We start from the raw sequence: 57,671 nt of genomic DNA on the forward strand, positions 1-57,671 counted from the left end.
AGGCTCATCAAACTCAAAAGCAAATGATTTTTTGAAATAATTTATTCGTAATCACGAAATTTTTCAGCGGCAAACATATTGTGATTTTGATTTAGGTATGCTTATAAACAAGAACCGTCACATTATGTTTCTATATAAAACGCATTGAGAAATACACATTTCAACGCCGTAGGTGTTACGTTTTTTCTGCGTAATCCGCCATGAATCCCCTCGTTATAGGCGTAATAGACATTTCGAACAAATTTTCATTTAGGATAATAATAACTACTTATCTTAAATGAGGAGTTGTTTAAGATTGGATAAAAGTGAGGAGGTGGGATTGGATAAAGGGAAAGCCCCTCGCAATGCGAGAGGCTGATGTGCGCCCGTAGGCGACGGGCGGCTTTTGCCTTGAATGGTCAACAGATAACCACGCCTAAATTCTTTCTGCAGCTCGGCGGATGCGGTCACTCAGATCGAAAAGTGAGCCACGGAGATGCTCTATCTCTTCCTCATTGAAACCGCCTGTGCCACCATTGCCGTCGATACCGTTTAATTTGTGGTAGAACCACGATGATGACTTGTGGAAGTATCTATTGGCAAAGTCCATCCACGACACGGACAGGTTGATGTCTGCCAAACGCTGCTTCATATCGCTGACTACTACCGGCTTTCTAATAACTGTTTCCATTGTTGTATTCCTTTCTTTTATTGAAGCCCCTCCCCATTTAGGGAGAGGCGGTATTTTGTTGTTAATAGGGTTGGCGAAGCATTGAGTAGAACTTCTCGATGATGATTTTCAGTAATCTGGGATAACCGTTGGGATAGGAACGGTTGTCGTTTCTCATCTGCTCAATCAGGTCTCTTTCCTCGGGTGTAACCTTCATTGTTTCTGTTTCTTGTTTCATATTCTGTTGTTTTATTAAGACAAGACAAAGATACTATAAAAAATCGTATTATCCAAACGGTTACTATAAAAAATTGTAGTAAGGTCTATTTTTTAACAATATTTTATTCGTACTGCTCGCTTTTTGTGCCTTTATTGGAAAAAATCATTGAAACTGTCCCCATATAATCTTCGAAACTGACCCTATGTAGTTATTTTATAACTTTTGTTGTTAGCGTTCATCTTTTCTGGCTTCTCAATCGTATCTTCTTTTGCCAGTTATTACTATTATTTATTTTGCAAAAATAGATATAATATCTTTACATTGTAAGTGATTTCTCACTTTCTTTTGTTTTTCTTTTCTTTCATATATTTTTTCTTTTCCTCATAGATTCTCCTTTCAATTGAATTTTAATTGCCCCATGTATGATTCTGTCCATGATGGCATCAGCTACGGTTTGGTCTGCTATGGCTTCGTACCATGCTCCTATGGGTATTTGTGATGCGATGATGGTTGATTTCTTCCCATGTCTGTCTTCTATAATATCCATGAGCAGATTTCTTGCCGTAGTATCTAAAGGTTGTAGTCCGAAATCATCGAGAATGAGCAGTTCTGTACGTTCTATTTTCTTGAGTTCCTGCAGGATGCTCCCCTTGGCTTTTGCTACTTTTAATTGTGCCATTAGCCTTGCTGTATTTGTATACAGCACCCTGTACCCTTTTTGGCATGCCCTATATCCAAGTGCTGTAGCAATGTAGCTTTTCCCTGTTCCTGTACTGCCCACTATGAAAAGATTTCTACCTTCGCTCATAAAACCAAGGTCAGCCAGTCGTTGTATCAAGTTGCGATCCAACTCTCTGTCTACATCGTAATCTATATGCTCCAAGGAAGCTTCATATCTAAAGCCTGCAGCCTTGACAAGTCTTTCGATAGTTCGGTTGCATCTATCATCCCACTCATTGGTAATAAGCCATGAGATAAACTCATCGTTGGTCATTTTATCAAGTGTAAAATTCTCTTGTGAAGCCTTGAAGGCCGCATGCATTCCCAGCAGGCGCATATGCTGCATCCGACTGAGTGTTTCTTCATTCATTGACATTATCTTATCTGTTTAATTCTTGTTCGTAATACTCTTTCCCTCTTATGTATAGTATTGGCATATCTCAACATGCTGGGAGGTGTAAAACACGGTTACTTTCTTTCCCACATAAGTGTGGGGTACACTATAATAATGTCCCAGCAGACGTACATGCCCATTACGCTGAACCGTTAATTTCCATATCTTTGCAACAACTAATTCCAAACTATTCGGGAAACGACTTTCGCCATGCGCGGAAACTCCAAACCATTCGGGAAACGACTTTCGCCATGCGCGGAAACTCCAAACCATTCGGGAAATGACTTTCGCCATGTGCGGAAACTCCAAACCTTTTGGGAAACGACTTTCGCCATGCGCGGAAGCTCCAAACCTTTTGCGGAATGATTTGCGGGAAGCCCGCAAGCACTAAATCCTTTAAAAAGTGATTTGCGGGAGGCCATATAGGCGCTCAAGAAACGATTGAAACTGCAATAGGAATACCCTTGTGGATAACATTTAATATACTCCGAGTAGAGTGTTTTTCTTGTTACACCACGCTTTCGGAGACGTTTGGCATAGTCGGGAAGTAGAGCCGAAAGCGCATCTAATCGGGGACTATGATAAGTTGCTGGAGCAAGTCCAAAGAAATCAAAAAGCGTGGCATCATCCTTACAAAGAAGTTCTTTTAAGGACAAACTACTTTCATTAAAAATACGAAGATACTTCCTGATGGTTGTACGGGAAATACCAAGTGTGGTAGATATGGAACGTGAGCCATATCCTGAGCCGTAAAGGCCAAATGCTTGACGAAGTTTAATCATCTTAATGGAATGGTTAGGCATAGTTATCTGCGAGTTATTTAGTTAAAAACAATTTACAGATAAAGATACTACTTTTACACCAAAAAGATAAACTACAAAAAAAATAAAACAGGGCCAGCTTAAATGAGCCAAGAGGGACCACTTTAGGTGAGTATTTCCACCTGGTTGCTACAGCTCTTTTTCTTAGTTATCTTGACAAGGCAACAGAGATTTCGCAGAGTGCCAGCGGCGGTTCCACCCCTAAGGGAGGCTGGGGTAAGAAGCCTGACGAGGACGATATGGCATTCCGACAACGTTGTTCCCTAATGGGTATGCACATGCTGAAATCGGGTAAGAAAAGGAATGTCAAGCGGTAACGATATGTCAATATTTTTGCGTGGATAATTCCGCAAACATAGATGGGAACGTTTAATGCTTTGAATACTATATACACCAATACCTCAACACCTCAACACATCTGTTGGTCAACACATACATCTGCTATACGTATATACGCACATACGGCTATACATATATACAGCTATGCTCTTTACTATATTTTGCTTCTATCTATCTTTCCATTTCCGCTTCTGATTTTGACCTCACTTTTCATCCGCTTGTAGTCTTTTTTGACTTTTATTCTGCAAAGGTATCGCAGACAGGGAACACGGCAAACAACGGAATGATAAAAAGTTCGGGTCGAAGAAACTGAAAAACCTAAAAAGGTTGAGAATCGGGATGCCCAGAATAAAATATTAAATCATAAACAATTAAAGCTGACCTACCGGCATGACGGGGAAAGAAGATGAAAAGATACAAGTTCGTTATTAAATTGTCAGACGGGAATGAAATTCAGGCTGCATCTGTCGGCAATAGCCGTGATGAAGCCGTAGAGCGTCTGTTAGCCTTGCCACAGACAACGGAGTTTATCGGTTCAGCGCAAGTCATTGATGCCGTTCTTGTTGGTGAGGAAGCAGTACGACCTGTCCCGGCTGACCGTTTCGTATTACAGAGAGTAACTAATCCCGGTTGGTGGGTAGTCGGAGATCCGGAGGGTATGTTTGTCATAAAGTTTAAAGAACATGACTTCAATGGTACACGGAAAATCACCTATCTCAAAGATACGTCTTCCGCCGCGTCGGCTGAAGCCCGTGTCCTTCGGGAGATACCAGAGTGGTTGCAGCTATATCATTCCGAAGTGCTTTAAATGGGTGTACAGGCTTTTTCTCCTAAAAAAAATTGTTTAATCAACCGTAAATTAGTATATTTGCTGTCTAAAGATAAGGCAATTATGAACAAACAAGAATTTTTAGATATATTGGAAGAGCACAAGGAATTGTGCTTCCAAGAACAGATAGACTATGAAAAATTCTATCTCTACTCAATCGTGACCCATTCAACGGCTATCGAAGGCTCGACGATGACCGAGGTAGAGAACCAGCTGCTCTTTGACGAGGGTCTTTCTGCCAAGGGTAAAAGCATCATTGAGCAGAACATGAACCTCGACCTGAAAGCTGCCTACGAAAGAAGCATGGAAATGGCAAGAGAACACACACCTTTCTCCATCGATATGCTGAAGGAACTGTCTTCAATCGTAATGAGAAGAACCGGGGAGGATATTCAATGCACCTGGCGGTGTATTTGACTCGTCAAAGGGAGATTTACGTCGGGTAAACGTTACGGCAGGAACTATGGGAAAGTCTTATATGAGTTACCTGAAAGTCCCACAGAAGTTAGAAGATTTCTGCAAGGAAATGAACGAAAGACGGGAACAACTATTAAAGACCCCCGATGTATATGAGCAATACCGTTTGAGCTTTGACGCACATCTGAAACTCGTCACGATCCATCCATGGGTAGACGGCAACGGCAGGATGTCAAGGTTGATCATGAATCATCTTCAGAATGAGTTTGGCCTGGTACCCAATAAGGTATTGAAGAAGGACAAGGCCGAATATATCAACGCCTTGGTGAAGTTAAGAAAGGAAGAAAATCAAATACCCCGTTCCAAAACTTCATGTTCCGGGAACACGCCAACAACCTCCAACAGGAAATCGAGAACTATAAGTTATCCATGGAAGATGAAGAAGAGGAGGAAGAAGAACAGAAACCTCGCCGACATTTCCGGAGATAAGAAATTAAATAAAGGGTCATCTGAACTTTACGGTTCAAGTGACCCTTTCTTATGCAATAAAAACGAAGGAAAAAATTATTTGGAAGACTTCCTGTCACTCTTCCTATGGGCTGTTTGGGTGCCTTCTTCCTTTTTGAACTCTGTCTGGACAATCTTTATCATATTCTTTACCTCTTGGTCTATCCGCTCAAAGTTGGCATACAGAATACGCTCCTTGGAGTCTTCAGAATCGAAGTGGTAGAATTTCGGGATAGGATAATTGCTGTAGTCTGTCTCCTCTGCCTTGATCTGTTCCATGTCAAAAGAGGTCTTGCAAAAGAACTTGGTGGTTCTGAACTCTTCTGCGGTTTGAATATCCATCGAGTCCCGTCTGCCTGTCTTCGTAACCACGAAATCCCGGGCAGTCTGGCCACACAGCCATCCGGAAGCCATATCACTGATTTTGGAAGCAGGAACAAGGCTATCCATATTCTCATTGAGATTGATGGATGTTCTGTCCCTGTCAATGGTAATGCCTTTTTTGAGTTGCACGACTTTTCCGAAGATGTCGCCCGACAGCCAATCAAGCGTTTCTTTTGAACGGGCAGAGCCGGAAACGATATTACCTACGGTGGTAATGATCTTATCTTTTCCCACCTTTCCATAGTCTGCTTCCAACTGCGGCAGTTCCTGAAAGCCTAATGTCACAGCAACCTTGTTGCTTCGTGCTGTACCTATCAAACGGTCTATCTTATGAAAGTAGAGTGTCGGCAGCTCATCGACAATGATGCTTACTGGGATATTCTTTCCCATACCGCTGTTAACACGGGTGACAAGACGATTCAGAATCAGGGCGTTCAACGCTCCGATGATGCTTTCCATCTCCGGGTCATTGGCAATAAGCAGATAGCTTGGATGTCGGGGATCCGACACCTTCAGGTCGAAATCGTCCCCACTGAACACCCAATATGACTCCTTGGTGGCCAGACGTGAAGTCTGCACACGCAACGTGCCTATCATACCTTCCAACTGCTCCATGGCTCCATTGTCAAAAGCAGTCATGAAAGGCCCCAAAAGCGGGTAGACTTCCGGATCGGTCTTCAAAACTTCAAAGATCTCATCATAGGAATGATTCAGGAACGAGAGGCATGTCCGAATACTGACCTTTCCAGTAGGCCGGTTGTACCTGGTATTTCTTGTTACCGACCTGTTGCGGATCCTTAAATACGCTCCCGGTCAGCCGTTTGTGATGGGTTCCCTTATCCTCGCCGTATTCGGGGAAGAGTTCATTGCCGTTCTCGTCAAAAGGCTTCTTGTTGTAGTTTACGAAAAAGAAGATACAGGCTGCAAGAAAGTTGGTTGCGGATATCTGGAAGAACTGGTCGGAACCGCCACCGGAACTCTTCTGTCCCTTTTGAAGGGACTCAATAAGTGTCTCCGCTGTTTCCTGTGCTGCAGCCAAATTAGCAATGTACTTCTGCTGGATAGGATTGACGCGTGCGCTGTACTCAATATTGACAAAGTTAATGATATTGAAGTTACAGTCTTTTGGCAGGTTACCTTGCACCTGATTTTTCCTATAATGATAATACAGCTTGGTTGCAAGCGTCGGGAACTTGTAGTCATAGACAACCATTGCAAAACCCTTGGCCGAATGCTGACGGATATAAGGCTCTATGACAGAGAATGTCTTTCCGGAACCGGACGTGCCCACAACCCATGTGCCTCGGAAGGGATTGACAATATTGATCCAACCCCTCCTGAACTTGCCCTTATAGTAGTAACGCATAGGGATATTGGAAATACTTACCTAAAGTGGTCCCTCTTGGCTCATTTAAGCAGGCCCTGTTGTAATCGTGCAAAGTGGCCCTATAGAATCATTTAAAGTGGTCCTGTTTTGTTTTGTTTTTGAGTTTATCTTTTTGGTGTAAAAGTAGTATCTTTATCTGTAAATTGTTTTAACTAAATAACGTGAATTCGTCGAACTCACGTTATGTTAATGTATTGTTAAACATCAAATAAAATGAGTGCAAAAAATGCAAAACGAAATGTTAAATTTGCACGTTTCGTTTTGCAAAAGTGTTACATTTCGTTTTGTCGGATTTAAAAGCGGGAGATCACGTAGCTATCCCCAATAAAAAATCTTCTGTTTCGCTTTCGTTCTCACTACCATGTCACTGATTTTTGGAAAAAACACGCAAGCAATCATCGAATTATGCAAGGAGAATGAATGAATTATAAATTAAAAACCTTACCTTTGTACACGTGAAAATATGTCTGAATGAAGACGAAAATACGCGACAAAAAGAATATAAATAAAACAAGGTAGCAATGGAATATAATTTCAGTGAAATTGAGAAAAGATGGCAAAAGGCCTGGGCAGAGAACAAGACCTATAAGGTTACGGAGGACAAGTCGAAACAAAAGTTCTATGTACTCAACATGTTTCCCTATCCTTCTGGGGCTGGATTGCACGTTGGTCACCCTTTAGGCTACATCGCAAGTGACATCTATGCGCGTTTCAAACGCCTGCAAGGATTCAATGTTCTCAATCCAATGGGCTATGATGCCTATGGACTTCCCGCTGAACAATATGCCATTCAGACTGGTCAACACCCAGCAATCACGACCGAAACCAATATCGATCACTACCGCGAACAACTGGATAAGATTGGTTTTTCGTTTGATTGGGATCGCGAAGTACGCACTTGTGACCCGAAATACTACCATTGGACACAATGGGCTTTCATAAAGATGTTTAATAGTTTCTTTTGCAACGACACGCAGAAGGCCTATCCAATCGCTGACCTTATCAAGCATTTTGAGACCGAAGGAACGGAGAATCTCAACGTTGCTCAAAGCGAATCGCTTCATTTCTCGGCTGAAACGTGGAAGTCGATGAGTGAGGTTGAGCAGCAGAAAACACTGATGAACTATCGCATTGCCTATCTGGGTGAGACGGTAGTAAACTGGTGTCCCGGCTTAGGTACAGTGCTTGCAAACGATGAAGTGGTTAATGGTGTGAGCGAACGCGGTGGATATCCTGTTGTACAAAAGAAGATGCAACAGTGGTGTTTGCGTACTTCGGCGTATGCACAACGGCTACTTGACGGCTTAGAACATATCAATTGGACCGATTCTATCAAAGAAACTCAGCGCAATTGGATAGGTCGTTCGGAAGGAACGGAAATGGAATTTAAGTATTGTCTCGGCTCGGAGGCGTCTTCAAATAACGCAGAAGGTTCCAAGGAAACAGCCGAAGAGGGTAGCTTTACGATATTCACGACACGCGCAGATACTATCTTTGGCGTTACGTTTATGGTCTTGGCACCTGAAAGTGAGTTAGTAGATAAGCTGACAACCAACGCACAACGTGCCGCCGTTGATGACTATTTGTCTTACGTGAAGAAGCGAACCGAACTCGAACGCATGAGTGATCGCAAGGTGACGGGCGTCTTTAGTGGAAGTTATGCCATTAATCCTTTCACGGGAGATAAGATACCTGTGTGGATATCTGAATACGTTTTGTCTGGTTATGGCACTGGAGCAATCATGGCAGTACCGGCACATGACAGCCGAGACTATGCCTTTGCAAAGCATTTTAACTTACCCATTATCCCACTGATTGAGGGAGCTGACGTCACAGAAGAAAGCTTTGATGCCAAAGAAGGCATTGTAATGAACTCGCCACGTGAGGGAGTTCAGACCCTCGATGGCTTCAATCTCAATGGTAAAACCGTTAAAGAGGCCATCGCTGCAACTAAGGATTTCGTGACGAAACACCAGCTTGGACGCGTTAAAGTGAATTATCGTTTGCGCGATGCCATATTCTCTCGTCAGCGCTATTGGGGCGAACCATTCCCTGTTTACTATAAAAACGGAATGCCTTATATGCTGCCTGAGGAGTGCTTACCACTCGAATTGCCCGATATCGACCAATATAAGCCGACGGAAAATGGCGAACCTCCTTTGGGAAGAGCAAAGAAATGGGCTTGGGATGAGCGTCAGAAGCAAGTCGTAGATAAGTCACTTGTTGACGACAAATCAGTCTTTCCACTCGAACTTAACACTATGCCTGGCTTCGCAGGAAGCTCTGCTTACTACCTACGTTATATGGATCCACACAACGATCACGCTCTTGTGGGCAAGGAAGCTGACGAATATTGGCAGAGTGTTGACCTTTATGTAGGGGGTACTGAGCATGCAACGGGTCACTTAATCTATAGCCGTTTCTGGAACAAGTTCCTCTATGATTGCGGTGTTAGCTGTCAAGAGGAGCCGTATAAGAAGTTGATTAACCAAGGAATGATACAGGGACGGTCTAACTTTGTCTATCGAGTTGTCAGCGAAGACCATTCAAAGGCGCCGTTATTTGTATCAAAAGGGCTTAAAGATCAATACAAAACAACTCCTATTCACGTATGGGTGAACCTCGTAAAGAATGATATTCTTGACGTTGAAGCATTCAAACAATGGCGTCCTGAATATAATAATGCTGAGTTCATCCTTGAAGATGACAAGTATATTTGTGGCTGGGCAGTAGAGAAAATGTCTAAAAGCATGTACAATGTTGTTAATCCTGACGACATCATTAAAGACTATGGAGCCGACACTTTGCGTCTATATGAGATGTTCTTAGGTCCGGTTGAGGCCAGCAAACCATGGGATACGAATGGTATTGACGGCTGTCATAGGTTCTTAAAGAAGTTCTGGAGTCTCTTCTGGGGACGCACAACAGAAGATAAACTCGTTGTAGATGATGCGCAACCCACAAAGGAAAGTCTCAAGACTGTACACAAACTCATCAAGAAAGTGACTGAAGACATTGAGAAATTCAGCTATAACACTGCCGTATCGGCATTCATGATAGCCGTCAATGAGATGGGACAACAGCAGTGCCATAACGTTGAATTACTTCAGAAAATGATTGTAGTGTTGGCACCGTTTGCTCCTCATGTTGCCGAAGAACTATGGCATGTATTAGGTAATGAGGGCTCAGTTTGCGACGCATCTTGGCCTAACTACGACGAGAAATACCTCGTAGAGAGCGAGATTCAGCTTACAATCAGCTTCAATGGAAAGGCTCGTTATCAAAAGACTTTTGCCGCAGATGCCGACAACGCCACAATAGAGAGTGAGGTAAGAGCCGATGAACGCAGCCTGAAATACATTGATGGGAAACAGATTGTGAAAGTAATTATCGTGCCAAAGAAAATCGTTAATATCGTCATTAAATAAATGTTAGAGAATATAAAGGTATGGGATGAGGTGAAAGATTACCTTTTCATCACCCTCGGTATTATGCTTTACACGGTGTCTTTCACTGTGTTCCTGATGCCTTATCAGATAGTTGCTGGCGGAGTTACAGGTCTTGCAGCCATCATCTACTATGCAACGGGCTTCCATGTGCAAAACACTTACATCATCGTTAACCTTGCCTTGCTCGTCGTTGCCTTGAAGATCTTGGGGTTTAAGTTCTTGTTTAAGACCATCTATGCTATCTTCTTACTCTACTTTATGTTGATTTTGGCGCAGGATATCATACCAAAACAGCCCAATGGTCTACCCATAAAGCTCCTTGGAGAGGGGCAAGACTTCATGTCAATGATTATTGGTTGCGTCATCACGGGTGTGGCTTTATCAACCGTCTTCCTGCACAATGGCTCAACGGGAGGTACAGATATCATCGCAGCCTCTATCAATAAGTATCACAATGTGTCGCTCGGCACGGTGTTAATTGCCGTAGATTTCTGCATCATTGGTAGCTGTATGTTCTTCCCTCAATTCGGTTCATACTTCGAAAGAGCCCATAAGGTGATGTTTGGATTATGTGTTATGACGCTCGAAAACTTCTCTTTAGATTATATTATGAATGCACGCAGGGAGAGTGCACAGTTTATGATCTTCTCAAAGAAATACCAAGAGATTGCCAACGCCATAGGAATGGAGACAGGACATGGCGTGACTATCCTCGACGGTCATGGCTGGTATACGGGTAAAGAGATTAAAGTGCTCTGTATACTCGCCAAGAAACGCGAGAGCACGGACATCTTCCGACTCATCAAACTCATTGACCCCAACGCCTTTGTAAGCCAGAGTAGTGTCGTAGGTGTATACGGAGAAGGCTTTGATGAGATGAAAGTTAGCATCAAAAAGAAGTTAGAAGCCAACAAGAAAAAGCAGTTAAAAGGATGAAAATTGTATTTGCAACCAACAACAAACATAAGCTTTCAGAGGTTAAAGAGATTCTTGGCAGCGCCTATGATGTTGTTTCTTTGGCCGAGATAGGATGCCATGTAGACATCCCCGAGACTGGAAACACACTCGAAGAGAATGCACATTTGAAGGCGAAATACGTCTTTGAACATTACGGACTCGATTGCTTTGCCGACGATACCGGCTTAGAAGTTGAGGCCTTGCATGGCGAGCCAGGCGTATATAGCGCGCGATATGCCGAAGGAACTGACCATAACAGCGAAGCAAACACAGCCAAATTACTGCGTAAAATGACTGGAATTACCGACCGAAATGCCTGCTTTCGCACGGTAATCTCACTCATTCGGCGAGACGACTCCAACCCCAATGGCTACAACGAGACTTTCTTTGAAGGCAAAGTCAATGGGAAAATCGCCACCGAACGAAGCGGTTCGGCTGGTTTTGGCTATGATCCTGTCTTCATTCCCGAGGGCTATGACGAGAGCTTTGCAGTGCTTGGAGAAGACATTAAGAATGGCATCAGTCACCGCGCAAGGGCTGTTGAGGCTTTGAAGAAAGGGCTCTCTGCCGACACTTCCTCTAAAACAGGGGAGTGATATGCCACAAACGTATGGCTACTTAATGATGATCATGATGATAAAAACTATCAGATACTACGCTAATAAAGTATTCCTCAAGCTTCAAACCTATGCTTTTCTCCCCCTGCTTTGGCGAGGAACAAGGAGCGGAATCATAGGCTTGTGCTGCTTTTTCCTTCTTTCTTCTTTCACATGGCGCACCTATTTATCTTATGATTCGCCACAAGAGATAGTGCAAGCCAATGCCACTTTGTTCTATGTTCGTGCCAGTAACTGCCTTTATTCCTATGACACGAAAGACCAAAGTGTGCGCACCTTTGATAAGGTTAATGGCCTTAGCGACTGCAATATCACACACATTGCCTACAACAAGGCGGCACATCGCTTGGTGGTGGCCTATGAAAATCAAAACATCGACTTGGTAAATGACGCCGGACAAGTGACAAATGTCAGCGCCTACTATAACACTTCGACGACTGACAACAAGACTATTAACAGTCTTTATGCCTACAACCGCTATGTGTTTATGGCCACAGCGTTTGGTATTGTGAAACTAAATGCAGCTGAAGCTGAGGTCAGTGACACCTATAAATTGGGCTTTTCGGTCGATTATTGCTATGTGCGTGACAGCCAAATCTATGCAGCAAGTAAGGCAGCGGGCATCTATTCGGCGCCACTAACGGCCAATATTGCCGACCGAAACCAATGGCATCGCGTGGGAAACTATGTGGAAAAGTCTCCCGAAGACACTTCCGCTTTGTGGGCAAAAGTGGCAGATGCTCATCCCGGCGGACCGAAATCGAATCACTTTGGCTATCTAACCTTCTATAAAAATAAGCTCTATTCGTGCACAGGGGGATACAATGTGACGACCGATCTTGAGCGACCGGCCGGCATCCAAGTGTGGGATGGCACAGCGTGGAGCATCTATGCGTCTGACGGAATCGCTGCAAAGACAGGCGTAGCATACGTAGATCTTAGCGTACTTGCAGTTGATCCGAAAGATGAAACCCATCTTTTTGCAGGCGGAAGAACAGGACTTTATGAGTATAAAGACCAGCATTTCATTAAACATTATAGCCCAAACAACAGCATACTTGAATCGGCTTTGGCTGATGGAAACCCTAACTATGTGCTCATACAAGGCTTGGGTTATGACACCGAATCACGTTTGTGGATCTTGAATAGTCAGGCATCTTCCCAGTCAATTATAGCCTATCAAGACCATGAATTCAAGGCTTTCAAACAGCCACAACTCATGAAACTCAACACAAGAAGCTTGGGAAACATGCGCAATTTGTTCTTTGATAGCCGCAAAACAATGTGGTTTGTCAATGACAACTGGCAGCAACCATCGCTCATTCAATATCAAACGGCCAACAACCAGCTTAAAACCATCACGTCGTTTGTAAATGAAGACGGCGAAACGATTAAGGATTTATGGAATGTTCGGTGTGCTGTTGAGGACAAAGAAGGCAATATTTGGATTGGAACAAACGTCGGTCCGTTGATGCTTCAGCCTGCAAAGATGAACCAAGAAAGCCCAGCTTTCCAGCAAATTAAAGTGCCACGTGACGACGGAAGCGGTTATGCTGACTACTTGTTGAATGGAGTTGACATCACGGGTATCGTCATTGATGGGGCTAATCGCAAATGGTTTGCAACGAATGATAATGGAGTTTATCTTGTCAGTAGCAACAACATTGAAGAACTTCAGCACTTCACGGCAGAGAATAGTCCGCTACTTTCCAACACCATTGAAAGCATTGCAATCAACGAAACCACTGGAGAGGTGTTCTTTGGAACGGCAAATGGGCTTTGTTCTTATAAGAGTAATGCGACCAAACCCCAAGAGGAGATGACGCAAAACGAGGTTTATGCTTATCCCAACCCTGTTAAACCAGATTACAACGGACCTATAAACATCACGGGACTTGCCTTTAATGCCGATGTAAAGATAACGACTTCAAACGGAACTCTCGTGCAAGAAGGACGCAGCAACGGTGGACTTTTCACCTGGGATGGCTGTGATCGTCACGGCAAACGTGTGGCTTCAGGAGTTTATATGATTGAAGTGGCGACCCAAGATGGGCGAAAAGGGGTTGTTTGTAAAGTGGCTATTGTAAGATAAATACATGCCAAGAGCCAGTAACAACAGCTATATTCACATCCTAAAAGCCATGGGTCTCTTTGGCAGTGTACAGGGATTGAACATCTTAATGAGTCTTGTTCGTAACAAGATTGTGGCAGTTTTGCTCGGCACTACAGGCATGGGACTCATCACACTCTATAATTCTACGGTCAAGTTGTTGTCAGATGCCACCTCAATGGGACTTCCAATGAGTGCTGTTCGCGAGCTTTCGGCGGCCTATGAACAGGGAGATCATAAGCTGTTATGCCACAAAATACGCATCATTCGCATGTGGACTTTGCTCACAGCGCTTGTCGGAATGTTGCTTTGTATGGTGCTAAGTCCATTGCTTAATCGGTTTACTTTCGCCGTGGGTAACCACACTTTGCAGTTCGTTTTCCTTGCACCCACCATTGCTTTTATAGCACTTGCGGCTGGCGAATCAGCCATTTTGAAAGCCACTCGCCAACTGCGCGCCTTGGCTTTACAATCTGTTTATGGTGTGTTGGGCGCTTTGTTGACGTCTGTTCCGATGTTCTATGTGTGGCGAGATGCCGCGATTGTGCCTGCCATTGTTGTGGCGGCACTCCTCCAATGGACTATCCTCATGATGTTTTCTCTGCGCCGTTATCCCATCAACCTACGACTTTCATGGCATGAAATGCAAGAAGGCACGGGCATGATACGCTTAGGTTTGGCCTTCGTTGCATCGGGAATATTGGCCAGTGCGGCCGACTTCATCGTCAGAAGTTACCTTTCTCATGCCGGAAATCTACACATTGTAGGCCTTTATAACGCTGGATTCATGGTTACAATGACCTATGGTGGCATGGTGTTTCATGCCATGGAAACCGACTATTTTCCACGTCTTTCGGGCTTAATAGATTCAAAAAGCACGCTCAATTGTGTCGTAAACCGACAAATAGAGATGTGTTTGATGGCAATATCTCCGTTGCTTATCGCCATGACCACCTTGTTGCCATGGCTGCTTCCCTTGCTTTTCAGCGACGAATTTCTGCCTGTTGTCAACATGATGCGAGGCAGTATACTTGCCATGTACATGCGAGCCATGACGCTTCCTCTTGAATATATCGCCCTCGCTCGTGGCAATTCACGCTATTATTTGATTCAAGAGGCAGTCGCCGCCTTGCTGTTTGTCGTGTCGGTCATTGTGGGTTATTGGCTCGGCGGACTCACTGCAACGGGTTATGCGCTTGCCGTTGCCTCGCTGTTGGAATTGATTTTCGTCACCATCTTCACCTATTTTATTTATGATTACCGCCCATCTCGTCGCGTGATTCATGGATTTGGCTTTCATTTCGGCCTCGCTTTATTGACTCTTACGGCTGTTCTCACGGTCGAAGGTTGGGTCTATTGGACCGCAACACTGCTGTTGTTATGTCTCAGTTTGCCCCGAACTTTTATCCTTCGGCTAATGAAACATCGAAAGAAACGGCTGTAATTATTTTGTTTTATCAGCCAAATAAACGACGATAATTGATGATATTGTATAGATTATCGTATGATAAAGTGAAACGATTGTTAATTAACTTTTAATTCGGTAGTGCGAAAGTGTAACCTCATTTGTTATTCTATACCTTTGCAATAAAGGCATCATAGCACGCGTGTGCAAGCATGTCTTCGTGACATTGCAATCTCGATGATTGCAAACTAAGGCACATGTGCAATGCCCTTCAACTTTTAAGACAACTCAACAAGGCTGAAACCTCCGTGGAAGGAGGTGTGTTTGAAACGATAAAATGTAACCTCTCAACTTACAACCACCTCAAAATAAGGCGGCAAAGTGCCTGTAAAAAGAGGAGGCTATCATAGAGAGTGCAATACAAAACGACAGACAAAGCAACAATAAATAAATTTACTCAACATGAAAAGTTATTCAAAACCATTCACAAAAACACTTCAGTTATAATTTGATTCCATGCTATTAGCAGGGAGTGGAGGCTCTGGTAGCGCAGGATAATTTACCCCGGGAGGCAGTTCTTCGGGTTCAGGTAGAGTCACATCACAACCAGCTAAGTTCAATCCTTTTATGGAAGAAGACAATGATTCGGATGGACTTTAACCCTCGTTTCCCTCTTCTCACGCCCCGTCTTCTTCGTCATTAGCTCGCAAATGAACTCGCTTCTCAGTGCGAAATACGTTATCTTATGGCTCAAAACAAGTGGCTGTGAGTCCGCTTCTCTGTGGGGTTAGTGGATGAGGGGAGGGAGATAAAGCTGAGACTCCAACGATTTGCAGCCTCACCCCCAGCCCCTTTGTGGAATAGAGAAAGGGAAACAAAGCCTCACCCCCAGCCCCTCTCCGAAGAGAGAGGGGAGTAATTAGTTTTGCAAATGGAGGGAGTAGTTTGAGGAGTAATTAGGAATGTTGGCGTTGTTGATAATTAAAGGTAAAATGATTTGATACAAATCATCGCATAATATGCCGCGTTTTACACGATGAAATGACGCAGATTATCGCATGAAATGACGCTGTTTATAATACCATTTAAGTTCAACGCTGAAGGCGTTGTACCTTTGATAGCCCAGGGTTGGCGTCAGCCTACCCTGGGTTATGCGTGTAGTGTGGAGGTCAACGCCGTAGGTGTTGTACTTTTTCTGCGTGGAACAACGCCATCGGTGTTGCGCTTTTTCGGATTAAATTGCCATTAATTCAGGTGTATATTGCCATTAATCATGTTATAAAATAAATGTTTCAACGCCGTAGGTGTTGCGCTTTTGATAGCCCAGGGTTGCCAAACGATAGTGCAGGCTACCCTGGGTTAATGTATGGTTTGCGTGGAACAACGCCATCGGTGTTGTGCTTTTTTTGATTAATCCGCCATAAAAGGGTTCATTATAAGCGTGTCTTCTTGGAAAAAGCTCAACACCTATGGCGTTGAATCTCTTTGCGAACGTTTACCCGGGGTAGGCTCGTTCCTCGCCAACCCCGGGCTATCAAAAGAACAACTCGTACCGAGTTGCCCCATGAGGACAGTCACAATGTTAAACACATTCATTGAGTAATCATCATAATACATACGATGTTGCGTGTTGAAAACATTCATAATGACAAATACGCTCATTAGAAGATTGGCATAACATCCATGGCGTTGCATGGTGAGCGCATTCATTATGGAGGATATATCCATTGAAATATTGGCATATTTTGCCATTTATCTATTCACATGTTGGCGTCAATTGTATTACGGATTGAACGTACCAACGCCGTAGGTGTTGCGCTTTTGATAGCCCAGGGTTGCCAAACGACAGTGCAGGCTACCCTGGGTTGAGGTATGGTGTGCGTGGAACAACGCCATCGGTGTTGCGCTTTTTTTGATTAATCCGCCATGAAACGTTTTATTGTAAGCGTGCCTTCACAGAAAAAGCTCAACACCTATGGCGTTGAATCTCCTTGCGAACGTTTACCCGGGGTAGGCTCGTTCCTCGCCAACCCCGGGCTATCAAAGGAACAACTCGTACCGAGTTGCGAGATGAAACAATTGTAGTGACGATAATGTTGATAATAAAACGTCAAATGATTTGGGGCATTTCATCGTGTAAAATACGGCAAAACACAGGGGCATTTGACGCAAATTAGTGCGTAACATGGCGCAGATTAGAATGCCACTTCAGTTCAACGCTGAAGGCGTTGTACGTCTTATAGCCCAGGGTTGGCGTCAGCCTACCCTGGGTTATGCATGTAGTGAGGAGGTCAACGCCGTGGGTGATGTACGTTTTCTGCGTGGAATGCTGCGATAAAAAGCTAATATATAAAAGGTACAACGCCTACAGCGTTGTTACCACTCACGGCAAACGACCCAGGGTAGACTTCGCTTTCGTTCGCCAACCCTGGGCTATCAAAGGTACAACGCTTACAGCGTTGCCATCTCGATAAATACAGGGTGTGTATCTATTGCATGAGGATGGTGATTTGATTTGACTTTAGCTGCAACGTAAGAGGTTAATAGGAGGTGGAAAAAGTGACTGGAAGTATAGTTGGTTTTGATTTTATCTTTGAAATCTCTGTTTGCATATTAAAGAATGAGTCAATTAAAATCATGGCCTATTTTGATTTTAGAAGTATATTTTTTGCTAAGCTCTTGCTTTTCAATATAAATTATATAAATTTGCAATGTTAGTGTTTTCTTTTGATGTTCAACCTTATAAAACAAGCGTGATGGTAATGAAAAAACTGATGATAGCAATGCTCTTGCTGGTTTGTTCTGTCTATTTGGGCTTTGCTAAAGTGCCAAACAATAAGTTAAACGAGCAACTTTTGCGATATGACTATAGTCAGGTGCTGATGCGAAATGACCTTTTGGGGTATATCGGTAATGGGCAACGGCTCTATATGCACTTTGATACAATCTATAAAGATAAGGTCAATCCGCATTGGTATCATGTGGAAGGGAAAAGTAAGGTGAAGCAAAACCTATGTAGTTTTACAGGGAGAATAGACCTTCATTCGTTTGCTCCGAATGAACAATTAGACCCTAATGTCAAGCGATATAAACTGAAAGCGTAATATCGTTTTAATGAAGATAAGACACAAAATGGTTCGGGATTCTTCGCCGGTAGTTTTTCTTCATATTTTATTATCTATCAAGATACGGCCTATTTTGATAGTACAGAAGATGGTGCAGACGGCTATAATAACAACCAATTTGAGGGACATTGGACCTCTTATCGCACGAAAGTATCGAAGAAAGCGAATTTCGGCGTGGGACGAATCCCTGATTCTAACGACCTCGATGTAGGCACAGCAGAGTTTTATGTGATGCCAAACAAACAGCATCTTGGCTGGGAAAGCTATATGAAAGCCTTTGAAACGTTGACTCCCGAAGGGCAGAAAGCGCAGGTAGAAGAGGACCGTGAGTGGTGGAAAGGCGACAAAGAGATTTATATTTCGTGGCAATCGAAAACAGAACATGGGGCATTTAAGCTTGACATTTATAGCAATAAACATTATCTTCAGACGCTTGATTTGGGCAAGATTGGTTCGGAGTATTGGGTAGATCAACGTGATTATAACTTCGATGGGCATCGAGATTTCGCCGTTTGGCTTTACAATTTGACAAAAAGACAAGTCTTTTTATGGTCTGAAAAGCAAGGAAAATATGTGCATGAGCCTTTCTTTGACAAGTTAGAATCCCCCACTATCTTCGATGAAGCCCGTTGCATTGTCGATACACATGACGTTAGTAACGATGTTGTTGAAGAGCGAATGTATCGTTGTTCGACGCGAGGTTATCGGCTCATTTCAACCCTATTGCGACATCCTTCAAATTCAAAGATACTGCAAATGAAGGTATATGACGATGCGGGGAGATGTGTGCGTGAGGTGCAAACTCCTACATATAAGCAGCTCACTCCCCTTTGGCAGAAATATGTTATCCTGTATTTCCTCGGATATTAAGATAGATTTCAGAGCTGCTTCTCATACATTATATGTTATGGCACCGATGAAATTATCATCGATGTAGTAATTAATTTCAGTATAAAGGCGTTGTCTCTTAACTTTTTACTACCTTTGCCCACTGATAGAGAAAAGTCAAAATGAGTAAGAAACAAATTCTTTTGATCAACGACATTGCAGGTTATGGCAAGGTGGCTACAGCCGCTATGCTCCCTATTTTGTCGTATTTCGGCCACCCAACTTATAATCTTCCGACGGCATTGGTATCCAATACACTCGACTATGGCAAGTTTAACATCATGGATACTACAAGCTATATACGTGGTGTTTTCCCTGTATGGAAGGAGTTAGGCTTTACATTTGACGCCATTGCTACAGGCTTTATCGTCAGCGAAGAGCAAGCCGCCATCGTGTCACGCTATTGTCTTGAGCAAGTCGCCACAGGCACAACAATCTTTGTTGACCCTATTATGGGTGACGAAGGAAAGCTATATAATGGTGTAACTCCAGCCGCAATAAAGAGTATGAGAGAGATGTTGAGCGTGGCACATCTATGTTATCCCAACTACACGGAAGCCTGTTATCTGACTGATAGTACGTATAACCAGCAGGGAGTTAGTAGGGAAGAAGCTTATCATTTGCTTGATCTCTTGCGTCAGATAGGAGCAAAATCGGTGCTCATCACAAGCATTCCTGTTGATGGGAAACCTTCGGTGGTGGGCTATAACCATATTACCAATGAGTATTTTCAACGTTGCTATGAGGAGATTCCCGTACATTTCCCTGGCACAGGTGACATCTTTTCGGCTATCCTTATTGGCCATTTGCTCAATGAAGAATCTCTGATTGATGCAACTCAAAAGGCAATGGATGGCGTTTATGAGCTCATTTTCCGCAATAAGGACAATGAAGACAAGAACCGAGGTATACCTCTTGAACAATATTTAAGTATTCTCTAACACACTATGGACTGGGTAAACAACTTATTTTCTGTTCATTCTTCCATTCAGACTGTAGTCATTTTATCGATTATAATCGCGTTTGGTTTGGCCATAGGAAAAGTCAAAATAATGGGCATTTCCCTTGGAATAGCGTTTGTTTTCTTTGTGGGTATCCTCGCCGGTCACCTTGGATTGAGTATAGATCCCACGGTACTTGACTATGCCGAAACATTCGGTTTAGCTATGTTTGTCTATTGTCTTGGCTTGCATGTAGGCCCAAACTTCTTTGGTTCTTTGCGTCATGAAGGGATGTCACAAAACATGTGGAGCCTCGCCATTATAGTCGTTGGAACGCTCTTTTCGTTGCTATTGATTCCCCTAACGGGTATCAACTTACCCGATATGTTGGGTCTACTTTGCGGAGCAACTACGAATACTCCCGCCCTTGGTGCAGCCACTCAAGCCCTCAGTCACCTTGGAATGAGTAGCGGAACTGTGGCACTTGCGACTGCTGTTACCTATCCTTTGGGTGTGCTTGGCGTTATAATTGCGATGATGCTTCTACGCAAATTGTTTGTTAAACCCGCTGACCTTGAGGTGAAAACTGCCGAGAGTAACGACCACACTTATATCGCAGAGTTCAAAGTTGTGAATCCCGCGACGTCGGGAAAAAGCATTGCTTCGGTGTCAAATATGACGCATTTGAAGTTCATTATCTCGCGTATTTGGCGAGGAAATGAAGTCATTGTACCGAATGCCGAGACTACTTTGATGGTCGATGATGACCTACTTGTCATCACAACCAAAGAGGATGAAGGAGCTATGGAGATTCTTTTTGGTAAGAAAATCAATAAGGATTGGAACGAAGAAGCTATTGACTGGAATGCCATTGACACTCAAGTGGAGAGTCGAGTACTCGTGCTTACACGTACTGAACTCAATGGAAAGAGACTTGGAGAACTGCATCTTCGCAAATCGTATGGCGTCAATGTGAGTCGAGTTTTACGTGGAGATATGAAACTGTTAGCTACAAGTGACCTTCGTTTACAATATGGAGATAGGGTCACAGTTGTAGGACAACACGAGGCCGTTAACCATGTAGAGAGTTACTTTGGCAATTCAGTGAAGACACTAAATGAACCAAATATTGGCAGCATTCTTTTTGGAATATTCTTAGGTTTGGCTATAGGCACAATCCCAATCAGCATTCCAGGCATGGAGAGCTCTGTGAGATTAGGTATCGCGGGTGGTCCAATTATCATGGGAATCATAGTGGGTGCGCTTGGTCCTAAGATGCATTTTATCTCTTATACAACGCAATCGGCATCATTGATGCTACGCAAACTTGGACTAAGTCTTTATCTTGCATGTCTCGGTTTGGATGCAGGAAAGGACTTCTTTGATACAGTTATGCGGCCACAAGGCTTGCTTTGGATTGGTATAGGAGCATTGATTACAATCATTCCTGTATTGATTGTTGGGCTGATAGCATTGAAAACGAAGAAGTTTGACTTTGGAACCATTTGCGGAATCCTTTGTGGAAGTATGGCTAACCCAATGGCTTTGGGCTATGCAAACGATACTATTAAGGGCGATACTGCCAGTATCAGTTACGCATCGGTTTATCCATTAGGGATGTTTTTGCGTGTAATCATTGCACAAATTATCGTGATGTTCTTTGCCACCTAAGACTTATTACTCATAAAAACAGGTAGAAATAAAGTTGAAAACCAAGCTTTTTATGAGCCAAAATCCTACTGTCTATAAAGGAAGAAAGCTTTAATGGTGCAAATAGCACTATTGAAATATAAAAAAGATGCACCATCATTTGTTGATGGTGCATCTTTCTTTGTGAGATGATTTATTTCAAAGGGAAAGTAAAATGCTTCTTTTCTTTCGCCGTAAGACCAACATAATCCACTTCCATCTTACCGTTTTTGATGTGGCAAAGCAAGTAGGTGTTGTTGCTGTTAACAAGATTTGGGAAGTTGATTACCTCGTTAGGCTCCTGATATCCGAATCTATGTAGATGGCCAGAAAGCATAACTGATACATTCATCTTATTGAGTTCAGGCGTTAAAGTCTCTTGCATGTGGTAGGGACCATGCCAGTTTTCCAACGTAGGAGGCATGTGAGAGAAGACTATTAAGGGGTATTTTCCAACCTTATGTTCCTCTCTTAACGACTTCAACCAACGTGCCTGCTCCTCGCGATATTGGTCATAACTAACGATGCCGCTATACTCAATGTCTTCATCTGGCTTATCTTCTCCCGAGTCAATAAATAGGAAATCCACTCCCGCTACATGCTGAAGGCGATAATATTTGTCGTTGTTTGTGGGGAAGTAACGATAGAGATAGTCTGCAAATTGACCTCGAAGTTCGTGATTACCACGGTTGAAAAACAATGGTGTATGCGTAGCAAACATGCTCACACAGGTATCTAAATAGGCGTCCATCATGTGCTTTTGATCTCTCAAACGATGTGACATATCACCATTGAGCAGCACAAAATCAAGTTTATTGAAGTCCACATTCTTGCACAATTCCTTCATAAACTGCGGACGTTCATGGATATCATTCAGCACCAAGAAAGTGATTTCGCGAGGCTTTACGGGGTAAGTCGTGAACTCATATGGCTTTCCTTTCCACACATCTGTATAGGCAGTCTTCCCTAAACTCACCCAATCGTCATAGCGCCACTCGTCAACTTGCTGTGTAAACACACGGTAACGATACCTTGAATCAGGCTTAAGACCAGTGACACGCACGCGATGCACGCTGTCGGTAAGCAGTTTTCGTCCCGCTAACACATCGTAATAGCGTGGCCTTACCTTACCATAGAAGTGGTCTTTTCCCTCGGGTGCTATCTCAACCCACGACAAACCAGGCTTGTCAGTCACCCAAACAATAGTGGCACCAGTGCTATCCATGTCGCAAATCCAAGGTCCATGAGTCACCTCAATGCCTTTAGCACTGACACAAAACAGCAGTAATAATCCGAACAATAAATGTTTCATGTAATTTGATTTAATATTATTAATAGTGTTCCTCTTTATAAGATTACACCTATATTACGTTGAATCATGAAAAAAGTACTATCTTTTTCCACTCTTTTTTCAATCTTTTTTTGCGCCCGTCACCATCTTTTCATGTTACACATCGCCTGCCTTCATTCTTCAAATCCCTCTTTTCTGTCCTCTGTTTACCAAATTCTTAGTCTGTTTTTGCAGCTTATTTCCTTCGCAACAACCCTCTACATTCTATCTATAAAAATAGGGACTATGTATAAAAATGACTCATATCGTGATAGAATATGATAGAATTTGTATATCTTTGCAGCACTAATACTTGGTACTTAACGTAAGTTATCTTTCCATTGGAGTACAAAGAAGCGGCTAAACAGTCTGAAATCAAAGCATAAAGCGCACCTTTGCAACCATAAAATGCGAACAAAACATCTATGGAGAACGATGATAAAATGTGCATATCGCAACTGAAAGAAGGTTCAGAACAAGCCTTCTCAGAGCTATATATGCGCTTTTCCAACAAGTTGTATGGCTTTGCTCTGGCGCAAACCAAGAACACTTCGTTGGCCGAAGACATTGTTCAAGAGACGTTTATGAAGCTTTGGAACACCCGCGAACAACTTGATTGTTACGGCAATGTGCATGCCTTGCTATTCACGATAGCCCGAAATCTCATCATCGATAGCTTCAGAAAACAAATCGCAAAGATTGATTTTGAAGACTATCAAAAGGCAGCTAAAGAGATATCTCCATGGCCTTCGCCCCACGATCAGATAGAACATCAGGAGTCAATCGACCGACTTCAGCAGTCAAAGAAGCTGCTTTCTAAGCGCGAATGTCAGATATATGAGATGAGTAAAGAACAGCATATGCCCATCCAAGAGATTGCCGATTCGCTGAATCTCTCGTCACAAACCGTCAAAAACTATCTCAGTTCATCACTGAAACTCTTGCGAAAGAAAATGTCAACCTAAGCTTCTCGTAAGCTTATTGTATTCAAATAAAGCCGAGATACCTGCCCCTTTTAGCCTCACCCCCAGCCCCTCTGCAAAACGGAGAAAGGGAAACAAAGCCTCACCCCCAGCCCTTTGCTTTCCTCGTTTCGCAGGCTTCACGAACAGCGACCTATGGTTCTCCGAAGAGAGAGGGGAGTAGTTACTCCTTGAAATGGAGGGAGTTATTTGAGAGGTAATTAAAGGTGGCGAAATGTTTGATAATGAAGCGTAAAATAATTTAAGGCAAACAATCTCGTAATTTGTCGCGGTTTACACGATGAAATGACGCAGATTACATCGCTGTTTGGTACAAATTGTTGCATGAGGTATTGGATATTGGATTATGTCTCGATGCATATCGTTTGACAAATCATTTGACCCCATGTTGTAGATAATGTTTTTTCCGCGTGACAAGCCATTAAATCACGTTGTAATACGAAAGAAATTGCATCGAAGAATGCATGTTTCAACGCCGTAGGTGTTGCGCTTTTGATAGCCCAGGGTTGCCAAACGATAGTGCAGGCTACCCTGGGGTAACGTATGGTTTGTGGGAAACAACGCCATAGGTGTTGTGCTTTTTTTGATAAATCCGCCATAAAAGGGTTCATTGTAAGTGTGACTTCTCAGAAAAAGCTCAACACCTACGGCGTTGAATCTCCTTGCGGATGCTCACCCGGGGTAGGCTCGTTCCTCACCAACCCCGGGCTATCAAAAGAACAACTCGTACCGAGTTGCGAGATGAGAACATTTATATTGCAAAATTCATTCATTGGAATAATGGCGCTATACCTACGGAGTTGCGTCGTTGCAACATTTGCAGTGGCGGATGTATTCATTAGAATGTTTCCACATTTTGCCATTTATTTATTCGTATGTTATCCTTAATAGTATTAGAAAATAAATGTTTCAACGCCATCAGTGTTACGCTTTTTAAGCGTAATCCGCCATAAATTCCCTCGCTATACCCATGTTTTCACTGAAAAAGCGCAACACCTACGGCGTTGAATCTCCTTGCGAATGTTTACCCGGGGTAGGCTCGTCCCTCGCCAACCCCGGGCTATCAAAAACACAACTCGTACCGAGTTGCGAGATGAAACAATTGTCGCGACGATGTTGTTGCTAATTAGACATAAAATGGTTTGCGTCATTTTATCGTGTAAAATACGGCAAAACATTGAGTTGTTTGACGCAAATTAGCGCGTGAAATGACGCAGTTTATAATTCCGTTTTAGTTCAACGCCTACAATGTTGATTATCAATTGCATTGCAAACTATATCATTTTATCCCTTAAGATGATGAAGATTCGTAGCATTTCTCTTGTTGATTATAAATTATTTGTATTACTTTTGCAGTTGAAAATAAATGTTGGTAAAAAGCAAGTAATATGGATAGATTACCCAATGACCCAATGATTCTTTATAGTGCAGTTAATATGTTGCTGCGCGATAACTATGGTTCGCTTGATGAACTATGTGATGATATGAATGTGAATCGTAAGGATTTGGAAGATAAACTGGCTGCGGTTGGTTTCAAATACGACGAGAAGCAGAATAAGTTTTGGTAAGAATAAGGTATAGAAAGGACTCTCACGGCGTGCGTGGGAGTCTTTTTTTGTTTCATACATTCATAGAATTTGTGACAAGTTTCGGAGGATAGTGTTTCATGAAAGAGGAGGCTTTTTAGACCGATAGCCTTTGAAACAAATACAGAAAAGCGTGATTTGGAAAAGAATTTACTTATCCATCGAGAACAAAGTTGACGAGAAAGACGTATATTTGCAGCAAGAGTTGTATAGAAAGAAGATATAACATTCATCATAAAGAACAGGAAAATGGTAAACTTAAGATTTGAGGCTGTAGCAGAAGCGTTTAGGAAACGTCCGTTAGATGTTGCTGTTCCACAAGAGCGTCCAAGTGAATACTTTGCTAAAAAGGTGTTCAATCGTCAGAAGATGTATAAGTATCTGCCACTTGATGTGTATGAGAAGTTGACTGATGTCATTGACAATGGCGCGCAACTTGACCGCTCTATTGCCGACGATGTGGCTCATGCCATGAAGCAATGGGCAATGGAAAACGGTGTCACTCACTACACTCACTGGTTCCAACCGCTAACAGAAGGGACGGCAGAAAAGCATGATGCCTTTGTAGAACACGACGGAAAGGGAGGTTTGATAGAAGAGTTCTCAGGGAAATTACTGGCACAGCAAGAGCCTGATGCTTCCTCTTTTCCTAACGGAGGCATTCGAAATACGTTTGAAGCACGTGGATATAGCGCCTGGGATCCTACCTCTCCAGTGTTCATTATCGATGATACCTTGTGCATACCGACTATATTTATCTCTTACACGGGTGAGGCTTTAGATTATAAAGCGCCTTTGTTGCGCTCGCTTCATGCCGTGAATGTGGCTGCCACTAAGGTTTGTCACTACTTCAATAAGGATGTAAAGAAGGTGACAGCCAACTTGGGTTGGGAGCAGGAATATTTCCTTGTAGACGCTGATATCTATTCAACTCGCCCCGACTTAATGCTTACCGGTCGCACGTTGATGGGCCATGATTCGGCTAAAAACCAACAGATGGACGACCATTACTTTGGTACTATCCCCGAGAGAGTACAGGCTTTTATGAAAGATTTGGAGATACAAGCACTTGAACTTGGTATCCCCTGTAAGACAAGGCATAACGAAGTGGCCCCTGGTCAGTTTGAGTTGGCGCCGATATTTGAGGAATGTAACCTTGCTGTTGACCATAATATGGTGTTGATGAGCCTAATGAAGAAGGTGGCAAACAAACATGGGTTTAGAGTGTTGTTACACGAGAAACCATTCGATGGAATCAATGGAAGTGGAAAGCATAACAACTGGAGTCTCACGACCGATACGGGCATACTATTGCATCGTTCAGGGAAAACGGCCGAAGATAACCTGCGTTTTGTTGTCTTCATTGTAGAGACTTTGATGGCAGTTTATCGTCATAACGGGTTGTTAAAAGCCTGTGTTATGAGTGCAACTAACGACCATCGACTGGGTGCAAACGAGGCTCCTCCTGCCATCATTTCATCGTTTTTAGGAAAGCAACTCACTGATTTGCTCGACCATATTGAACTTGCAGACAAGAAGGATTTATTCACTGTGTCGGGTAAGAAGGGCATGAAGCTCGGCATACCAGAGATACCTGAGCTGCTCATTGATAACACAGACCGCAACAGAACGTCGCCCTTTGCCTTCACAGGAAATAGATTTGAGTTCCGCGCGGTAGGCAGTGAAGCCAATTGTGCGAGTGCAATGATTGTATTGAATGCTGCAGTTGCTGAGGCCTTGACTAACTTTAAGCAACGTGTTGACGCGCTCATTGCTGGGGGAGAAGACAAGACCAGTGCTATCATTGACATCATTCGTGAGGATATCAAGACTTGTAAACCCATTCGTTTTGATGGCAATGGATATAGTGATGAATGGAAAGAGGAGGCTAAGAAGCGCGGACTTGACAGCGAATCTTCGTGCCCTGTGTGCTTCGATCGTTATTTAGATGAGGACAGTGTGGCTATGTTTGAGTTGACAAATGTCATGAGTCACGATGAACTTAAGGCTCGAAATGAAGTTAAATGGGAGACTTACACGAAGAAAATACAAATAGAAGCGCGCGTCATTGGCGACCTTGTGATGAATCATATCGTTCCAATTGCTACACATTATCAAAGTCAATTGGCCAAGAATGTGCAGAGTATGATTGATATTTTCGGTCGGGAGGAAGGGAAACTCTTAACGGAACGCAACATAAAAATTATCAAGGAGATTGCAGAACGCACGCAACTCATAGAGTCAGGAGTTGAAGAACTCGTCAACGCTCGTAAGGTTGCGAACCGTATTGAGGATGCCCGCGAGAAGGCAATTGCCTACCATGACAACATTGTTCCTAAGATGGCAGCCATTCGTTATCAGGTAGATAAACTTGAACTTGTGGTGAGTGATGAGCTTTGGACATTGCCAAAATATCGTGAGTTGCTTTTCATCAGATAAGGAAAAGAATCGAATGTGTTGCTGAAACGATAGTATTCTATTGTTGAAGGATAAGTCGTTTGAAGCACAAATCGGCTGATTGAGTCGATAAAACCATAGGAAAAGGAAGTTTGTTTGTGGCATATACGAATGTATTATGACCCAAATGAACTTCCTTTTTGAGTTTTATGAATCATGGAAAACGCGCTTTTCAGCTTTCATTTTATTGCATGTTGCAAACTTGAAGGCTTTACTCTATATAATATAATAAGGTGGAAGTTTGACTTAAATGATTTGGCTTGAAGCGTAAACTATGGGTAGGCATGAGGTTATTGGCATAAAAAAAGGTAACCGAACAATGTCGGTTACCCCATATGAATTTAGAAATCAATATTCAAAACGCGTGGTTATGATTGACGACTCTCTGTGCTTTGGCAGGTGTCGAATGGCTATTTGGCAGTCTATCCATAGCTCGCAACACTTTCAAAAAGTGTATATGAAGCCATATCATCAATCATAACGTGGTGTTATGAAAGTTGATTTACGATTTAGCGAAGCTTAGTATAGCCATATTTTGCTACGCAACCAAGTTCTTCTTCGATGCGGATGAGCTGGTTGTACTTAGCCATACGGTCAGTGCGGCTCATTGAACCGGTCTTGATTTGGCCTGAGTTTGTAGCGACAGCAATGTCTGCAATGGTTGTATCCTCAGTCTCTCCAGAGCGGTGAGAAGTAACCGTTGTGTAGCCATGGCGGTGTGCCATCTCAATAGCTTCAAGGGTTTCAGTGAGAGAACCAATCTGGTTAACCTTGATAAGGATAGCATTTCCGGCTCCCATCTTAATACCTTTCTCGAGGAATTTAACGTTAGTTACAAACAAATCATCACCAACCAACTGGCAACGATCACCAATCTTAGCGGTCAGTTTCACCCAGTTCTCCCAGTCATTCTCATCGAGTCCGTCCTCAATTGAGTCGATAGGATACTTTGTAATGAGTTGTTCGAGGTAAGCAATCTGCTCATCTGCTGTGAACTTCTTACCGTTAGGATCCTTTGGCATGCCGTTCTTCAGTTGACGATAGTCATAGAACCACTGGCCATTCTCCTGTACTGCAAACTCTGAAGCAGCGCAGTCCATAGCAATCTTAACGTCTTTTCCTGGCTCGTAACCAGCGTCCTTGATAGCCTGAATGATTGAATCGAGAGCGTCTTCGATACCATCAAACTTAGGAGCGAAACCGCCTTCATCGCCTACTGCAGTAGAAAGACCACGCTTCTTCAAGTTCTTTGCCAATGCGTGGAATACCTCTGCACCCATTCGAATAGCCTCTTTCTCTGAAGAAGCACCTACTGGACGGATCATAAACTCTTGGAAAGCGATTGGTGCATCACTGTGAGCTCCACCGTTAATTATATTCATCATAGGAACTGGAAGCACGTAAGTGTTGGCGCCACCAATATAGCGATACAATGGTAAATTGAGTGCTTTTGCAGCAGTTTGTGCCACAGCTAAGCTCACACCAAGAATGGCATTAGCACCAAGTTTGCTCTTAGTTGGCGTACCATCAAGTGCTAACATCTTGTAATCGAGAGCGCGTTGGTTGCGTACATCCTCGCCTTTTAGGGCAGGAGCAATAACGTTATTGACGTTCTCTACAGCCTTAAGTACACCCTTACCACCATAGCGTTTCTTGTCGCCATCACGCAGTTCGAGGGCTTCATTCTCACCCGTTGATGCACCAGATGGTACACTTGCACGGCCCATTACACCGTTTTCGAGGGTTACTTCTACTTCAACTGTTGGATTACCTCTTGAATCGAGGATCTCTCTTGCATGGATTTTTTCAATCTTCATAGTTCTTTTTGTTATAGAGTTCTCTATGTTTTCGTGCGGCAAAGATAACAAAAAATATTCAAAACTGCAATACCTAAAAATGGTGGTTTACAGGTTTCTTCTGTCCTATTTAAGCCAAAATAACATATCAGAAAGTTCAAATTCCAATGCACAATGTTCAATATCATCATGCCATTTCCCTCATGGAACGTATCAGTCTGTCGTACATCTCATGCAGATTATAATGCGGTTTCCAACCCAAAGCCTCTAATTTGGCAGAAGAAAGCAACAGTTTTGTCGTCGGCGAATAGCCCATACCTTCCTGCAATTTGACCTCCGTATGAATGGAAGAGCCAAAGTCTCGGCACACCATTTCAGCCATGTTGCGGATTGAAATATAGGTTTCACGGTTGGAAACATTATAGACTTCGCCGTCCTTTCCTTTCAACAGGATATAGAGAATGCCCGTAATGGCATCAAGGGTATAGCAATAACAGCGGCAAAGGTCGCCCTTGGTATGGAGCGTAATGTCGTTATTCTGAATGACACAGCGGGCAAACTGTGCAAACACTCGCGTGTCATCAAGGACTACTCCTGCGCCAAACACCTGTGCAAGTCGGGCTATTCTGACAGGACACTGATACTCCATGGCATAGCTGTGGCATAGGGTTTCGGCGAGTCTTTTAGCCATGGGATAACTGCTGCGCACCGACATGGGGTCGATATATCCCTGCACTTCTTCCGTAATAGGTACGGCATCATCGGTTATTGTGCCATAGATTTCAAGTGAAGAAGCAAAGACAAGCGACTTCAGCGGCTGCTTCATGGCATACGACAACACGGCTTTCGTGCCTTGATATATCGTGTCGATAGTCTCTACCGGCCTGTCAACGAAATACTTGGATGCCGTGGGACTGGCAAAATGAATGACGTAGTCTATAGTTCCAGGGGGCATGAACTCTCTGCTGTCGGCATTCGAAAAATCGTAGAGATAATAACGAAGTCGGTCGTTTTCTGGCCCTAACACACGCTCAGCCTTAGCCTCATCACGAATGACTGCCACGACTTTTGCACCGATACCCAACAGACATTTCACTGCAATACTGCCCAAAAGCCCAGTTGACCCCGTTACACAAATCGTAGTTCCTGCTAAAGATGACTTGAGACAGAACTGCTCTTTGAACGCTCTGATGTCATTATCTAAAACTGTATTCATGCCTTGTAATCTATAAACCGAATATCTGTTGGTCTTCATGTACTTTCACCATAGCCCGCAAAACGAAGAAATCCGTTGGCGTGGTAATCTTGATATTCTCCACCGGTCCTATGACTGTGCCCAATATCATGCCTTGACTGTTCATCATCGTGCACGAGTCTATATAGTCGTGACGCCCCTCTTTGATAGCCTTCCTGTGGGCTGCGAGGATATCATTCAACTTGAATGACTGCGGCGCACGCGCTATCAGCGAAGCCGAACGCGTTGGAATTTCAAGACTTCCGTCGGCCTGTTTGACGATGAAAGTCTCTGTGGCAGGCACGCAAGTGATGCAAGAGCCACACTCGGCCACCTTATTTATATTGTCGGTTATCGTTTCTTCGGTAATCAACGGACGCACACCATCGTGGATTAACACCGTGGCATTTTCTCCCTTTGCATGGGCTTCGGCTGCACAAAGTCCGTTGTAAATGGAGTCTTGTCCTGTTGCTCCGCCTGGCACAATGCTTATAACCTTGTTGATTTCAAACTTCTTCAGCTGTTTCTTCAGATAGGGAATCCAGCTTTCAATGCAGGCTACAACAATGCCATCTATCATCGGATGATTGTCGAACAGCTCCAAAGTATAGATGATAATAGGCTTTCCGTTGAGGTCAAGAAACTGCTTCGGCTTCGACTTTGTGTGCATACGCAGTCCTGAACCACCGGCAAAAATAACGGCAATATTCATGATTTCATCTTTTTCAATAGGCTTTTTACATCGCTCAAAGCAATGCGTTTATCGAGATTAAAGAACACTTTCTGATGATGAGATGCCCGCTTTTCCACAGGAGGGGGCGTCATATAATCGCCGAAGAAATGGCGAAGATAGGCGTCATAATCATGGGGAAGGTTCACCATGAGACCCTCAAAGGAAAATGATTGCGGTGTTTCAAGCCATGCTTTCGGATAGATTTCCTGTCTATGATACACCCCACTGTAAGTGACAACGCTTGAAGATTGCGCGTAATCATTGGCATAAGCAATGTTATCCATTTGCTTTAAGAGCCACTTCCGAAGCCATGGACGGCAGAAGAAAGCTACGGTCTTCACCGCAAAACGGCCCCATTCACTTCGTTTTTTCAGCAGCGAAACATACTCACCGAAGCTGTTATGCGTGGAAATAGCTTCCAATTTGTTCATCAAACGCTTGAAACGACACTTCTTCTGATAGCAGGTTTCAATGTCGTCACAAGCCCCGTCCAATGGGAAAATATCTATATAAAGTCCGAAAATGCAGGGGATATGCTCGTTTTCAAGCAGCGTTGTGCGTGCATTGCACATCTTGGAGAAATACATCGGATAGTCCTTGGTGTTATAAGGAGTCATCACCTCGTAGCCTTCGGGCATCGAATGGGCTGCCAAAGCAAGGAAGCGGTCATAGTCGGGACGTGGCATGAACACATCAATATCATCGTCCCAAGGTATCATTCCTTGATGACGCACGGCACCGATTGCCGTTCCTCCCGCACAGAAATAGCACAGTCCATACTGCTCGCAAATACGGATGAAGGCCGCAAACACATCAATAATCACGGCATTCCATTTCGGTTGTAGTTCTTTTGTCACCTCTTGCATGGTTGCAAACTTACATATTTTTTTTGATTTTAGGCAGCTTCAATGCCTAAAATAATAAGGTAAGACCTAAAAAGAAAACTGCACATGCCTGGCAGGACATACGAGAATGCTGTGATTTTCGGCATTCGTTGATGAACAAAACGAATGGAATGATAAGGTAAGAAAATGAAAGCGAGAATGTCGAAGCCAAAGAATGGCTTCGCATTCACGCTGAAAAAGGTTTTTATTTCTTTCAAATAACTATTTATTCAATTTCCAAGTGACTCCATCTTTCGTATCTTTTACTTCAAAACCAGCCTCAGAAAGTGCATCACGTATCTTGTCACTGGTCGCCCAATCCTTATCCGCCTTAGCCTTAGCACGCAAATCTAACACCATGTCTACAACCTTTCCATAGGCTTCTTCGCGTGCTTCGTTGTTGTCACCCTTTTCGTTTTTCAAGCCCAAAAGGTTGAAAGCAAAGAGTTTCATCGCTTCACTTAGCTCATGAAGACTATCAGAATCAATCGTAGTTTTATGGTCAAGAAGTGTATTTATGAGGTGACATGCTTCGAAAAGATAGCTGATTACGAGTGGCGTTTGCAAGTCGTCATTCATTGCATCATAGCAACGTTGGCGGAAATTCTTAACAAACTGCTGGGTCTCTGCATCGCAATGATCGCTCACAGGAACGCGTTCGAGGTCATCAAAGGCATTCATCAGTCTCTCATATCCTTTCTGGGCAGCTTCCAAAGCCTCATTAGAGAAGTCGACAGTACCACGATAATGTGCCGAAAGAATAAAGAAACGAATCGTCATTGGGCTATAAGCTTGGGTCAAACTTGCATGATTCCCGGTAAAGAATTGTTCCAAAGTAATGAAGTTTCCCAAGCTCTTTCCCATCTTTTGACCATTGATCGTGATCATGTTATTATGCATCCAATAGTGTACCATTTGGTCTCCTTGGCTTGCAACTGCTTGTGCTATTTCACATTCATGATGTGGAAAGATGAGGTCCATACCGCCACCATGGATGTCGAAATGACTGCCCAAATACTTCCTTCCCATAGCCGTGCACTCGCAATGCCAGCCAGGAAAGCCAACACTCCAAGGGCTTGGCCATCGCATAATGTGTTCAGGCTGCGCCTTCTTCCATAGTGCAAAGTCCACCTGATGCTTCTTTTCGCTGACGCCTTGAAGCTCTCGGCTGTTATTTATCAAGTCCGTTAGGTTGCGACCCGATAGGATTCCATACCTGTGGTCATTGTTATATTTCACTACATCGAAGTAAATGCTGCCGTTACTCTCATAGGCATAGCCGTTGTTTAGAATCTCTTTTACGAGTTCTTCCTGTTCAATGATGTGTCCAGTAGCATGTGGTTCAATCGAAGGTGGCAACACATTGAGCGCTTCCATGGCTGCATGATAGCGGTTAGTATAGTGTTGTGCTATCTCCATTGGCTCCAGTTGTTCGAGTCTTGCCTTTTTTTCTATCTTGTCATCTCCTTCATCTGCATCGTGCTCTAAATGCCCAACGTCGGTTATATTGCGTACATATCTCACCTTATATCCTATGTGTTGCAGATAGCGGAATAGGATATCAAACGTTATTGCGGGTCGAGCGTGCCCCAAATGTGGGTCACCATAGACGGTCGGTCCACATACATACATGCCCACATTAGGTGCATGTTGCGGTTTGAACAGCTCTTTATGGCGTGTCAATGTATTATAAATGATGAGATTTTGTTCCATATTTCGAATGATTAATAACAACGAATGCAAAGTTAATGGAAAAAAGATGAATGGCAAAACAAACGCTTTTTTAATTTGATGTCGGCTTGAATTATACCCTCGATAAAATCAAATCATCTCATAGGAAAAGTGTAATCCACGCAATGTTTGCCATTCCTTTGCACCTTTTATTATGCCTTTTATTTTGTAATCCATCCTTTTTGTTGTAATTTTGCAACAGAAATCAATTTGAAACAACATATCGGTATGAATATAGAAAACGCAATATCAAGTTCTGTTCTCCTTGTAGTGAAAGAACTTTATGGCCAGGATGTGCCGGCAACAATGGTGCAACTGCAAAAGACACGTAGTAACTTTGAAGGCAATCTCACATTGGTTGTGTTCCCCTTCTTAAAGCTTTCAAAGAAGAATCCCGAGCAAACGGCGCAGGAAATTGGCGAAGCTTTGGTGAAGAAATGTAGCGCAGTGTCTTCTTTCAACGTAGTAAAAGGGTTCTTAAACCTTGTTGTTGGCAAAGACGCTTGGCTGAGTTTGCTTAATGATATCAATGCCGATGAGAAGTTTGGTGAAAAGAAAGTATCCGATGATTCGCCATTAGTGATGATTGAATATAGCTCACCTAACACGAATAAACCATTGCATTTGGGTCATGTTCGCAATAATCTTTTGGGCTGGTCTTTGGCTCAAATCATGCATGCTAACGGCTATAAAGTAGTCAAAACCAATATCGTTAACGACCGAGGTATACACATTTGTAAGTCTATGTTGGCTTGGTTGAAGTGGGGAAATGGCATTACTCCCGAGCAAGCGGGCAAGAAAGGCGACCACTTAATCGGTGATTTCTATGTGGCTTTTGACAAACATTACAGAGCCGAATGCGAGCAACTCAAAGCTCAATACATGCAAGAGGGCTTGTCAGAAGAGGCTGCTACCGAGAAGGCTAAAGCCGAAGCGCCTCTCATTAAGGAGGCACATGCCATGTTGGTAAAATGGGAACAGGGCGACAAAGAGGTCAGAGCACTCTGGGAAAAGATGAATAATTGGGTCTATGCTGGCTTTGATGAGACTTACAAAACACTTGGAGTGGGCTTCGATAAGATTTATTATGAGTCAGAAACTTACCTTGAAGGCAAGAAAAAGGTTGAGGAAGGACTCGCCAAAGGCCTATTCTTCCGCAAAGAAGACAATAGTGTTTGGGCCGACCTTACAAACGAAGGACTTGATCAAAAGTTGCTACTTAGAAGTGATGGTACATCGGTTTACATGACACAAGATATCGGAACAGCCGATATGCGCTTTAAAGATTACCCGATAGATAAGATGATTTACGTCGTGGGTAATGAGCAAAACTATCACTTCCAGGTGCTTTCCATCTTGTTAGATCGCCTTGGTTTCAAGTGGGGTAAAGCCTTAGTACACTTCTCTTACGGTATGGTTGAACTGCCAAATGGCAAGATGAAGAGCCGCGAAGGCACTGTTGTAGACGCTGATGACCTTGTAGCGGCGATGATAGATGACGCTCGTAAGACAAGCGATGAACTCGGAAAGTTCAAGGATATGACCGAAGAGGAGAAACAAAACGTGGCTCGTATCGTTGGCTTGGGTGCCTTGAAATACTTTATTTTGAAGGTAGATGCACGCAAAAATATGCTGTTTAACCCTGAAGAAAGCATTGATTTCAATGGTAATACAGGGCCTTTCATCCAATATACCTACGCGAGAATACGTTCTATTTTGCGTAAGGCTGAGGCCGAAAATATCACACTTCCCGAGACGTTGAGCATGGATGCACCTCTCAATGAGAAAGAAATCCAACTCATTCAAAAGCTTAATGACTTTGGTGCTGCAGTCGAACAAGCGGGTAAGGACTATAGTCCAAGCGGCATAGCCAACTATTGTTACGAGCTAACAAAAGACTTTAATCAGTTCTATCACGATTATAGCATCCTCAATGCCGACTCAAATGGCGAGAAGATTACACGTCTTGTGTTGGCCAAGAACGTAGCAAAGGTCATCAAAAATGGCATGGAACTGCTCGGAATCGAAGTTCCAGAACGTATGTAAACTCCTTTTTCAATCCCTCCAAATGGAGGGGATTGACGGGCTTAGACATGCACCTTGTTTTATCTTCTGAATCGTTTTACATCACAAATCGTTATATCTTTGGCAAAGAAACACGAATTATCAGATGTCCCAGACTGGCGAAACGATACGGTTTTGCCATTGGCTGAGGACGTAGAAGCGTATGCCTGGGCAGTCGATGCGGCTTGTTCGGGCAACCCAGGTCCTATGGAATACCAGGCCGTCGACCTGCAAACGGGAGCACGTGTGTTTCATTTCGGTCCCATGTATGGCACAAATAACATTGGCGAATTCCTTGCTATTGTCCACGCTTTGGCCTTGATTGACAAGCAAGGTGACCGCAATCGTGTTGTCTATTCAGACAGTTATAACGCCATTTTGTGGGTAAAGAACAAGAAATGTAAAACGAAATTAGACCGCAATTCGCAAACCGAAGCCCTCTTTCAAATTGTAGAACGCGCCGAGAACTGGCTGCGTACGCATCAGGTAATGACGCGGGTGATGAAATGGGAAACCAAGAAGTGGGGGGAGGTTCCCGCCGATTTTGGGCGCAAGAAGTAAATCATCATGCAATGAAATGCCGCATTTCACTCGATAATCTGACTCATTTTACTCGATGAAATGACGCAAATCACGCGGTGAAATGACGCAAATTGTCGTATGATTAGCGTGGAATGATTTTATGGTTTGTTAGCGTCTGGTCAGCGTTATCCAGCGAACAAGGGTGCGATGAGGTGCAAAACAGGCTCTTGGCAATCATTTTTCATGATGCACCAAGAGCGTTTCTTCCATGCACGGCCACCATTTGATGAGCAACCTTCAGTAGAATATTGCCCCTTTCTCAATGCCGGCACAGCCTGACGGATGCGATTTAAGGCTTGAAGATGACGTGCAAGAGGGTGTTCAAGCGTTTTCTTTACCTGACCATCTGCTTGGAACAAGCCGAAGTTTTCAGCTGAGACGTTGCCCAAAAGAGCAGTAAAGCCCTCATCATATTCATCTTCATAGCGCTTAAATAAAATTAGATTAAACTGAGAATTAAGTTAGAATTGTTTAGATTTACATCTTATTTGCACAAATATAAGTAGGAAATGGCAAAGTTGTTTTCGCTTTTTCAAACAACATGCAATATTATTTGTGCAAACGTTTACCTAATTATCGCGACACAAATCATAAGATTCTGCATCTGCTATCCTATCTGTTTATCACTTAAAAACGGCCGATTCTCAAACCTAAATCACGCAGATAGAGAGGCCAACTCTACCATTTTATGAAGTCAAAATACATGTTTTACACCTTCAAACCATTGAAAGTATGAAAATAAATGTAACTTTGTAGCCGTTAATTTGATAGAGAGAGTGAATAAAAAAATATCATTTCATTAAACAATATCCTTATGGAGAGCATCCTTTTTCTTTTATTAATGGCTATCGGACCAACCATTATACTCATCGCAGCCTATTATTTTACCTTCAATATTTCGCCAATTCAAACGCTACCCAGCTTCAAAACATTGCGTTTAAGAGCTGTTTTGAGCATCGAAGTTGCCGCAGTTCTGTGTGTAATTACGATAGTGTTTGCCGAGAAATGGTTTCCAGTTTATAAACAGTGGCTATTCAATCACTCTTTACATGATATGTTTACATATCGCTTTATGCTACCTTTTGGCGCACTTATTTGCTGGATTATCTTCGTGATACTCTATGAAAAGCATCATTGGATGCGTCAACATCCACAGCATAGCAGGTTGATTTTCCACCACGAAAACCACATAAAAGATATTCAAGGCATATCTCTCATCAGTGTAGATAACGTAAAAGCCGGCCGAGGTGTATGCTTATCGTGGATCAATGGCTATTACATTGATGCCGATTCTCACGCTCTTCTTTTTGAAGTTTATACCTCAAGTAAGTTCCGTCAGCCTCCAATCAGGAATGTACTCTTTACAAAGAAGGTTACCAAACGCTTCTTTCCGGGTAAGACTTACCATGTAAGAGTGAAACGAAATACAATAGTTATTGAGGAGGAGAGTAGGGAATAAAGCCTCAAGTACAGGCCCTTTCAGCCTCACCCCCAGCCCTTTTGCAAAACGAAGGAAGGGAAACAAAGCCTCACCCCCAGCCCCTCCCCGAAGAGGGAGGGGAGTAGTTACCCTTTGAAATGGAGGGAGTTGTTTGAGGAGTAATTAGGAATGTTGGCGTGGTTGATAATGAAGAGTAAAATGATTTGCGCCATTTCATCGTGTAATTTGCCGCGTTTTACACGATGAAATGACGCAGATTATCGTATAAAATGGCGCAAATTGTGGCATGATATATTTAATGTTGAATTATGCTACAATATATATCATTTCACAAATTGTTTGAATCAATGTTGTAGATAATGTTTATTTCCGCGTAACAAGCCATTAAATTATGTTGTAAAACGAAATAAATCGTATCAAAAAATGCACGTTTCAACGCCGTAGGTGTTGCGCTTTCTAAGCGCAATTTGCCATAAATGCCTTCGCTATACCCATGCTTTTACAGAAAAAGCTCAACACTTACAGCGTTGAATCTCCTTGCGAATGTTTCCCCGGGGTAGGCTCGTTCCTCGCCAACCCCGGGCTATCAAAGGAACAACTCGTACCGAGTTGCACCATGAGAGCAGTCACAATGTTAAACACATTCATTGAGTAATCATCATCATACACACGATGTTGCGGGTTGGAAACATTCATAATGGCAAATACGTTCATTAGAAGATTGATATAATACCTACGATATTGCGTGGTTACAACATTCATCATGGTGGATATATCCATTGAAATATTAGCACATTTTGCTATTTATTTATTCGCATGTTAGCATCAATTGTATCATAAAATGCACGTTTCAACGCCGTAGGTGTTGCGCTTTTGATAGCCCAGGGTTGCCAAACGATAGTGCAGGCTACCCTGGGTTAGTTGATATTGTGCGGGGAACAACGCCATAGGTGTTACGCTTTTTAAGCGTAATCCGCCATAAATCCCCTCGCTATAACCATGCTTTTATAGAAAAAGCTCAACACCTACGGCGTTGAATCTCCTTGCGAATACTCACCCGGGGTAGGCTCGTTCCTCGCCAACCCCGGGCTATCAAAGGAACAACTCGTACCGAGTTGCGTGGTGAGGTAATTGTGATGCTGGTATCATTGATAATGAAACATAAAATGATTTGCGTCATTTCATCGTGTAAAATACGGCAAAACATATCGTCATTTGACGCATTTTGCAGGCCCATTTGCCTCAAATCATTTTGCCTTTAATGTGTAACAACGTTGTCATTGGAAATGCCCTGATTCATAACTTGATACCGCCTGTTCTCTTGTTCGTATGGTTTGGGTGAGAAACGAGGCTATGCTGGGTTGGCGTATGCAAGATGATGATAGCATAAAACAATTTGTCCGAGCACATGACTGATGTGGTCGGACAAATCAAAGAGAGTGGGATAAAGGGATGAAGGCAAAGAAAAGGCTTTGCCTATGCTGGTTGTTTATTGTCTGTTTAAGCGGTTTATTGTGCGTTGTATCTCATCGTTTAATTCGTCATTCGACGTTTTCAGCATAGAAAGTTGGTGTACAATGTTGTGTCGTTGATAGTTGATGTCAAACCAACCCAAGGTGTGTGCGGCCTTGATACGCACGCCATTATCCTCGTTTTCATTGCTAACGATGCCAAGAAGTGTAGGGATAATCTGCGCTTGTGGTTTGTTGCGGAATCGCAAAATGGCATTTTCTCTGCGCACAGGTTTGTCATTTTGATTTGTGATTTCCTTCAAAACCTCAGCAAAGTTGCTTGGAGCCTTCTGCAAAGTCAGTCGTAATGGACGGATAACTGCATCACTATAGCGTGGAGTTTCAGCCATTTGACGATTGAGTTCGGTTGAAACCTTCTCACTGTCAAAGGCTTCTATGTTGCCCAATAGCTGGAAACCCAATCGTGGTTCGTGGCCACGCGTGATGAAAGTATGGACCAACGACGGAATCAGTTCAGGCGAACCATTGCGTGAGGCATAGATAGCTGCGAGCCGACGCACAAGTTCATAGCTGTCGTTAAGGGCAGATTTCAACACCATTACACTCTCTTCGGGATAGAAAAGACTGAGAAGTTTGAGTGCTTCCATGCGAACAACGAAGTCTTTCGACGTGTTATATTTCTTAATTAATAGCTGTTGTGTCTCACGATTGCCTGATAACCACAGCTGACGCAGGGCCATTGCCTGAACATCGGGTAAGGGATGATTGAGTTGTTGCATCCAAAACTTTGCATCACGATGATGCAATGATAATGCAAGATTTATGGAAAAACCAGGATGAACATTATCCGTGAAGTGGAAAGTAGGGTCACCTATGACATGACTTTCTAAGTAACCATTAAACCGATTGAGGTTTCCCACACGCATGCCTGTGGCAAGTAGTCCGATAAACTCATCGGGCCATTTGTCTTGTAAGGCATTAACCGTGCCACCAATTGTGGCAATTGTGCTTCCATCGTTAAAGAGATAACTGCCTGCAATGTTATCATCGGCATGAAAAGAACCATTAAAACACGCATCAAACAGCACAAAACGAGCATTTGTTTTGAGTTGATGAAGGTCGGAAGTATAAATATCTTGGTCGGCTGCAAACAAAGAATCACGGCGTTGAATGGCAGCATCGAAGGCCTCACGACACCAACTTTCGGGCACGTTTAACTGCTTAGCATAATAGCTTACGGCACTATCGGCGCCCACTTTCTTGGCACGTTCTGCCACCTTTGCATGCAGATAGCGCTTTATATTCTTAATCGATGCCTCAACACCAGACACAGCTTGGTTGCCATTGAGATACTGCGTATCGGGTGCTCCGTGGTGATGGAAGAGCAAAACATCAAGTTGTGGGTCCATGGCTTCATTGAGATAAACCAGTTTTGCAGGGTAGAAGGTGTCGAAATCTAAGAACTTCACCGTTGCCTTCTGACCGAAAAGAGAAGGCAACTGCTCACGCAATGCAAGCTGTTCTCCTGCCCATGCTCCCCTGTCTTCAGAGTTATAACCATGTCCGCGAGCCATTGTCAGGTGGTCAAGAACATTGTTTTGCTCAGCGTTTTTAAGTCTTGCGACCTTATAAAGATAGCTTTTTAGCAACTCATACTTATCTTTTCCCGCGATTTCTAAAGGCTTTATACGACCTGTATAGATATCGGGCGAGAGATAAGTCTTGCTCTTTGGTGACAAACTATAATAGAAATAGAGTTGCTTTTCGGCATCTTGTTTGAGGGATTTGAATGTGAGTCCGAAGTCGTCATAATATCGATCGCTCGGCACACTGGATGCTTTCCAGTCGCTCTTTTGATTCATTTTGAAGGCAGAAGTGAGGTGTTGTGCATCGCGAATCATGGGGATGGGGATGTCACCTACAAACACAGCACCCTCTAAGGGCTGCTGTTTGTTGCTGTGCCATTGCTTTAAGAGCGACTTGATGGCTTCTGGATTACGCCATGTTGCCACGGCAATATAAGTGCCCAATCCATCGTTTTCAATGCTGTTTTTATAAGCCATCACCGCATCTTTTGCCTTTACATAGCTCGTGCTATCGATGATAATAGCAAAACTTGTGGGTGTTTTCCGCGTGGGACGAATGATATATTGCGCCATGGCATGAAGCGAAATGGCGAGAATAAACACTGAGAAGAAAAGTCTTTTCATACGCTTTTTCAGAAGTTTACGCCTAAGGTCACGCTGACATTACGGCGAGAATTAAAGGTTTTTGCCTTGGAATGAAGTTCACTAAAGGCAAGTTTTACGTAGCCATTGACGTTTGTTTGTTGGCGCAACAGCTGCGAATAGGTCAACGAAAGGCGTGCCCCCTGTGCATCAGCAGTAAGAAAAGCTTCGTCGAGAGGCTCCATTTCGCGCACTGTAATAAGGTCGTTGTTTGCGCCACGATAGTCATATTTGCCGCTGAAAGCCCTCTTCATCATCAGTTGAACATCTAATAAGAGACGCTGATTCATAGTCTTTCCAACGATAAAGTTATTGCGATAGTCGGCGAAAAGCATGGCGTTCTTGCTCTTTTTGACTGAAACGGGGAGCAGATATGTGTCATCTAAGCCCTGATAATCAATGCCAATAGCGCCTTGCCAACTATATTCCGAGTCGCGAAGTCGCGTGAGAACATAGTTTAAAGTGGCATCAGTGGTCTTATAAGTAGACCGAATATCGTGGTGAAGTTCTATCCAACCAGCCGATGAAGCAGTGTTATCTCGTTGTGAAAGATACGTGATTCCATTGGTAGATTTGTAGTTAAACGATGCATTAATCTGATGGATATAAGCTTTATAATAAATGCTGTTTGCCACCTTAAAGCCAAGATTTCGTTCCGCGATTTGTGCGTCTTTGCGAGGTGTTGTGAAGCTAATGTCCACGTTCTCTACAAGCTTATCAGCGAACAATTCGCCAAGAATCTTCCAACGATCTGTATGGTGTCCATACTGTAAAGCAGTGCCCCAGCGATTACCATAGTAGTTAGTTTGTCGGCCAATTCCTATGCCTTTATGTGCTGTTCCAAGTCCATATAGTTCATAATAGTGCAGTCGTCGTTGCATGTTTTCAAGCGACATGTCTGATTGTTCCTTTTGACTGACATAGTTAAGACTTGCACCTATCACATCGTGTGCAGTCAAAGCATAAGTCAAACCAGGTTGAAGTTGCAGCTGATAAAAGCGTGCATCGACACGAGGATCACGCTGTTTGGCTGCCAACTGAGCCTTGTAAGTGGCTTGAATGCCAAAAGTTAGGCGCTGAAATACAACAGGTGTGGCCACGCGGAAACGCAAATGATAATTCTGATGACGCCATTTGCTGGGCTGACCAGAGTCAACAACGAAGAAAGGTTGACCGCGATAAGGATCATTTAAGGATGCATTGAAACGGGCATCTCTTTCATTTTCGTGTGTGAAACGAAACTCTCCCCATGCCAAAACCTTACCAAGATTGAGATTACCTTCCGTGTAAACGTTCGCTTGTTGCTGCTTTTCGGCTGTGTAAACACGATGGAAATTCCCACTCTTTTGGTCGTAGTTAAACTGTAAAAGAGAGTAGTTTGGCGTTTGATCATACACCATTCCTGCCGCATTCTGTGTGTCAAACCATTGTCGTTGACCTTTGATGAGCTGTAAAGCCGCTGCAGAATGTCCATGGTTTTCATCTTGTGCAGAGATGGTTAGGGTCAAATTAAATCCCAACAGCACAGAAATGAATAGGCGAAGTAATATATTTTTCGTCATGATTGGTTTTCTTTTTTGAAATGATTAAATTGAAATCTCATCAATAAGTCTTATTCCATGAGGGCACACCTGTATGATATCGGTGGAGCATTGGAATCACTCCGCGCTCAAAATCATCGGTACTATTGTTCGTATCTTGTAGGATAATGGCCCCGTTATTGCGTCGAATCGTGTCGCCATTCTCAGTAACTACCTTTCTAACTACACCCAATCCGCAGTATGAAGAGCCTACCCACGTCATGCCAGCATCAATGACTGCAGGGATTCTTTTGGCATTAACGAACGTCTCATTATTAATACATTCCACCGCATCAAGCACGTATTGAAGTGGTATTTTGGCTTTAATGTCTTTACGATTCACCTCATGATCCTGGTATGTTTTGTTGTTAATGGGGTCCCAATCAGAGCCATTCGGTACTTTAAACATTGCGAAAGCACTTCCATAAACAGAAGTAAGGAACTGAGGTTGCTTGCCAAATTCGGGTTTACCATCATAGAAAACATGTATCATATTGATAGCCTTTCCATCGGGAAATCGGTTATTAAAGGGGAAGAACTCAAACTCAGCATGACTACAATCTACAGGAGAATTGGGGTTATATACAGGCAGTTTGTGGTTCACTGCCAATTGAGCGATGACGGCACTCTCGCCTGGTTGCAACGGATAATCATGCCCGTTACCAGGGAATTGCCATATACGCTCGGCATAACAAACGTCATTATTCACGCCACCGGCCCACACTGGAAGCTTACTTTTGTTAGCAACGTTGGGGGCAAGTTGGGCAAAATAAACGCTATCAAGATACTGAACATCGTTTGAGTTGTTATAAATCTCATAGAATTGGTCACGGAAATAGCCGAAGCCTGTAGGCGGTTTACTGCCTGCATAGTATATTTCTTTGAAGACTAATGGGCTTATTTTGAGTCCCTTTAGCGTGATATCAACAGACTGAACGCCTTTATAGAGCGCCTTGTTTACGGCATTCCCGTTTATGAAATACTCCGTTCCATCTGTAGAAAAGGCTGTTCCCGATACGCTAATGGTATAGATTCCAGGGACTATACTGTCAAGAATTGCATTGGCATTATCAGCATTTCGCATATAATGATAACCGTCTTCATAGTTATCTAACTTAATAATGAGGTTCTTAACTGTGCCCAATTGTGCTACGTCTATATTCAAATTGACATTCACTTTCAATGGACTGACTTTCTCTGCTGTACGTGTTTCGTCAAAGCCTGTACAGGAAACACCGCATAAGACAATAGTAAGAATGAGAAGAATATGTTTCATTTTGATGATGATTTTATAGTTTTAATGACATCTCCATACCGAAAAAGAAGTCACTATTGAGTTTATTGTAGACGCCAGGATAACGTTTACTCTTCATAATGGGATAGCTTCTGAAGAAGTTATTGGCAAAGAATGAGACGCGAGCAATGTTACTTATCTCTTTCGTTACATTGACATTAAATTGGAAATAGGGTTTAACCGTCTCCTTGATTGCATCAGCATGGCTTACATTTCGCAACAGATAATCATATCCTGCAGCCTTAACCTCATCGACATTACTAAACTTTCCTGGCTCAAAGAAATGGGCTTTATGATCTTGTAAGTCCATAAACCCAACGGGAATCAAGTCATTTTCATACTCCGCCCAATTGCTTTGATTCCATATCGCCTGTGCCGTTAGCGTTACAACAAAGCCAATTCGTGGAATGTTATGCGTGGCACGAAGTGTTGTTACGAATTGTTTCGTAAAATCCTTACTACCTTTCGGTGCGTAGATTGCAATGTTCTTTCTCACTGAAGGGTCACCATTTGAATTGTCATAGAACTCATATTGTTGTGGTGTATAGCACGCTTCAAGCCATGAACCATTAAGTTGAAAGCTTGTGCGGATAGGCTTAATATAACCCGAAGTCAATTCAAACTCAACGCCTTTTGTACGTACATCCTGACTATTTATAGGCGTATAATAAGGTGAAAGGATAGGATATACCCCCTTTGTTACTAACTGATTACTTGCATTACGCATATAGATGGCATAATCAAATGGCAGGAAGCTGGTCAACGTATTCCCCAAACTATATCCATTATAGAGGTGTTCCGTGAAGCCAGTAACGTTCAAACCAAACGTTCCTAAACGTAAATCTATGCCCACTTCTCGCTTAAAATTCTTCGCGATTCGAAGCGACTTGTTTTGCGTTTCGACTGTTTTCGTCGTAGAAAGTAATATGCGGTCGGCCTCTGGAATGCTTTCATTTGTCAGCTCATTGATGTGTACATATTCATAATAAGCCCTTTCGGGATAGAGATAAACGAGTGTAGGCATCTTGGCAGTAATACCATATCCCGCATGGAAAGTAAGGATATTAGGAAGTATATCGATTGAAGTGTTGAAACGAGGACTAACAGTTCCACCCACAACCGAAGCGTGATCATACCGCAATCCTGCCTGTAATCTAAGTGTGCGTTGACCCAAATTAATGTCAAGATTGTCTTCCGTATAAAGACTAAACAACTTGATATAGGGAATATCTTTATAGCGGCGAGGGCGATAACTGCCGTCAAAGTTTTTCACAGATCTATAAGGTGGCGTCTCAACGCTCCACTTTGTACCTTCTCCTTCGTTGCCATCAAGCTTAAATTCTGCACCAAAGAGTAAACCATTATTTAAGATTCCAAACGATTTAAACAGGTTAGCGGTGAGCTTACCAAACACATTTACCTCCCGACTATCAATCTCGTTGTGACTTACATAGCCGTTAGACAGATAGTGAGCATAATATCCTGATGCAACATCCGAAGCCCCAAAATGAGTCAACTCCTGATGGTTTGCATCATAAACATGCTGTCCTACTCGGTTACTTAGGGTTGTTCCATCTATTAAAGTGCCTGAGTAGACAGCATTAGCTGCCGTTTCTTCTGCCTCTGTCATGCCTTGTTTTGAAACATAACTTGCTTGCAACACATATCTGATATTACGCAACCAACCTTGGTTTATCTGCCAAAGTCCATTGGTATTCAAGCGGAGTCCATAGTCTTCCTGACGTCTTTTGTCGAGTGGAAGATCAGGATTCTGAGCCAGCTGGTCCTTAGAATAGTTAAAAGAAAGCGATGTATTAGTGCGCAGTTTGTTATTAAAGAGCCCGTTAGAATAAGCTAACCGCGTGTTGATACGCTGAAAAGTGAGGTCGTTATTGGTCACTTTGTTATTGCTATAAGCATAATCTCCGCTCACATTCAATGCTCCCAACTTCTCGCCAAGTGTCCAACCACTTCCTAAACTGGCTTCATAGATGTTGGGATTTGCCTTTACACTAACGCGGAAAGGCTCGCGTCCAGCCTTTGTATGCAGGATGATTGCGCCCGAAGTAAGGTCACTATACTCCACAGAAGGAATGCCTCTGATAATCTCTACGGATTCAATGTTGTCGGTAGATACGTCACGTGTGTCTATGCCGGCATTGGCAGAAGCTCCTCCTGCCATAGAAGTGACAGCGCCGTTCAACGATGGATTGAGCGCACTTAGATTGGCATTGTTCGACAAAGGTGCACCATCTTGGATAATGGCTGTACCAAAAGAGTTTATCTGATTCAGCCCATTGTCACTCACTCCGCGTATCGTTGCCATACCTGCCTTGTTTAATTGCTGATTCGTGGATATGGCACCAGGAGCCAAAGCCAATACATCTGCAAGACTTGTTGCCTGTAAATGGTCGATGGCATTGCGGTTAATATACGATGAAGTGGATGAGCCGCTCGTCTTAGTACGTGCTACTACAACGATGTTATCAAGGTGGAAGTTCTCCTCTTTCATTGTAAAGTTGAGATGCATACTGCCTTTCAGATTGACAATCGTATCGATATCTTGCTTACCAATGTATTTGATGAGCATGCGAACACGTCCTTGTGGCACATTGTCTAAGCGGTAATGTCCCGATGCATTCGTAACCGTTACAAGCTTGAAGTCGGCAATCGAGATTGTCGCCCCAATGAGTCCTTGTCGCTCTGTGTCGCTGATTGTGCCACTCACACTGCCCACCTGTTGTGCAGAACCCGTCAAAACGGCTGCAAAAAGCAGTGTAAACACGAAAAGAATCTTTAGATGTTTCATTTAATAATGATGTAGGTTGTTTCTTAATTAATACGCATATAAGTACTCTCCTCATGGTGTGCAAACGGCACACACATAGGAACTGCAAAGTTAATTTATATAAATTAGCTATACAATACTATATAATAGGTATTTTATCACTGTAAAAACCCTACACGATTTATTTGTGAACGATGCGCAAGATAGAATAAAATGCAAGATGATTTACAAGAACATATCGTGTGATTCACTACGCAATGCGTTCTTATTCACATGAAATCAGCTTGCTTTTCACCTCATTTTGTGCGCAGATGTGCATCATGTAAAACCATGAAAAACAAAAAAACTTCTGATGTTTCATGTCATTTCTAAATAGAAAGTAAAAAGAAACACACAGAAGAATGAAGGAATAACCTAAACAGATAGGCCTATGTCACAACTCAACATGCTCCACATCGACACGCTCATGCAAAAAGACTTGTGCACTTTCCTTAAAGCGTTCGGGATTCTCGGTAGTCAGATAACGACACGAACCGCCTTGCGTTATCTGCTGTTCGATGTCAAGATGTCGGCTAAGATAGCTTTGAAGACTTCCTGCAACATATTCACCTTGCGGGATAATCCGCACTCCTGGTGCCACATACTTAACGATTTTAGGCATCAAAATGGGGTAGTGTGTGCAGCCAAGTATAATGGTATCTATCGCCGGATCACGTCGCATGAGGTCGTCAATACGCTTCTTTACAAAGTAATCGGCACCCGGACTGTCGGCTTCATTGTATTCAACTAAGGGCACCCAAAACGGACATGCCACACCCGTTACTTTGATTTCGGGCCATAGTTTCTTGATTTCAAGCTCATAACTATGGCTCTTCACCGTTCCCTCGGTAGCCAAAAGACCCACATGATTGTTTTGGGTCAGTGTGCCAATCACCTCTGCTGTAGGCCTGATTACACCCAACACACGGCGTGAAGGGGTGATATTTGGTAAATCATTCTGCTGAATACTGCGCAAAGCTTTAGCCGAAGCAGTGTTACATCCGAGGATAACAAGGTGACAACCCAACTCAAAGAGTTTCATAACGGCTTGTCGAGTGAACTGATAAACCACATCAAACGAGCGCGTGCCATAAGGCGCACGGGCATTATCTCCGAGGTAGATATAGTCGTATTGGGGCAGCAATTGACGAATGCCATGCAGGATAGTAAGTCCTCCATAGCCTGAATCGAACACGCCTATCGGCCCTGGTTGTTCGGGAAACTTCGTCATCTTTTAACGCTTTACAGCATCTTTTACGAGCGCGTTGATGTCTTCTCCCACAATATTATTCACGTAAGGAACAGCATCATTGTCGGTGTTGAGGATGAAAGCATAGCCGCGTTCGGCGCCAATGCGAGCCACAATAGCACGCAAACGCACTTTAAGTGCAGCCTTACTTTCGGCATCTGCTTGATCAAGTAAACGTTTAGACTCGTTCTTAAATGCCACGTTCTTCTCCATCATCTCTTGCAACTCAGCTTGTCGTTTCTGTAGAATCAGCGGAGCAAAGTCACGTTGTCCGTCAAGAAACTGCTCGTATTTCTTGTTGAAATCGTCTTCAACACGCTTACCTTCTTCTTCATATTTTGCACGAAGGGCAGCCATGTCACGTTCTGAAACGGCATATCCTGGCATTGCTTTCAATGCCTCTGAGAAACTGAAATACCCATATTTAAGAGGTGACTGCGCACTAATCGTGAGCGTCATTGCCATAAAAGTAAGTGCGAGAAATAGCTTTTTCATCTTTTCTTTGATTTATTTTTTATTTCCAAAACTCTGATTTTCCATCATGAACTCATTCGTAAATGGGGATTGCGAAACCTGCTTCGCCCAACAAACGATAGGTCATTCAATCGTCATTAGTCCCATCTCTGTTCATGTAATCTGTTGCGAAGATACAATCTTTTATTGAAATTGCAAAGTTTTTGAAATGGAATTGTCGCTACAAGGTCATTACATCGCCCTGCAAACTATATTTTTTCGTTTTATTGATAAAGGTAGAATGAGGGTGAATGTGAACTACATTGCATGGCTGATTGCATGATTCTATCACGTCTTTCCACGCAGAAAACGTACAACATCTACGGCGTTGACCTCTTCACTACATGCATAACCTAAGGTAGGCTGACGTCAACCTTAGGCTATAAAACGTACAATGCCTTCAGCGTTGAACTAAAATGGTATTATAATCTGTGTCATTTCACACGCTAAAATGCGTCAAATGGTCGCATGATTTGGCGTATTTTACACGATGAAATGACGCAAACCATTTTACGCTTCATTATCAACAACATCACCATCCCTAAATAACCCCGAAATAACCTCCTCTATTTCCACGACTAACTACTCCCCTCTCTCTTCGGAGAGGGGCTGGGGGTGAGGCTTTGTTTCCCTTACACCATTTCCCCTTTAATTATCAACCACGCCACGCCCACAATTGTTTCATCTCGTAACTGTGTTGGTATTGTGCTATTATCCCAATGAATGAATTTCGTAATATAAATGCGCTCATGGTGCAACGCCGTAGGTGTTATGTCGGTATTTCAATGAATGTATTTTACAATATAAATTCCCTTACCACGCAACTCGGTACGAGTTGTTCCTTTGATAGCCCGGGGTTGGCGAGGGATGAGCCTACCCCGGGTAAACATTAGCAAGGAGATTCAACGCCATAGGTGTTGCGCTTTTTCTATGAAGGCACGCTTATAATGAAACTTTTTATGGCGGATAACGCCGAAAAAGCGCAACGCCTATGGCGTTGTTCCCCACAAACCATACATTAACCCAGGGTAGCCTGCACTATCGTTTGGCAACCCTGGGCTATCAAAAGCGCAACACCTACGGCGTTGAAACGTGCATTTTATAATACAATTAATACCAACATGCGAATAAATAAACAGCAAAATGTGCAAATATTTCGGTGGATACATCCACCATTATAAGTGTTGTAACAACGCAATGCCGTCGGTATTGCGCCATTATTTTAATGAATGAATTTCGCAATATAAATGTTCTCCCCATGCAACTCGGTACGAGTTGTTCCTTTGATAGCCCGGGGTTGGCGAGGAACGAGCCTACCCCGGGTCAACGTTCGCAAGGAGATTCAACGCCGTAGGTGTTGAGCTTTTTCTGTGAAAACATGGGTATAGCGAGGGGATTTATGCCGGATTACGCTTAAAAAGCGTAACACCGATGGCGTTGTTCCACGTACACCAAACATTAACCCAGGGTAGCCTGCACTATCGTTTGGCAACCCTGGGCTATCAAAAGCACAACACCTACGGCGTTGAAATATGTGTTTTGTAACACCATTTCTATTGTTTCATGCGGTAAAATGCGGTAAATCATGTACCTATTTACCACAAATCATTTTACGCTTCATTATCAACAACATTACCACCCCTAATTAATCCTCAAACAACTCGCTCCATTTCAAAGAGTAACTACTCCCCTCCCTCTTCGGGGAGGGGCTGGGGGAGAGGCTTTGTTTGCCTTTTATATCAACGACATTTGCATCATTACACCTCATGTTTATTCGTATTTTGTGGCGGCATTAGCTGTTGATTGTCAGTTAAAACAGGTTAAAACGGGAGATATTTTTCGTGAGTTATTATTTTGTTTTCTCATGAATTATGTCTAACTTTGCAGGCGATTAATATATTAAGTGTAACATTTGTGGAAGAATTTGGCTGCTTGCAACCACATAAAAAAATGCTAAAACTGCAAAATCCCCCTAAGATTTTACGGTTACTTGGTGTTTTTCCACGCTAAAAAAGTAATGGAAGAATGAGCTATTTATTTTCTTCAGAGTCGGTGTCTGAAGGTCATCCAGACAAGGTTTCCGACCAGATTTCAGATGCTTTACTTGACCAATTCCTCGCTTATGACGAGCATTCGCACTGTGCAATAGAGACATTTTGCACCACAGGTCAAGTGGTTATAATGGGTGAAGTGCGTTCAAAAGAGTATATAGACCTACAGACTATCGCCCGAAACACAATCAAAAAGATTGGTTATACGAAAGCCGAATATCAGTTTGATGGCGACTCTTGCGGCGTAATGACAGCCATTCATGAGCAAAGCGACGATATAAACAGAGGCGTAAGTCGTACAGATGAGGACGAGCAGGGTGCCGGAGATCAAGGTATGATGTTTGGTTATGCAACGAATGAAACCGAGAATTACATGCCTGTTTCATTGGAGTTGTCTCACTTGTTGATGCAAACCTTGACGGAAATTCGCCGTGAAGGAAAGCAGATGACTTATCTTCGTCCTGATGCAAAGAGTCAAGTGACGATTGAATATAGTGATGCTGGTATTCCATTTCGTATTGATACGATTGTTGTTAGCACGCAACACGATAACTTCCTTGACGACGATAAGGCGATGTTGGCTAAGATTTGCGATGACGTTATCAATATTCTTATCCCACGTGTAAAGGCAAAGTTGGGTGGAAAAGTATTGGCATTGTTCAATGATGACATTAAATACTTTGTCAATCCTACGGGTAAATTCGTCATAGGTGGACCTCATGGAGATACCGGTTTGACGGGACGTAAGATAATAGTTGACACGTATGGTGGCAAGGGAGCACACGGAGGAGGCGCCTTTTCGGGTAAAGATCCGTCGAAAGTAGACCGTTCTGCCGCCTATGCTACACGTTATATTGCAAAGAATATGGTGGCAGCTGGCGTTGCAGATGAAATGCTTGTGCAACTTGCTTACGCTATAGGCGTGGCACAACCCGTTAGTGTTTATGTGGATACTTTCGGTCGAAGTAAGGTGCAAATGAGTGATGGTGAGATTGCAAAGAAAATCAAAGAGATGTTTGATTTGCGTCCACGTGCCATCGAACGGATGCTGAAACTGCGTCAGCCTATGTACTTAGAGACTGCTGCTTATGGTCATATGGGACGCAAGAATGAGGTGGTAAAGAAGACGTTTACAAGTCATTATCATGAATCAAAGACTATAGATGTTGAGCTGTTTACATGGGAAAAGCTCGATCGTGTGGACGAAATCAAGCGCGCATTCAACCTATAACAGCATAATAAGAGGGTGGATAGAGTTGCTATCTGCCCTTTTTTCAACTCCCCGAAACCATGCAACAAGAAGATTCTATCGCAAGTGCTGAGATGCAACAAAGCCGACAAGGTGCGGCTGTTCGTGTGCAGAAGCAACCCACTCCGGCTGAAATCATAGGGTGGTTGCCTAAGAATGCCACGCCTGAACAGCAAGATTCTGCCATTCAAGCACATATTAAACCCAGTAAGATTCGTTGGAGTAATCGACCTGATACGTTACATCTTCCAGGACAACCCGTTGGGAAAAGCTGGCGAGATGTAACGCTTCCGCGGTATTATAAGGAATCATTCTTCTCAAAATCTCCGTTGTTTCATCCCGAACAACCTGGCGGAAGATTGGGTGTTGCAGGTGACCCTGTGCCTTATTCTGTAGCGTCTGACAATGTCATTACAGGCATTCTGTTGTCTTGTTTCATTATTTGTATGGTGGGATATACTAAGTCGAAGCGATTCATTCAGCGTCAAGCGAAGAACTTCTTCTATGTTCAACATGGTGAAACTACAGTCATTTCAGAGACTTCAAGCGAGCTTCGCTTCCAGTTCTTCCTAATGCTTCAGACGTGTCTTCAACTCTCGTTGCTGTTCTTTTTCTATACACGTGCCACGATAAGTGACACATTTATCGTTGAACAATATAAGGTAATAGGATGGTTTACGGGTGGAATCTTAGCCTATTTCCTATTGAAAATAGCCGCTTATTCGATAGTAGATTTGACATTCTTTGATGCGAAAAAAAATGAACAATGGCTGAAGTCATTCTTCTTTATCGTGTCAACAGAGGGCTTGTTAATATTTCCTGTTGTGATGCTTATGGCCTACTTTGGTCTTGAACTGCATCATGCCATGATTTATTCTTCATTTATCATTATTCTACTTAAAATCCTTTCGTTTTATAAGACCTATCTTATCTTTTTCAGATACAAAGGTAGTTTTCTGCAGAATATTTTGTACTTTTGTGCGCTTGAAGTCATACCCTTGCTCGCATTGTGGGGAGTTTTGGCGACGATTAATAGTTATTTGAAAATCAATTTTTAAGACATCAATGATAAAGAAGATTCTAATTTCTCAACCAAAGCCTGCAAGTGAGAAGTCGCCTTATTACGATCTTGCCCAAGAACATGGTGTAAAGATGGTGTTTAGACCATTCTTTAAGGTTGAAGGAATATCCTCTAAAGAGTTCAGACAGCAAAAGATTAGCATGTTAGATCATACAGCTGTAGTGTTCACCTCACGTCATGCGATAGATAATTACTTTAAGCTTGCAAAGGAATTACGCATCACTATACCTGAGGATATGAAGTATTTTTGCCTCATAGAGACCATTGCTCTTTACATACAAAAGTATGTTCAATATCGTAAACGCAAGGTTTTCTTTGGCACAAATGGTAAGATTGATGGTCTTATGCCGCAGATGTTGAAGCATAAAGACGAGAAATACTTGGTGCCATTGAGTAGTGTTCATAACGACGATATAAAGAATATGCTTGATAGTAAGGGGCTAAAGCACAGCGAATGTGTGATGTATCGCACAATCAGTAATGACTTTACAGAAGAAGAAAAGAAAGACTTCGACTATGATATGCTGGTGTTTTTCAGTCCAACGGGCGTCAAAGCACTGAAGAAAAACTTTCCAGATTTCAAGCAAGGTGACATCAAAATAGCGGCTTTTGGGCCTGCAACTGCGAAAGAAGTTGAGGCACAAGGCATGCACATTGACCTTGTTGCGCCGAGTAAAGAGCATCCTTCGATGACCTCTGCGCTAAAGGCTTATCTTGCAGAAAATAAGTAAATCGTCATAAACCGATAGCAGTAGATGGTGGAAAACCTCTCTCATCGACTTCCAAAACAAGAGCGTGTATGTAGTAAAAAGCTTATTGACAGGCTCTTTAATGGCGGACATAGTCACACAATGTCAGCCTTTCCGTTGCGTGTTGTCTATATGACAATGACGCAAGATGAAGGAGATGCCTCACTACCTCCCACGCAATTGCTCGTTAGTGTGCCTAAGAAACATTTCAAACGTGCCGTAAAACGCAATCGGGTTAAACGTCAAGTGCGCGAGGCATATCGCTTGCAACGCCAAATTGTTTCACTCAAAGTCAAAGACAAGCAGAGTGTCGTTATGGCGTTTATATGGCTTGATGACAAGCTTTGGCCTACCGAAACGGTCAAGCAAAAGGTTGGAAACTTGATGCAACGCATTAGTGAAAAGCTATGAAAACGCTACACACTCTCTTGCATTGGCTATCGCGTCTTGTGGTGGGAGCATTGCTTTTACCCATCTACTTCTACCAACATGTCATCTCACCTTGCACGCCTCCATCGTGTCGTTTCACACCAACGTGCTCGGAATATGCCCGACAAGCTCTCATCAAACATGGCCCGTTGAAGGGACTTGCATTGGCAATATGGCGCATTCTCAGGTGTAATCCATGGGGAGGAAGCGGATATGATCCCGTGCCTTGAATGGCATCGGAAACCAACTCACGACATATCAATAAACAATGCAGCCGCATTCAAAATGCATCTGGCTGCTTTTCATAATATAAAAAGACATGGCAAAGAACTTCGTTGAAGAACTTAAATGGCGTGGTATGCTTGCACAAATCATGCCGGGAACAGAAGAATATCTGCAGACCCACATGGTGTCGGCCTATTTAGGCACTGACCCCACGGCGGATTCTCTGCATATCGGTCACCTCTGTGGCATCATGATGTTGCGCCATTTGCAGCGTTGTGGACATAAACCTTACTTGCTTGTTGGTGGAGCTACGGGCATGATAGGCGATCCTTCGGGCAAAAGTCAGGAGCGAAACCTATTAGATTCAGAGACGCTCTACCACAATCAAGAGGCCATCAAAAAGCAAGTGGCGAAGTTCCTTGACTTTGATGGCAGCGAGCCGAATAAGGCAGAACTCGTTAATAACTATGACTGGATGAAGGATTTCACGTTCCTTGATTTCGCAAGAGAAGTCGGAAAGCACATCACAGTCAATTATATGATGGCCAAAGACAGTGTACAGAAGAGATTAAATGGTGAAGCTCGCGATGGACTTTCATTCACTGAGTTCACTTATCAGCTTTTACAGGGCTATGATTTCCTTTATCAATATCAGCACTATGGCGTCAGATTGCAGCTCGGTGGAAACGATCAGTGGGGCAATATGACCACAGGAACGGAACTTATCCACCGTACTCTTGGCAACGATGCAGAGGCTTTCTGTCTCACTTGCCCATTGATTACAAAGGCAGATGGCAAGAAGTTTGGCAAAACGGAAAGCGGAAATGTTTGGCTTGACCGTCAACGCACCACACCTTATGCCTTCTATCAGTTCTGGTTGAACGTCAGTGATAGCGATGCCGAGCGTTATATCAAAATCTTTACTGACCTTGATAAGGAGGAGATTGATGGGCTTGTAGCCGAACATCAGCAAGATCCGGGCCGACGAATCCTACAGAAACGTCTCGCAGAAGAGGTCACTACGATGGTACATTCAAAGGAAGATCTTGATATGGCCATTGCCGCGAGCAACATACTCTTTGGTAAAGCCACCAAGGATAGCCTCGCCCAATTGGATGAGGCTACTCTAAACGATGTGTTCAAAGATGTTCCTCACTACACGATTGACCGCTCATTGCTCGGTAATCCGGCTGTAGATGTGTTCAATCAAGAGGGAATGGACATCTTCCCAAGCAAGAGTGAGATGAGAAAACTCGTCAAAGGAGGTGGTGTAAGCTTGAATAAGGAGAAACTCTCTGCCTTTGATCAGCTTGTCACAACCGATGACCTTATCGATGGAAAATATCTTCTTGTGCAACGCGGAAAGAAGAACTATTATCTCATTACCGTCAAGTAAGATTTCATTTGCATATCAATAAAAGAAGTCTGCAAGGCACTTTACCTTGCAGACTTTTTTGTATATTTGCTTCATCTATCTCAAATGATGTCACATGAAGAAATATATAATCACCTTTCTACTTCTGTTTTGCGCGCTCATCTGTACTGCTCAGGAATATAAAAGCTTTGATAAGGCCGAATGGAAACACATCAAAGCACTATGCGCTTCGCGTCCTGACAGCATTCGAAATCTTGTGAAAACCTTACTAAATGGCGTGACTAAGTCTCCATTAACCACAGCGAAGAGCCAGTTAATCTATATCGGGCAAAGCTATATCAGCCAGGGAAAAGAAGAAAAAATGGTTCAAGAAATGCTCAAAGCCCTTATTAAAGGCAACACCAACAAAGCCATAACCTACGCCCAACAGGCGCTCGCTATCAATCCTATCAGCCTCCCTGCCATCGTTTTTATGGGCAGAGAAGCACGTAATATGGTAGGAAATGGCACCAATTCTCCTATAAATGTTGACGCAGAAGCATACTATCTACGCATAGCAACGTGCGTTCTTGATGCCATATCTTCGACGGGTGACGGCACCATAAGCCATCCTTTTGTCATTACTTCAGAGGAAGATGCACGTTTTTTCATGCACTATCAGTTGCGATTGAAAGGCGAAA

At 43.1% G+C, this 57,671-nt stretch carries 50 protein-coding genes and 4 pseudogenes (2 of these 54 only partly in view); 29 read left to right on the forward strand and 25 right to left on the reverse strand.

Annotated elements, in window-relative coordinates:
• Nucleotide 1, forward strand: partial view of a TolC family protein gene (locus HMPREF9145_RS08575; RefSeq protein ID WP_036907130.1) — a 1-nt sliver only. The gene continues 1,424 nt to the left of window position 1, outside the view; a 1-nt sliver of its 1,425-nt coding sequence is all that appears in the window; its start codon lies beyond the left edge, outside the window; its stop codon straddles the left edge of the window (only 1 of its three bases is visible, at nucleotide 1).
• A 414-nt stretch (nucleotides 2–415) separates the two neighbouring features.
• Here HMPREF9145_RS08575 and HMPREF9145_RS08580 read toward each other — a convergent pair whose 3' ends face one another.
• From HMPREF9145_RS08580 to HMPREF9145_RS12495, 5 genes are all read right to left on the reverse strand, one after another.
• On the reverse strand, nucleotides 416–670 hold the full coding sequence (locus HMPREF9145_RS08580; RefSeq protein WP_004373772.1) for a DUF5053 domain-containing protein: 255 nt from the start codon (nucleotides 668–670) through the stop codon (nucleotides 416–418).
• A gap of 61 nt (nucleotides 671–731) precedes the next feature.
• Nucleotides 732–887, reverse strand: a complete 156-nt coding sequence (locus HMPREF9145_RS13505) for a hypothetical protein (protein WP_021825858.1) — start codon at nucleotides 885–887, stop codon at nucleotides 732–734.
• Nucleotides 888–1,230: 343 nt separating this feature from the next.
• Complete coding sequence (gene istB, locus HMPREF9145_RS08590) at nucleotides 1,231–1,965, reverse strand: IS21-like element helper ATPase IstB (protein ID WP_021825918.1); 735 nt, start codon at nucleotides 1,963–1,965, stop codon at nucleotides 1,231–1,233.
• A gap of 42 nt (nucleotides 1,966–2,007) precedes the next feature.
• On the reverse strand, nucleotides 2,008–2,277 hold the full coding sequence (locus HMPREF9145_RS13510; protein WP_155945297.1) for a Mu transposase domain-containing protein: 270 nt from the start codon (nucleotides 2,275–2,277) through the stop codon (nucleotides 2,008–2,010).
• Entirely contained in the window at nucleotides 2,160–2,765 is a 606-nt protein-coding gene (locus HMPREF9145_RS12495; RefSeq protein WP_021825977.1) for a hypothetical protein, read from the reverse strand. Before HMPREF9145_RS12495 ends, HMPREF9145_RS13510 begins: the two co-directional genes overlap by 118 nt.
• A 784-nt stretch (nucleotides 2,766–3,549) precedes the next feature.
• On the opposite strand from HMPREF9145_RS12495, the gene HMPREF9145_RS08600 reads away from it, so the two are divergent.
• Together HMPREF9145_RS08600 and HMPREF9145_RS08605 are read left to right on the forward strand one after the other, a co-directional pair.
• Entirely contained in the window at nucleotides 3,550–3,951 is a 402-nt protein-coding gene (locus HMPREF9145_RS08600; protein ID WP_021825862.1) for a hypothetical protein, read from the forward strand.
• A gap of 84 nt (nucleotides 3,952–4,035) precedes the next feature.
• Nucleotides 4,036–4,878 (forward strand): annotated as a pseudogene (locus HMPREF9145_RS08605) (Fic family protein).
• Nucleotides 4,879–4,953: 75 nt separating this feature from the next.
• On the opposite strand, the pseudogene HMPREF9145_RS08610 reads toward HMPREF9145_RS08605, so the two are convergent.
• Nucleotides 4,954–6,655: pseudogene (locus tag HMPREF9145_RS08610) on the reverse strand (type IV secretory system conjugative DNA transfer family protein); the annotation flags it as partial.
• A 533-nt stretch (nucleotides 6,656–7,188) separates the two neighbouring features.
• Here HMPREF9145_RS08610 and leuS point away from each other — a divergent pair.
• The 6 genes from leuS to HMPREF9145_RS12985 all read left to right on the forward strand — a co-directional run bounded on the left by leuS (nucleotide 7,189) and on the right by HMPREF9145_RS12985 (nucleotide 16,454).
• On the forward strand, nucleotides 7,189–10,095 hold the full coding sequence (leuS, locus tag HMPREF9145_RS08615; RefSeq protein ID WP_021825799.1) for a leucine--tRNA ligase: 2,907 nt from the start codon (nucleotides 7,189–7,191) through the stop codon (nucleotides 10,093–10,095).
• On the forward strand, nucleotides 10,096–11,052 hold the full coding sequence (locus HMPREF9145_RS08620) for a YitT family protein (protein WP_021825894.1): 957 nt from the start codon (nucleotides 10,096–10,098) through the stop codon (nucleotides 11,050–11,052).
• Entirely contained in the window at nucleotides 11,049–11,669 is a 621-nt protein-coding gene (locus tag HMPREF9145_RS08625; protein WP_021825958.1) for a non-canonical purine NTP diphosphatase, read from the forward strand. Before HMPREF9145_RS08620 ends, HMPREF9145_RS08625 begins: the two co-directional genes overlap by 4 nt.
• A 1-nt stretch (nucleotide 11,670) precedes the next feature.
• The gene (gene porZ, locus HMPREF9145_RS08630; RefSeq protein WP_021825811.1) at nucleotides 11,671–13,782 is read left to right on the forward strand and encodes a type IX secretion system anionic LPS delivery protein PorZ; all 2,112 of its coding nucleotides are present in this window, start codon (nucleotides 11,671–11,673) and stop codon (nucleotides 13,780–13,782) included.
• 4 nt (nucleotides 13,783–13,786) lie between these two features.
• Nucleotides 13,787–15,244, forward strand: a complete 1,458-nt coding sequence (locus HMPREF9145_RS08635) for an oligosaccharide flippase family protein (RefSeq protein WP_021825826.1) — start codon at nucleotides 13,787–13,789, stop codon at nucleotides 15,242–15,244.
• Nucleotides 15,245–16,268: 1,024 nt separating this feature from the next.
• Nucleotides 16,269–16,454, forward strand: a complete 186-nt coding sequence (locus tag HMPREF9145_RS12985) for a hypothetical protein (protein ID WP_021825968.1) — start codon at nucleotides 16,269–16,271, stop codon at nucleotides 16,452–16,454.
• A gap of 218 nt (nucleotides 16,455–16,672) precedes the next feature.
• On the opposite strand, the gene HMPREF9145_RS08640 is transcribed toward HMPREF9145_RS12985, so the two are convergent.
• Both HMPREF9145_RS08640 and HMPREF9145_RS12990 read right to left on the reverse strand, forming a co-directional pair.
• A complete protein-coding gene (locus HMPREF9145_RS08640) occupies nucleotides 16,673–16,933 on the reverse strand; it encodes a tetrahydrofolate synthase (protein WP_081697733.1) in 261 nt (86 codons plus the stop codon).
• A gap of 245 nt (nucleotides 16,934–17,178) precedes the next feature.
• Nucleotides 17,179–17,286 (reverse strand): annotated as a pseudogene (locus HMPREF9145_RS12990) (tetrahydrofolate synthase); the annotation flags it as partial.
• 119 nt (nucleotides 17,287–17,405) lie between these two features.
• On the opposite strand from HMPREF9145_RS12990, the gene HMPREF9145_RS12995 reads away from it, so the two are divergent.
• From HMPREF9145_RS12995 to HMPREF9145_RS08655, 5 genes are all read left to right on the forward strand, one after another.
• On the forward strand, nucleotides 17,406–17,543 hold the full coding sequence (locus HMPREF9145_RS12995) for a hypothetical protein (protein WP_021825845.1): 138 nt from the start codon (nucleotides 17,406–17,408) through the stop codon (nucleotides 17,541–17,543).
• Between the two features lie 424 nt (nucleotides 17,544–17,967).
• On the forward strand, nucleotides 17,968–18,309 hold the full coding sequence (locus tag HMPREF9145_RS13965; RefSeq protein WP_231369781.1) for a hypothetical protein: 342 nt from the start codon (nucleotides 17,968–17,970) through the stop codon (nucleotides 18,307–18,309).
• Nucleotides 18,310–18,504: 195 nt separating this feature from the next.
• On the forward strand, nucleotides 18,505–19,200 hold the full coding sequence (locus HMPREF9145_RS13970) for an XAC2610-related protein (protein WP_021825863.1): 696 nt from the start codon (nucleotides 18,505–18,507) through the stop codon (nucleotides 19,198–19,200).
• Nucleotides 19,201–19,340: 140 nt separating this feature from the next.
• Nucleotides 19,341–20,159: a pyridoxamine kinase gene (locus HMPREF9145_RS08650; RefSeq protein ID WP_021825793.1), complete on the forward strand. Its 819-nt coding sequence runs from the start codon at nucleotides 19,341–19,343 to the stop codon at nucleotides 20,157–20,159.
• A gap of 6 nt (nucleotides 20,160–20,165) precedes the next feature.
• Nucleotides 20,166–21,830 carry a putative transporter gene (locus HMPREF9145_RS08655; RefSeq protein WP_021825992.1) on the forward strand — a complete coding sequence of 555 codons (1,665 nt, stop codon included), beginning with the start codon at nucleotides 20,166–20,168 and terminating at the stop codon, nucleotides 21,828–21,830.
• A gap of 172 nt (nucleotides 21,831–22,002) precedes the next feature.
• On the opposite strand, the gene HMPREF9145_RS08660 is transcribed toward HMPREF9145_RS08655, so the two are convergent.
• The gene (locus HMPREF9145_RS08660) at nucleotides 22,003–23,160 is read right to left on the reverse strand and encodes a purple acid phosphatase family protein (RefSeq protein ID WP_021825797.1); all 1,158 of its coding nucleotides are present in this window, start codon (nucleotides 23,158–23,160) and stop codon (nucleotides 22,003–22,005) included.
• A gap of 443 nt (nucleotides 23,161–23,603) precedes the next feature.
• Between HMPREF9145_RS08660 and HMPREF9145_RS08665 the strand changes: the two genes are divergently transcribed.
• Complete coding sequence (locus tag HMPREF9145_RS08665; protein WP_021825870.1) at nucleotides 23,604–24,143, forward strand: RNA polymerase sigma factor; 540 nt, start codon at nucleotides 23,604–23,606, stop codon at nucleotides 24,141–24,143.
• Between the two features lie 444 nt (nucleotides 24,144–24,587).
• Here the strand turns inward: HMPREF9145_RS08665 and HMPREF9145_RS13745 are convergent, their stop codons facing one another.
• Complete coding sequence (locus HMPREF9145_RS13745) at nucleotides 24,588–24,728, reverse strand: hypothetical protein (protein ID WP_196809759.1); 141 nt, start codon at nucleotides 24,726–24,728, stop codon at nucleotides 24,588–24,590.
• 77 nt (nucleotides 24,729–24,805) lie between these two features.
• Nucleotides 24,806–25,000: a hypothetical protein gene (locus HMPREF9145_RS13005; protein ID WP_081697735.1), complete on the reverse strand. Its 195-nt coding sequence runs from the start codon at nucleotides 24,998–25,000 to the stop codon at nucleotides 24,806–24,808.
• A gap of 549 nt (nucleotides 25,001–25,549) precedes the next feature.
• Here HMPREF9145_RS13005 and HMPREF9145_RS08675 point away from each other — a divergent pair.
• Nucleotides 25,550–25,729 (forward strand): DUF4250 domain-containing protein, encoded by a 180-nt coding sequence (locus HMPREF9145_RS08675; RefSeq protein ID WP_007135121.1) that lies wholly within the window; start codon nucleotides 25,550–25,552, stop codon nucleotides 25,727–25,729.
• Nucleotides 25,730–25,996: 267 nt separating this feature from the next.
• Nucleotides 25,997–28,186, forward strand: coding sequence for a glutamine synthetase III family protein (locus tag HMPREF9145_RS08680; RefSeq protein WP_021825950.1), 2,190 nt, complete (start codon nucleotides 25,997–25,999; stop codon nucleotides 28,184–28,186).
• Nucleotides 28,187–28,713: 527 nt separating this feature from the next.
• Here the strand turns inward: HMPREF9145_RS08680 and eno are convergent.
• The 5 genes from eno to cysS all read right to left on the reverse strand — a co-directional run bounded on the left by eno (nucleotide 28,714) and on the right by cysS (nucleotide 34,564).
• A complete protein-coding gene (gene eno / locus HMPREF9145_RS08685) occupies nucleotides 28,714–30,021 on the reverse strand; it encodes a phosphopyruvate hydratase (RefSeq protein ID WP_021825987.1) in 1,308 nt (435 codons plus the stop codon).
• Between the two features lie 166 nt (nucleotides 30,022–30,187).
• The gene (locus HMPREF9145_RS08690; RefSeq protein ID WP_021825927.1) at nucleotides 30,188–31,216 is read right to left on the reverse strand and encodes an NAD-dependent epimerase/dehydratase family protein; all 1,029 of its coding nucleotides are present in this window, start codon (nucleotides 31,214–31,216) and stop codon (nucleotides 30,188–30,190) included.
• A gap of 10 nt (nucleotides 31,217–31,226) precedes the next feature.
• Entirely contained in the window at nucleotides 31,227–31,946 is a 720-nt protein-coding gene (locus tag HMPREF9145_RS08695; protein WP_021825838.1) for an IspD/TarI family cytidylyltransferase, read from the reverse strand.
• Nucleotides 31,943–32,833 carry a LicD family protein gene (locus HMPREF9145_RS08700; protein WP_021825783.1) on the reverse strand — a complete coding sequence of 297 codons (891 nt, stop codon included), beginning with the start codon at nucleotides 32,831–32,833 and terminating at the stop codon, nucleotides 31,943–31,945. Before HMPREF9145_RS08700 ends, HMPREF9145_RS08695 begins: the two co-directional genes overlap by 4 nt.
• A 240-nt stretch (nucleotides 32,834–33,073) precedes the next feature.
• Entirely contained in the window at nucleotides 33,074–34,564 is a 1,491-nt protein-coding gene (cysS, locus tag HMPREF9145_RS08705) for a cysteine--tRNA ligase (protein WP_021825946.1), read from the reverse strand.
• Between the two features lie 246 nt (nucleotides 34,565–34,810).
• Between cysS and argS the strand changes: the two genes are divergently transcribed.
• Nucleotides 34,811–36,628, forward strand: a complete 1,818-nt coding sequence (gene argS / locus HMPREF9145_RS08710) for an arginine--tRNA ligase (RefSeq protein WP_021825971.1) — start codon at nucleotides 34,811–34,813, stop codon at nucleotides 36,626–36,628.
• 99 nt (nucleotides 36,629–36,727) lie between these two features.
• Nucleotides 36,728–37,207 carry an RNase H family protein gene (locus tag HMPREF9145_RS08715; RefSeq protein WP_007135128.1) on the forward strand — a complete coding sequence of 160 codons (480 nt, stop codon included), beginning with the start codon at nucleotides 36,728–36,730 and terminating at the stop codon, nucleotides 37,205–37,207.
• A gap of 146 nt (nucleotides 37,208–37,353) precedes the next feature.
• Here the strand turns inward: HMPREF9145_RS08715 and HMPREF9145_RS08720 are convergent, their stop codons facing one another.
• Entirely contained in the window at nucleotides 37,354–37,617 is a 264-nt protein-coding gene (locus HMPREF9145_RS08720; RefSeq protein ID WP_021825804.1) for a hypothetical protein, read from the reverse strand.
• Nucleotides 37,618–38,042: 425 nt separating this feature from the next.
• Here HMPREF9145_RS08720 and HMPREF9145_RS12500 point away from each other — a divergent pair, with 425 nt between their 5' ends.
• On the forward strand, nucleotides 38,043–38,687 hold the full coding sequence (locus HMPREF9145_RS12500) for a hypothetical protein (protein ID WP_021826012.1): 645 nt from the start codon (nucleotides 38,043–38,045) through the stop codon (nucleotides 38,685–38,687).
• Between the two features lie 501 nt (nucleotides 38,688–39,188).
• Here HMPREF9145_RS12500 and HMPREF9145_RS13015 read toward each other — a convergent pair.
• The 8 genes and pseudogenes from HMPREF9145_RS13015 to HMPREF9145_RS08755 form a co-directional block, all read right to left on the reverse strand.
• Nucleotides 39,189–39,449 carry a tetrahydrofolate synthase gene (locus tag HMPREF9145_RS13015; RefSeq protein ID WP_081697721.1) on the reverse strand — a complete coding sequence of 87 codons (261 nt, stop codon included), beginning with the start codon at nucleotides 39,447–39,449 and terminating at the stop codon, nucleotides 39,189–39,191.
• A 245-nt stretch (nucleotides 39,450–39,694) separates the two neighbouring features.
• A pseudogene (locus tag HMPREF9145_RS14310) lies at nucleotides 39,695–39,802 on the reverse strand (tetrahydrofolate synthase); the annotation flags it as partial.
• A 356-nt stretch (nucleotides 39,803–40,158) separates the two neighbouring features.
• A complete protein-coding gene (locus tag HMPREF9145_RS08730) occupies nucleotides 40,159–42,351 on the reverse strand; it encodes a HEAT repeat domain-containing protein (protein WP_021825782.1) in 2,193 nt (730 codons plus the stop codon).
• An 8-nt stretch (nucleotides 42,352–42,359) separates the two neighbouring features.
• Nucleotides 42,360–43,931, reverse strand: a complete 1,572-nt coding sequence (locus HMPREF9145_RS08735; RefSeq protein ID WP_021825831.1) for a DUF6850 family outer membrane beta-barrel protein — start codon at nucleotides 43,929–43,931, stop codon at nucleotides 42,360–42,362.
• A gap of 40 nt (nucleotides 43,932–43,971) precedes the next feature.
• Nucleotides 43,972–45,225: a DUF4876 domain-containing protein gene (locus tag HMPREF9145_RS08740; RefSeq protein WP_021825940.1), complete on the reverse strand. Its 1,254-nt coding sequence runs from the start codon at nucleotides 45,223–45,225 to the stop codon at nucleotides 43,972–43,974.
• A 13-nt stretch (nucleotides 45,226–45,238) separates the two neighbouring features.
• Nucleotides 45,239–48,052 (reverse strand): TonB-dependent receptor, encoded by a 2,814-nt coding sequence (locus tag HMPREF9145_RS08745; protein WP_021825969.1) that lies wholly within the window; start codon nucleotides 48,050–48,052, stop codon nucleotides 45,239–45,241.
• Nucleotides 48,053–48,464: 412 nt separating this feature from the next.
• Nucleotides 48,465–49,301: a glutamate racemase gene (gene murI, locus HMPREF9145_RS08750; RefSeq protein WP_021825930.1), complete on the reverse strand. Its 837-nt coding sequence runs from the start codon at nucleotides 49,299–49,301 to the stop codon at nucleotides 48,465–48,467.
• Nucleotides 49,302–49,304: 3 nt separating this feature from the next.
• Nucleotides 49,305–49,814 (reverse strand): OmpH/Skp family outer membrane protein, encoded by a 510-nt coding sequence (locus HMPREF9145_RS08755; RefSeq protein ID WP_021825959.1) that lies wholly within the window; start codon nucleotides 49,812–49,814, stop codon nucleotides 49,305–49,307.
• Nucleotides 49,815–50,551: 737 nt separating this feature from the next.
• Here HMPREF9145_RS08755 and HMPREF9145_RS13515 point away from each other — a divergent pair.
• The 9 genes from HMPREF9145_RS13515 to HMPREF9145_RS08790 form a co-directional block, all read left to right on the forward strand.
• Nucleotides 50,552–50,725 carry a hypothetical protein gene (locus tag HMPREF9145_RS13515; RefSeq protein ID WP_155945298.1) on the forward strand — a complete coding sequence of 58 codons (174 nt, stop codon included), beginning with the start codon at nucleotides 50,552–50,554 and terminating at the stop codon, nucleotides 50,723–50,725.
• Between the two features lie 332 nt (nucleotides 50,726–51,057).
• Complete coding sequence (locus HMPREF9145_RS14155; RefSeq protein WP_262502508.1) at nucleotides 51,058–51,186, forward strand: hypothetical protein; 129 nt, start codon at nucleotides 51,058–51,060, stop codon at nucleotides 51,184–51,186.
• Between the two features lie 671 nt (nucleotides 51,187–51,857).
• Nucleotides 51,858–53,114, forward strand: coding sequence for a methionine adenosyltransferase (gene metK, locus HMPREF9145_RS08760; protein ID WP_021825830.1), 1,257 nt, complete (start codon nucleotides 51,858–51,860; stop codon nucleotides 53,112–53,114).
• A 59-nt stretch (nucleotides 53,115–53,173) separates the two neighbouring features.
• Nucleotides 53,174–54,190, forward strand: coding sequence for a DUF4271 domain-containing protein (locus HMPREF9145_RS08765; protein ID WP_021825882.1), 1,017 nt, complete (start codon nucleotides 53,174–53,176; stop codon nucleotides 54,188–54,190).
• 7 nt (nucleotides 54,191–54,197) lie between these two features.
• Nucleotides 54,198–54,944 (forward strand): uroporphyrinogen-III synthase, encoded by a 747-nt coding sequence (locus HMPREF9145_RS08770; RefSeq protein WP_021825920.1) that lies wholly within the window; start codon nucleotides 54,198–54,200, stop codon nucleotides 54,942–54,944.
• A 24-nt stretch (nucleotides 54,945–54,968) separates the two neighbouring features.
• Entirely contained in the window at nucleotides 54,969–55,373 is a 405-nt protein-coding gene (gene rnpA / locus HMPREF9145_RS08775; protein WP_021825963.1) for a ribonuclease P protein component, read from the forward strand.
• Nucleotides 55,370–55,621, forward strand: coding sequence for a membrane protein insertion efficiency factor YidD (gene yidD, locus HMPREF9145_RS08780; protein ID WP_007135144.1), 252 nt, complete (start codon nucleotides 55,370–55,372; stop codon nucleotides 55,619–55,621). Before rnpA ends, yidD begins: the two co-directional genes overlap by 4 nt.
• A gap of 89 nt (nucleotides 55,622–55,710) precedes the next feature.
• Nucleotides 55,711–57,012, forward strand: coding sequence for a tyrosine--tRNA ligase (gene tyrS / locus HMPREF9145_RS08785; protein ID WP_007135145.1), 1,302 nt, complete (start codon nucleotides 55,711–55,713; stop codon nucleotides 57,010–57,012).
• A gap of 94 nt (nucleotides 57,013–57,106) precedes the next feature.
• A protein-coding gene (locus HMPREF9145_RS08790) for a DUF4919 domain-containing protein (protein WP_021825850.1) crosses the window boundary here: on the forward strand, nucleotides 57,107–57,671 show its 5' portion. 116 nt of this gene lie beyond the right edge of the window; the window shows 565 of its 681 coding nt (coding positions 1–565); its start codon is at nucleotides 57,107–57,109; the stop codon falls past the right edge of the window.

The sequence above is a fragment of the Segatella salivae F0493 genome (assembly GCF_000477535.1).
Classification (GTDB): Bacteria; Bacteroidota; Bacteroidia; order Bacteroidales; family Bacteroidaceae; genus Prevotella; species Prevotella salivae.

Bases quoted from the DNA above. Each gene is read 5' to 3' on its own strand.
- HMPREF9145_RS08580 (WP_004373772.1), bottom strand. From the start codon at position 670: ATGGAAACAGTTATTAGAAAGCCGGTAGTAGTCAGCGATATGAAGCAG.
- HMPREF9145_RS13505 (WP_021825858.1), bottom strand. From the start codon at position 887: ATGAAACAAGAAACAGAAACAATGAAGGTTACACCCGAGGAAAGAGAC.
- istB (WP_021825918.1), bottom strand. From the start codon at position 1,965: ATGTCAATGAATGAAGAAACACTCAGTCGGATGCAGCATATGCGCCTG.
- HMPREF9145_RS13510 (WP_155945297.1), bottom strand. From the start codon at position 2,277: ATGGCGAAAGTCATTTCCCGAATGGTTTGGAGTTTCCGCGCATGGCGA.
- HMPREF9145_RS12495 (WP_021825977.1), bottom strand. From the start codon at position 2,765: ATGATTAAACTTCGTCAAGCATTTGGCCTTTACGGCTCAGGATATGGC.
- HMPREF9145_RS08600 (WP_021825862.1), top strand. From the start codon at position 3,550: ATGAAAAGATACAAGTTCGTTATTAAATTGTCAGACGGGAATGAAATT.
- leuS (WP_021825799.1), top strand. From the start codon at position 7,189: ATGGAATATAATTTCAGTGAAATTGAGAAAAGATGGCAAAAGGCCTGG.
- HMPREF9145_RS08620 (WP_021825894.1), top strand. From the start codon at position 10,096: ATGTTAGAGAATATAAAGGTATGGGATGAGGTGAAAGATTACCTTTTC.
- HMPREF9145_RS08625 (WP_021825958.1), top strand. From the start codon at position 11,049: ATGAAAATTGTATTTGCAACCAACAACAAACATAAGCTTTCAGAGGTT.
- porZ (WP_021825811.1), top strand. From the start codon at position 11,671: ATGCCACAAACGTATGGCTACTTAATGATGATCATGATGATAAAAACT.
- HMPREF9145_RS08635 (WP_021825826.1), top strand. From the start codon at position 13,787: ATGCCAAGAGCCAGTAACAACAGCTATATTCACATCCTAAAAGCCATG.
- HMPREF9145_RS12985 (WP_021825968.1), top strand. From the start codon at position 16,269: ATGACGCTGTTTATAATACCATTTAAGTTCAACGCTGAAGGCGTTGTA.
- HMPREF9145_RS08640 (WP_081697733.1), bottom strand. From the start codon at position 16,933: ATGGATATATCCTCCATAATGAATGCGCTCACCATGCAACGCCATGGA.
- HMPREF9145_RS12995 (WP_021825845.1), top strand. From the start codon at position 17,406: ATGCCACTTCAGTTCAACGCTGAAGGCGTTGTACGTCTTATAGCCCAG.
- HMPREF9145_RS13965 (WP_231369781.1), top strand. From the start codon at position 17,968: ATGAAAAAACTGATGATAGCAATGCTCTTGCTGGTTTGTTCTGTCTAT.
- HMPREF9145_RS08650 (WP_021825793.1), top strand. From the start codon at position 19,341: ATGAGTAAGAAACAAATTCTTTTGATCAACGACATTGCAGGTTATGGC.
- HMPREF9145_RS08655 (WP_021825992.1), top strand. From the start codon at position 20,166: ATGGACTGGGTAAACAACTTATTTTCTGTTCATTCTTCCATTCAGACT.
- HMPREF9145_RS08660 (WP_021825797.1), bottom strand. From the start codon at position 23,160: ATGAAACATTTATTGTTCGGATTATTACTGCTGTTTTGTGTCAGTGCT.
- HMPREF9145_RS08665 (WP_021825870.1), top strand. From the start codon at position 23,604: ATGGAGAACGATGATAAAATGTGCATATCGCAACTGAAAGAAGGTTCA.
- HMPREF9145_RS13745 (WP_196809759.1), bottom strand. From the start codon at position 24,728: ATGGCGTTGTTTCCCACAAACCATACGTTACCCCAGGGTAGCCTGCAC.
- HMPREF9145_RS13005 (WP_081697735.1), bottom strand. From the start codon at position 25,000: ATGAATACATCCGCCACTGCAAATGTTGCAACGACGCAACTCCGTAGG.
- HMPREF9145_RS08675 (WP_007135121.1), top strand. From the start codon at position 25,550: ATGGATAGATTACCCAATGACCCAATGATTCTTTATAGTGCAGTTAAT.
- HMPREF9145_RS08680 (WP_021825950.1), top strand. From the start codon at position 25,997: ATGGTAAACTTAAGATTTGAGGCTGTAGCAGAAGCGTTTAGGAAACGT.
- eno (WP_021825987.1), bottom strand. From the start codon at position 30,021: ATGAAGATTGAAAAAATCCATGCAAGAGAGATCCTCGATTCAAGAGGT.
- HMPREF9145_RS08690 (WP_021825927.1), bottom strand. From the start codon at position 31,216: ATGAATACAGTTTTAGATAATGACATCAGAGCGTTCAAAGAGCAGTTC.
- HMPREF9145_RS08695 (WP_021825838.1), bottom strand. From the start codon at position 31,946: ATGAATATTGCCGTTATTTTTGCCGGTGGTTCAGGACTGCGTATGCAC.
- HMPREF9145_RS08700 (WP_021825783.1), bottom strand. From the start codon at position 32,833: ATGCAAGAGGTGACAAAAGAACTACAACCGAAATGGAATGCCGTGATT.
- cysS (WP_021825946.1), bottom strand. From the start codon at position 34,564: ATGGAACAAAATCTCATCATTTATAATACATTGACACGCCATAAAGAG.
- argS (WP_021825971.1), top strand. From the start codon at position 34,811: ATGAATATAGAAAACGCAATATCAAGTTCTGTTCTCCTTGTAGTGAAA.
- HMPREF9145_RS12500 (WP_021826012.1), top strand. From the start codon at position 38,043: ATGGAGAGCATCCTTTTTCTTTTATTAATGGCTATCGGACCAACCATT.
- HMPREF9145_RS13015 (WP_081697721.1), bottom strand. From the start codon at position 39,449: ATGGATATATCCACCATGATGAATGTTGTAACCACGCAATATCGTAGG.
- HMPREF9145_RS08730 (WP_021825782.1), bottom strand. From the start codon at position 42,351: ATGAAAAGACTTTTCTTCTCAGTGTTTATTCTCGCCATTTCGCTTCAT.
- HMPREF9145_RS08735 (WP_021825831.1), bottom strand. From the start codon at position 43,931: ATGACGAAAAATATATTACTTCGCCTATTCATTTCTGTGCTGTTGGGA.
- HMPREF9145_RS08740 (WP_021825940.1), bottom strand. From the start codon at position 45,225: ATGAAACATATTCTTCTCATTCTTACTATTGTCTTATGCGGTGTTTCC.
- HMPREF9145_RS08745 (WP_021825969.1), bottom strand. From the start codon at position 48,052: ATGAAACATCTAAAGATTCTTTTCGTGTTTACACTGCTTTTTGCAGCC.
- murI (WP_021825930.1), bottom strand. From the start codon at position 49,301: ATGACGAAGTTTCCCGAACAACCAGGGCCGATAGGCGTGTTCGATTCA.
- HMPREF9145_RS08755 (WP_021825959.1), bottom strand. From the start codon at position 49,814: ATGAAAAAGCTATTTCTCGCACTTACTTTTATGGCAATGACGCTCACG.
- HMPREF9145_RS13515 (WP_155945298.1), top strand. From the start codon at position 50,552: ATGAATGAATTTCGTAATATAAATGCGCTCATGGTGCAACGCCGTAGG.
- HMPREF9145_RS14155 (WP_262502508.1), top strand. From the start codon at position 51,058: ATGAATGAATTTCGCAATATAAATGTTCTCCCCATGCAACTCGGTACG.
- metK (WP_021825830.1), top strand. From the start codon at position 51,858: ATGAGCTATTTATTTTCTTCAGAGTCGGTGTCTGAAGGTCATCCAGAC.
- HMPREF9145_RS08765 (WP_021825882.1), top strand. From the start codon at position 53,174: ATGCAACAAGAAGATTCTATCGCAAGTGCTGAGATGCAACAAAGCCGA.
- HMPREF9145_RS08770 (WP_021825920.1), top strand. From the start codon at position 54,198: ATGATAAAGAAGATTCTAATTTCTCAACCAAAGCCTGCAAGTGAGAAG.
- rnpA (WP_021825963.1), top strand. From the start codon at position 54,969: ATGGTGGAAAACCTCTCTCATCGACTTCCAAAACAAGAGCGTGTATGT.
- yidD (WP_007135144.1), top strand. From the start codon at position 55,370: ATGAAAACGCTACACACTCTCTTGCATTGGCTATCGCGTCTTGTGGTG.
- tyrS (WP_007135145.1), top strand. From the start codon at position 55,711: ATGGCAAAGAACTTCGTTGAAGAACTTAAATGGCGTGGTATGCTTGCA.